The organism is Streptomyces sp. NPDC059917 (genome assembly GCF_042730635.1).
GTDB lineage: Bacteria > Actinomycetota > Actinomycetes > Streptomycetales > Streptomycetaceae > Streptomyces.
In genome coordinates, this window is sequence record NZ_JBHWLC010000011.1 from 1 (window position 1) to 54,775 (window position 54,775).

49 protein-coding genes are annotated in these 54,775 nt (G+C 71.5%); 21 read left to right on the top strand and 28 right to left on the bottom strand.

Annotation, left to right across the window (positions count from 1 at the left end; all coding sequences use genetic code 11):
• Positions 1-142: 142 nt before the first annotated feature.
• A complete protein-coding gene (locus ACFWAR_RS09175) occupies positions 143-505 on the bottom strand; it encodes a winged helix-turn-helix transcriptional regulator (RefSeq protein WP_385774711.1) in 363 nt (120 codons plus the stop codon).
• A gap of 94 nt (positions 506-599) precedes the next feature.
• Between ACFWAR_RS09175 and ACFWAR_RS09180 the strand changes: the two genes are divergently transcribed.
• From ACFWAR_RS09180 to ACFWAR_RS09190, 3 genes are all read left to right on the top strand, one after another.
• Positions 600-1,454 (top strand): SDR family oxidoreductase, encoded by an 855-nt coding sequence (locus ACFWAR_RS09180; protein ID WP_385774712.1) that lies wholly within the window; start codon positions 600-602, stop codon positions 1,452-1,454.
• 112 nt (positions 1,455-1,566) lie between these two features.
• Positions 1,567-2,559 (top strand): EamA family transporter RarD, encoded by a 993-nt coding sequence (gene rarD / locus ACFWAR_RS09185; RefSeq protein WP_385774714.1) that lies wholly within the window; start codon positions 1,567-1,569, stop codon positions 2,557-2,559.
• Positions 2,560-2,760: 201 nt separating this feature from the next.
• The gene (locus ACFWAR_RS09190; RefSeq protein ID WP_385774717.1) at positions 2,761-4,077 is read left to right on the top strand and encodes a M28 family metallopeptidase; all 1,317 of its coding nucleotides are present in this window, start codon (positions 2,761-2,763) and stop codon (positions 4,075-4,077) included.
• A gap of 77 nt (positions 4,078-4,154) precedes the next feature.
• On the opposite strand, the gene ACFWAR_RS09195 is transcribed toward ACFWAR_RS09190, so the two are convergent.
• From ACFWAR_RS09195 to ACFWAR_RS09210, 4 genes are all read right to left on the bottom strand, one after another.
• Positions 4,155-4,571 carry a hypothetical protein gene (locus ACFWAR_RS09195; protein WP_385774719.1) on the bottom strand — a complete coding sequence of 139 codons (417 nt, stop codon included), beginning with the start codon at positions 4,569-4,571 and terminating at the stop codon, positions 4,155-4,157.
• A complete protein-coding gene (locus ACFWAR_RS09200; protein ID WP_239516343.1) occupies positions 4,568-4,771 on the bottom strand; it encodes a ribbon-helix-helix domain-containing protein in 204 nt (67 codons plus the stop codon). Before ACFWAR_RS09200 ends, ACFWAR_RS09195 begins: the two co-directional genes overlap by 4 nt.
• Positions 4,772-4,890: 119 nt before the next feature.
• Positions 4,891-6,099, bottom strand: a complete 1,209-nt coding sequence (locus ACFWAR_RS09205) for an outer membrane lipoprotein carrier protein LolA (protein WP_385774721.1) — start codon at positions 6,097-6,099, stop codon at positions 4,891-4,893.
• Between the two features lie 239 nt (positions 6,100-6,338).
• Positions 6,339-7,349 (bottom strand): polyprenyl synthetase family protein, encoded by a 1,011-nt coding sequence (locus ACFWAR_RS09210; protein ID WP_385774723.1) that lies wholly within the window; start codon positions 7,347-7,349, stop codon positions 6,339-6,341.
• Between the two features lie 190 nt (positions 7,350-7,539).
• Here ACFWAR_RS09210 and ACFWAR_RS09215 point away from each other — a divergent pair, with 190 nt between their 5' ends.
• Both ACFWAR_RS09215 and ACFWAR_RS09220 read left to right on the top strand, forming a co-directional pair.
• Positions 7,540-9,060 (top strand): peptide MFS transporter, encoded by a 1,521-nt coding sequence (locus ACFWAR_RS09215; RefSeq protein WP_385774725.1) that lies wholly within the window; start codon positions 7,540-7,542, stop codon positions 9,058-9,060.
• A gap of 46 nt (positions 9,061-9,106) precedes the next feature.
• On the top strand, positions 9,107-11,113 hold the full coding sequence (locus ACFWAR_RS09220; protein ID WP_385774727.1) for a CocE/NonD family hydrolase: 2,007 nt from the start codon (positions 9,107-9,109) through the stop codon (positions 11,111-11,113).
• Positions 11,114-11,363: 250 nt separating this feature from the next.
• Here the strand turns inward: ACFWAR_RS09220 and ACFWAR_RS09225 are convergent, their stop codons facing one another.
• A complete protein-coding gene (locus ACFWAR_RS09225; protein WP_385774729.1) occupies positions 11,364-12,182 on the bottom strand; it encodes a Cof-type HAD-IIB family hydrolase in 819 nt (272 codons plus the stop codon).
• 140 nt (positions 12,183-12,322) lie between these two features.
• Here ACFWAR_RS09225 and fahA point away from each other — a divergent pair, with 140 nt between their 5' ends.
• From fahA to ACFWAR_RS09270, 9 genes are all read left to right on the top strand, one after another.
• Positions 12,323-13,585 (top strand): fumarylacetoacetase, encoded by a 1,263-nt coding sequence (gene fahA, locus ACFWAR_RS09230; RefSeq protein ID WP_385774731.1) that lies wholly within the window; start codon positions 12,323-12,325, stop codon positions 13,583-13,585.
• Between the two features lie 151 nt (positions 13,586-13,736).
• Complete coding sequence (locus tag ACFWAR_RS09235; protein ID WP_385774733.1) at positions 13,737-14,507, top strand: GntR family transcriptional regulator; 771 nt, start codon at positions 13,737-13,739, stop codon at positions 14,505-14,507.
• 45 nt (positions 14,508-14,552) lie between these two features.
• The gene (locus ACFWAR_RS09240; RefSeq protein WP_385774735.1) at positions 14,553-14,780 is read left to right on the top strand and encodes a ferredoxin family protein; all 228 of its coding nucleotides are present in this window, start codon (positions 14,553-14,555) and stop codon (positions 14,778-14,780) included.
• A gap of 38 nt (positions 14,781-14,818) precedes the next feature.
• On the top strand, positions 14,819-16,180 hold the full coding sequence (locus ACFWAR_RS09245) for an ABC transporter substrate-binding protein (protein WP_385774737.1): 1,362 nt from the start codon (positions 14,819-14,821) through the stop codon (positions 16,178-16,180).
• Complete coding sequence (locus ACFWAR_RS09250) at positions 16,177-17,025, top strand: ABC transporter permease (protein ID WP_385774739.1); 849 nt, start codon at positions 16,177-16,179, stop codon at positions 17,023-17,025. Before ACFWAR_RS09245 ends, ACFWAR_RS09250 begins: the two co-directional genes overlap by 4 nt.
• A complete protein-coding gene (locus tag ACFWAR_RS09255; RefSeq protein ID WP_385774741.1) occupies positions 17,022-17,855 on the top strand; it encodes an ABC transporter ATP-binding protein in 834 nt (277 codons plus the stop codon). The genes ACFWAR_RS09250 and ACFWAR_RS09255 overlap by 4 nt, the downstream gene beginning before the upstream one ends.
• A gap of 27 nt (positions 17,856-17,882) precedes the next feature.
• A complete protein-coding gene (locus ACFWAR_RS09260) occupies positions 17,883-20,624 on the top strand; it encodes a fumarate reductase/succinate dehydrogenase flavoprotein subunit (protein ID WP_385774743.1) in 2,742 nt (913 codons plus the stop codon).
• Positions 20,625-20,706: 82 nt separating this feature from the next.
• Complete coding sequence (locus tag ACFWAR_RS09265; protein ID WP_385774745.1) at positions 20,707-21,306, top strand: hypothetical protein; 600 nt, start codon at positions 20,707-20,709, stop codon at positions 21,304-21,306.
• Between the two features lie 70 nt (positions 21,307-21,376).
• Positions 21,377-21,997, top strand: coding sequence for a Uma2 family endonuclease (locus tag ACFWAR_RS09270; protein ID WP_385774747.1), 621 nt, complete (start codon positions 21,377-21,379; stop codon positions 21,995-21,997).
• Positions 21,998-22,068: 71 nt separating this feature from the next.
• Here ACFWAR_RS09270 and nuoN read toward each other — a convergent pair whose 3' ends face one another.
• Genes nuoN through ACFWAR_RS09340 form a run of 14 tightly spaced genes read right to left on the bottom strand, consistent with a single transcriptional unit; the run spans position 22,069 to position 37,901 of the window.
• Positions 22,069-23,715: an NADH-quinone oxidoreductase subunit NuoN gene (gene nuoN, locus ACFWAR_RS09275; protein WP_385774749.1), complete on the bottom strand. Its 1,647-nt coding sequence runs from the start codon at positions 23,713-23,715 to the stop codon at positions 22,069-22,071.
• Positions 23,712-25,298: an NADH-quinone oxidoreductase subunit M gene (locus ACFWAR_RS09280; RefSeq protein WP_385774751.1), complete on the bottom strand. Its 1,587-nt coding sequence runs from the start codon at positions 25,296-25,298 to the stop codon at positions 23,712-23,714. The genes nuoN and ACFWAR_RS09280 overlap by 4 nt, the downstream gene beginning before the upstream one ends.
• A gap of 1 nt (position 25,299) precedes the next feature.
• Positions 25,300-27,195: an NADH-quinone oxidoreductase subunit L gene (nuoL, locus tag ACFWAR_RS09285; protein ID WP_385774753.1), complete on the bottom strand. Its 1,896-nt coding sequence runs from the start codon at positions 27,193-27,195 to the stop codon at positions 25,300-25,302.
• Between the two features lie 12 nt (positions 27,196-27,207).
• Positions 27,208-27,507, bottom strand: a complete 300-nt coding sequence (gene nuoK / locus ACFWAR_RS09290) for an NADH-quinone oxidoreductase subunit NuoK (RefSeq protein WP_007265827.1) — start codon at positions 27,505-27,507, stop codon at positions 27,208-27,210.
• Positions 27,504-28,313: an NADH-quinone oxidoreductase subunit J gene (locus tag ACFWAR_RS09295; protein ID WP_385774756.1), complete on the bottom strand. Its 810-nt coding sequence runs from the start codon at positions 28,311-28,313 to the stop codon at positions 27,504-27,506. The genes nuoK and ACFWAR_RS09295 overlap by 4 nt, the downstream gene beginning before the upstream one ends.
• Positions 28,310-28,909 carry an NADH-quinone oxidoreductase subunit NuoI gene (gene nuoI, locus ACFWAR_RS09300; RefSeq protein ID WP_385774758.1) on the bottom strand — a complete coding sequence of 200 codons (600 nt, stop codon included), beginning with the start codon at positions 28,907-28,909 and terminating at the stop codon, positions 28,310-28,312. The genes ACFWAR_RS09295 and nuoI overlap by 4 nt, the downstream gene beginning before the upstream one ends.
• Positions 28,902-30,266, bottom strand: coding sequence for an NADH-quinone oxidoreductase subunit NuoH (gene nuoH / locus ACFWAR_RS09305; protein WP_385774760.1), 1,365 nt, complete (start codon positions 30,264-30,266; stop codon positions 28,902-28,904). The genes nuoI and nuoH overlap by 8 nt, the downstream gene beginning before the upstream one ends.
• Entirely contained in the window at positions 30,263-32,773 is a 2,511-nt protein-coding gene (locus ACFWAR_RS09310) for an NADH-quinone oxidoreductase subunit G (protein ID WP_385774762.1), read from the bottom strand. Before ACFWAR_RS09310 ends, nuoH begins: the two co-directional genes overlap by 4 nt.
• Positions 32,770-34,119, bottom strand: a complete 1,350-nt coding sequence (gene nuoF / locus ACFWAR_RS09315; RefSeq protein WP_354382690.1) for an NADH-quinone oxidoreductase subunit NuoF — start codon at positions 34,117-34,119, stop codon at positions 32,770-32,772. The genes ACFWAR_RS09310 and nuoF overlap by 4 nt, the downstream gene beginning before the upstream one ends.
• On the bottom strand, positions 34,119-34,841 hold the full coding sequence (nuoE, locus tag ACFWAR_RS09320; RefSeq protein WP_385774764.1) for an NADH-quinone oxidoreductase subunit NuoE: 723 nt from the start codon (positions 34,839-34,841) through the stop codon (positions 34,119-34,121). Before nuoE ends, nuoF begins: the two co-directional genes overlap by 1 nt.
• A 50-nt stretch (positions 34,842-34,891) precedes the next feature.
• Positions 34,892-36,226 carry an NADH-quinone oxidoreductase subunit D gene (locus ACFWAR_RS09325; protein WP_385774766.1) on the bottom strand — a complete coding sequence of 445 codons (1,335 nt, stop codon included), beginning with the start codon at positions 36,224-36,226 and terminating at the stop codon, positions 34,892-34,894.
• Positions 36,226-36,975: an NADH-quinone oxidoreductase subunit C gene (locus ACFWAR_RS09330; protein ID WP_385774768.1), complete on the bottom strand. Its 750-nt coding sequence runs from the start codon at positions 36,973-36,975 to the stop codon at positions 36,226-36,228. Before ACFWAR_RS09330 ends, ACFWAR_RS09325 begins: the two co-directional genes overlap by 1 nt.
• Positions 36,972-37,526, bottom strand: a complete 555-nt coding sequence (locus ACFWAR_RS09335) for an NADH-quinone oxidoreductase subunit B family protein (protein ID WP_330331952.1) — start codon at positions 37,524-37,526, stop codon at positions 36,972-36,974. The genes ACFWAR_RS09330 and ACFWAR_RS09335 overlap by 4 nt, the downstream gene beginning before the upstream one ends.
• 15 nt (positions 37,527-37,541) lie before the next feature.
• Entirely contained in the window at positions 37,542-37,901 is a 360-nt protein-coding gene (locus tag ACFWAR_RS09340) for an NADH-quinone oxidoreductase subunit A (protein WP_283452259.1), read from the bottom strand.
• A 736-nt stretch (positions 37,902-38,637) separates the two neighbouring features.
• Between ACFWAR_RS09340 and ACFWAR_RS09345 the strand changes: the two genes are divergently transcribed.
• The 3 genes from ACFWAR_RS09345 to ACFWAR_RS09355 all read left to right on the top strand — a co-directional run bounded on the left by ACFWAR_RS09345 (position 38,638) and on the right by ACFWAR_RS09355 (position 40,659).
• Positions 38,638-39,498 carry a C40 family peptidase gene (locus ACFWAR_RS09345; RefSeq protein ID WP_385774771.1) on the top strand — a complete coding sequence of 287 codons (861 nt, stop codon included), beginning with the start codon at positions 38,638-38,640 and terminating at the stop codon, positions 39,496-39,498.
• Positions 39,499-39,819: 321 nt separating this feature from the next.
• A complete protein-coding gene (locus tag ACFWAR_RS09350; RefSeq protein WP_385774773.1) occupies positions 39,820-40,182 on the top strand; it encodes a hypothetical protein in 363 nt (120 codons plus the stop codon).
• Positions 40,183-40,194: 12 nt separating this feature from the next.
• A complete protein-coding gene (locus ACFWAR_RS09355) occupies positions 40,195-40,659 on the top strand; it encodes a hypothetical protein (RefSeq protein WP_385774775.1) in 465 nt (154 codons plus the stop codon).
• 48 nt (positions 40,660-40,707) lie between these two features.
• Here the strand turns inward: ACFWAR_RS09355 and ACFWAR_RS09360 are convergent, their stop codons facing one another.
• The gene (locus tag ACFWAR_RS09360; RefSeq protein WP_385774778.1) at positions 40,708-41,991 is read right to left on the bottom strand and encodes a geranylgeranyl reductase family protein; all 1,284 of its coding nucleotides are present in this window, start codon (positions 41,989-41,991) and stop codon (positions 40,708-40,710) included.
• Between the two features lie 98 nt (positions 41,992-42,089).
• Here ACFWAR_RS09360 and ACFWAR_RS09365 point away from each other — a divergent pair, with 98 nt between their 5' ends.
• Positions 42,090-42,617 (top strand): GNAT family N-acetyltransferase, encoded by a 528-nt coding sequence (locus ACFWAR_RS09365; RefSeq protein WP_385774780.1) that lies wholly within the window; start codon positions 42,090-42,092, stop codon positions 42,615-42,617.
• Between the two features lie 187 nt (positions 42,618-42,804).
• Here ACFWAR_RS09365 and ACFWAR_RS09370 read toward each other — a convergent pair whose 3' ends face one another.
• From ACFWAR_RS09370 to ACFWAR_RS09390, 5 genes are all read right to left on the bottom strand, one after another.
• Positions 42,805-43,716: a glutaminase gene (locus tag ACFWAR_RS09370; protein ID WP_385774782.1), complete on the bottom strand. Its 912-nt coding sequence runs from the start codon at positions 43,714-43,716 to the stop codon at positions 42,805-42,807.
• 10 nt (positions 43,717-43,726) lie between these two features.
• Positions 43,727-44,419: a demethylmenaquinone methyltransferase gene (locus ACFWAR_RS09375; protein WP_385774784.1), complete on the bottom strand. Its 693-nt coding sequence runs from the start codon at positions 44,417-44,419 to the stop codon at positions 43,727-43,729.
• A gap of 150 nt (positions 44,420-44,569) precedes the next feature.
• On the bottom strand, positions 44,570-45,223 hold the full coding sequence (locus tag ACFWAR_RS09380) for a hypothetical protein (protein ID WP_385774786.1): 654 nt from the start codon (positions 45,221-45,223) through the stop codon (positions 44,570-44,572).
• Positions 45,224-45,236: 13 nt separating this feature from the next.
• A complete protein-coding gene (gene mqnC / locus ACFWAR_RS09385) occupies positions 45,237-46,436 on the bottom strand; it encodes a cyclic dehypoxanthinyl futalosine synthase (protein WP_385774788.1) in 1,200 nt (399 codons plus the stop codon).
• 110 nt (positions 46,437-46,546) lie between these two features.
• Complete coding sequence (locus ACFWAR_RS09390) at positions 46,547-48,322, bottom strand: serine/threonine-protein kinase (protein WP_385774790.1); 1,776 nt, start codon at positions 48,320-48,322, stop codon at positions 46,547-46,549.
• A 100-nt stretch (positions 48,323-48,422) separates the two neighbouring features.
• Between ACFWAR_RS09390 and ACFWAR_RS09395 the strand changes: the two genes are divergently transcribed.
• Complete coding sequence (locus ACFWAR_RS09395) at positions 48,423-49,478, top strand: alpha/beta hydrolase (protein ID WP_385774792.1); 1,056 nt, start codon at positions 48,423-48,425, stop codon at positions 49,476-49,478.
• 22 nt (positions 49,479-49,500) lie between these two features.
• Here ACFWAR_RS09395 and ACFWAR_RS09400 read toward each other — a convergent pair whose 3' ends face one another.
• Positions 49,501-50,349 (bottom strand): menaquinone biosynthetic enzyme MqnA/MqnD family protein, encoded by an 849-nt coding sequence (locus ACFWAR_RS09400; protein WP_385774794.1) that lies wholly within the window; start codon positions 50,347-50,349, stop codon positions 49,501-49,503.
• Positions 50,350-50,586: 237 nt separating this feature from the next.
• Between ACFWAR_RS09400 and ACFWAR_RS09405 the strand changes: the two genes are divergently transcribed.
• Positions 50,587-50,790: a cold-shock protein gene (locus tag ACFWAR_RS09405; RefSeq protein ID WP_112451444.1), complete on the top strand. Its 204-nt coding sequence runs from the start codon at positions 50,587-50,589 to the stop codon at positions 50,788-50,790.
• Between the two features lie 187 nt (positions 50,791-50,977).
• Here the strand turns inward: ACFWAR_RS09405 and ACFWAR_RS09410 are convergent, their stop codons facing one another.
• Positions 50,978-52,612: a lytic murein transglycosylase gene (locus ACFWAR_RS09410; RefSeq protein ID WP_385774796.1), complete on the bottom strand. Its 1,635-nt coding sequence runs from the start codon at positions 52,610-52,612 to the stop codon at positions 50,978-50,980.
• 328 nt (positions 52,613-52,940) lie between these two features.
• On the opposite strand from ACFWAR_RS09410, the gene ACFWAR_RS09415 reads away from it, so the two are divergent.
• On the top strand, positions 52,941-53,759 hold the full coding sequence (locus tag ACFWAR_RS09415) for a thioredoxin domain-containing protein (RefSeq protein ID WP_385774798.1): 819 nt from the start codon (positions 52,941-52,943) through the stop codon (positions 53,757-53,759).
• Positions 53,760-54,775 lie beyond the last annotated feature (1,016 nt).

The following is a 54,775-nucleotide window of genomic DNA, read 5'->3' on the forward strand; positions in this document are numbered from 1 at the left end:
CCCAGATGGCCGACCAACTCGACACCGCCATCGAACAACACGGCAAGGGCGACCTCACCACCCTCCTCACCGGCAACGACAACTGGACCGTCGTCGGCTGAGCCCGACGCCACGGCCCCGCGCACGGGGGCCCGGATCCCGACTACGGGGTCCGGGCCCCGTCGTACGCCACCCGGGCCGCCTGGACCTCGTCCGTACGGCGTTCCGCCCAGCGGGCCAGCGACCACACCTGCTCGGCGGCCTCGCGCCCCAGCGGGGTGAGCGAGTAGTCGACCCGCGGCGGGATCACCGGCTGCGCGACCCGCAGCACGAAGCCGTCCCGCTCCAGCGTCTGGAGGGTCTGGGCCAGCATCTTCTCGCTGACCCCGCCCACCTCGCGGCGCAGTTCGCTGAAGCGGAACGACCGTTCCACGAGCGCGGCCAGCACCAGGACGCCCCAGCGGCTGGTGACGTGCTCCAGGACGCCCCGGGAGGGGCACATCGGGGCCTTCACACTTACTTCCATACCAGTACCTTACTTCAAAGTAGGTACTTACAAATAGTTAGCGCGCTCCGTAGGGTGGTGTCATCAGCCGCAGGAACCCCCGAAGGAGCACCCCATGAGCATCGTCGTCACCGGAGCCACCGGAGCCCTCGGCCGCCTGGTCCTGGAGGACCTGCTGGCCACCGTCCCCGCCTCGGAGATCGCCGCCGTCGTCCGCGACGAGGCGAAGGCCGCCGACCTCGCCGCGCGCGGCGTCGAGATCCGCGTCGCGGACTACAGCGACCCCGCGAGCCTGGAGGGCGCCTTCCGCGCCGGGGACCGGGTCCTGATGATCTCCGGCAGCGAGGTCGGCCACCGGGTCCCGCAGCACACCGCCGTCATCGGGGCCGCGAAGGCCGCCGGGGTGGCCCAGCTCGCCTACACCGGGATCCTCGGCGGCCCCGAGGCCGACTTCGACCTCGCCGCCGAGCACCGCGTCACCGAGCAGCTCATCCTCGACTCCGGGCTGCCGCACACCTTCCTGCGCAACGGCTGGTACCACGAGAACTACACCGCCCAGCTGGGCAACGTCCTGGAGCACGGCGCGGTCGTGGGCAGCGCCGGAGAGGGCCGGATCGCCTCCGCGGCCCGCGCCGACTACGCCGCCGCCGCGGCGGCCGTGGTGACCGGCGAGGGCCACCTGAACAAGGTCTACGAGCTCAGCGGCGACACCTCCTGGAGCCTGGCGGAGTACGCCGCCGAGGTGGCGGCGCAGTCCGGCCGCGAGATCGCCTACGCGGCCGTCCCGGCGGACGCGCACCTCGAGGTGCTCACCGGCGCCGGAGTCCCCGCGGGCTTCGCGGCGATCCTCGTCGACGTGGACGCGGCCATCTCGCGCGGCCGGCTCGCGGGCACCAGCGGGGACCTGGCCAAGCTGATCGGCCGCCCGACCACCCCGATCGCCGCCGCGATCGCGGCCGCCCTGGCCTGAGCCGCGGTGGAGCCGATCCGGATGTCATGACCGTCACCTGCCAACGGGCATGACATCCAGCTCCGGCGGCGCTACCTTCGTGAGGTTGGCGCGAAGTGACCCTGGAGGGCCCGTGAGCACACAGAACGAGCAGCGCACGGGTCTGCTCTACGGATTCGGCGCCTACGGCCTGTGGGGGCTGGTCCCCCTCTTCTGGCCCCTGCTCAAGCCCGCCGAGGCGATCGAGATCCTCGCCCACCGCATGGTGTGGTCCCTGGTCGCCGTCGGTCTCGCGCTGCTCGTCATGCGCCGCTGGGGATGGATACGGGCCCTGGCCGGCCAGCCGCGCAAGCTCGGGCTGACCGCGCTCGCGGCCACCGTGATCTCGGTCAACTGGGGCCTGTACATCTGGTCCGTGAACCACGGCCGGGTCGTCGAGGCCAGCCTCGGCTACTTCATCAACCCGCTGGTCACCATCGGCATCGGCGTCCTCGTCCTGGGCGAGCGGCTGCGCCGCACGCAGTGGGCGGCGGTCGCCGTCGGCTTCGCCGCCGTCGTGGTGCTGGCGATCGGCTACGGGCGGCCGCCCTGGATCTCGCTGGTGCTCGCCTGCTCCTTCGCGACCTACGGCCTGCTCAAGAAGAAGATCAACCTGAACGGGCTGGATTCGCTGGCCGCCGAGACCGCGCTGCTCTTCCCGCCGGCCCTCGGCTACCTGCTGTGGCTGACGGTCCAGGGACACTCCACCTTCACCACCGGGGGCGTCGGGCACGCCGCCCTGCTGGCATCGACCGGCCTGGTCACCGCGATCCCGCTGGTCTTCTTCGGCGCCGCGGCCATCCGGGTCCCGCTGTCCACCCTCGGCCTGCTCCAGTACCTGGCCCCGGTCTTCCAGTTCGGCCTCGGCGTCGTCTACTTCCACGAGGCCATGCCGCCCGAGCGCTGGGCCGGTTTCTCCCTCGTCTGGGCCGCGCTCGCGCTGCTCACCTGGGACGCGCTGCGGACCGCCCGGCGCTCCCGCGCGGCCCTCGCGGCGACCGCTTCGGCCACCGCGGCGCCTCCCGCGGAGACCACCGCCGAGACCACCTCGGCGGCCCCCGCGACCCCGGCCCGCGAACCGGCATAGCCGCGCATCATCCACCGCTCGATCCCCGGTACGGAACCTCCGTACCGGGGATCGTCCGTTTTCCGAACCCCACTGACCGGATTATGACCTTGACGGGCAGTCATACTCTCGCTGAACATCAGGCTCGCACTGACGCACTAACGCTCACTTGCTCTATCCCCGCAGTTCCGTCATATCCCCGCGGAATCCCGGAGCCCCCACATGAGCCTGTCCGTCTCCCGGCGCCTGGTCGCCGTCACCGCCCTCGCGGTGGCCGGCCTGTTCGCCTCCACCGCCCCCGCGGCGCTGGCCTCCCCCACCGCGGCCACGGCCGCGCCGACGCCGCCCGACATCCCCATAGCCAACGTCAAGGCGCACCTGACCCAACTCCAGTCGATCGCCACCGCCAACGGCGGCAACCGCGCGCACGGCAAGGCCGGCTACAAGGCCTCGATCGACTACGTGAAGGCCAAGCTGGACGCGGCCGGTTACACCACCACGCTGCAGACCTTCACCTCCAGCGGCGCCACCGGCTACAACCTGATCGCCGACTGGCCGGGCGGCGACCCGAACTCGGTCCTGATGTCCGGCTCGCACCTGGACTCGGTCAGCGCCGGTCCCGGCATCAACGACAACGGCTCCGGTTCGGCCGCCATCCTCGAAACGGCCCTCGCCGTCTCCCGGGCCGGGCTCCAGTCCACCAAGCACCTGCGCTTCGGCTGGTGGGGCGCGGAAGAGCTGGGCATGGTCGGATCGACGTACTACGTCAACAACCTGCCGAGCGCCGAGAAGTCGAAGATCTCCGGCTACCTGAACTTCGACATGATCGGGTCGCCGAACCCGGGCTACTTCGTCTACGACGACGACCCCACGATCGAGCAGACCTTCAAGACGTACTTCGCCGGCGTCGGCATCCCCACCGAGATCGAGACCGAGGGCGACGGCCGCTCCGACCACGCCCCCTTCAAGAACGCGGGCATCCCGGTCGGCGGCCTCTTCAGCGGCGCCGACTACATCAAGACGGCCGCGCAGGCCCAGAAGTGGGGCGGCACCTCCGGCAAGGCCTTCGACGCCTGCTACCACCGGTCGTGCGACACCTCGGCGAACATCAACGACGCGGCGCTGGACAAGAACAGCGACGCGATCGCCTACGCGGTCTGGACCCTGGGCGCCTCCACCCCGGTCCCCCCGGGCCCGTCCTTCGAGAACACGACGGACTACAACATCCCGGACTCCCCGGCCGCCGGGGTCAGTTCGCCGATCACCGTCTCGGGCGTCACGGGCAACGCCCCGGCGACCACGAAGGTGGACGTGAACATCGTCCACACCTACCGCGGTGACCTCCAGATCGACCTGATCGCCCCGGACGGCACGGCGTACCGGCTGAAGAACTCCAGCTCGGACTCGGCCGACAACGTCATCGCCTCCTACACGGTGAACGCGTCGAGCGAGGTCGCCAACGGCATCTGGAAGCTCCAGGTGAAGGACGTGGCCGCGCAGGACACCGGCTACATCAACAGCTGGAAGATCACCTTCTGAACGCCCTGAACCGCACGCGCCGCCGCCGCCCGCCTCCCTCCGGGGACGCGGGCGGCGGTGGTGCCGCGCACCGTGTCCTACGTGCCCTCGGCGCGCACCCGCAGGGCCTCCGGAACCGGCTCCTGTATCTGGGAGCGCAGCTCCTCGGCCACGGCGGCGATGTCGACCCGGCCCAGCTTCGCGGCCTCCACGAGATCACCGAGCGCCTCGGGCGAGGGCAGTTGCTTCGCCCCGGCCACCCGCAGGTACGAGCGGGTGGCCGCGGCCGCGTAGAACTCGTTCATCGGGGATTCCAGCGCCGGGCACACCGCGAGGGTGTGCAGGAACGCGGCGGCCCGCCAGGCCGTGTCGGGGGCGGGCTGCTCGGGGACCAGCACCAGGTCGTTCTGGTGGCGGGCCACCGCGGCGGCCACCCCGGAGGGATCCCACACGGCGGGATCGGACGGGAGGTGGTGGGCCAGAGCGGTCCAGGCCCACTCCATGGTGATCTTCAATGGCCGAACCGCTCCTGGAAGTAGCCCCAGTGGTCGGCGAACTCCTCGATGCCGGAGAGGAAGTTCTTGCGGTCCTCGTCCAACTCGCGTTCGGTGACCTCGGTGATCAGCGCGGTGACCGTCGTCCCCAGCGCCGCCGCGCGCGCCTTGAGGCGCTCGTGGAACTCTTCCTCCAGGCGGATGGTGACGTGTCTCGACATGGCACTCACGGTACAGCGGGCCCGCTGTACCGAGGAGAGTTACGCCGGAAGGGTGGCCCGGGACACAAGTCCTGGGCCACCCTTGTCGTACCTGTGCCCGCGTCCCGCGGGCGTCCGGACTACTTCGCCGCGTTGGCCGCCTGGACCAGGGCGTCCTTGGTGAGCGCACCCACATAGACCTTGCCGTCGTCCGTGATCAGCGCATTGACCACGCGGGTCGAGAAGATCCGGCCGGAGCCGAACTTCCCGCTGACCTTGTCCCCGAGGCTGTCGAGGAGCTGCTTGGCCTCCTTGGGGGCGCCCTTCTCGTTCGCCTTGCCCTCGAAGTCCTTGAGTCCCTTGCCCGTGCCGGAGTCGATCCGGGCGACCGCGCCCCAGCCCTCGCCGAGGACCGTGGTCTCGCCCTTGCCCGCGCCGCCGGTCAGACCGTCCAGGCCGGGGATCGGCAGGGAGTCCATGTGGCGCTGCGCCTTGTCCCCGTGCGGGGCGCCGGAGCCCTCCTGCACCTTGGCGCCCTTGGGCGGGGTGAAGGCGAAGGTGTCGGCGCCGGGCTTGGCGAAGTCGACCTTGCTGAAGCCCGCGTCCACGATCGGCTTGCCGCCCTGGCTGGAGAGCACCTGGACGCGCAGCGGCACGCCGTTCTTGGCGTCCACCGCGATCTGGACGGACCCGATGGTGGAACCGGACGCCTTCGGCTTGAGCACCAGCTGGTAGGCGTCGCGCCCGGCCACCTGGGCCGTGTCGCCGACGCTCACGTCGGTGGTGGGTCCGGCGGCCTTGAGGGCCTCCTCGGCGAGCTGCGCGGGCGAGGTGGCGAGCCGGTCGGCCGTCTTGTGCTCCTTGCCCTTCTGCCCCGCCCCGGCGCCCGCTCCCTTGTCGTGGAAGACCTCGTTGGACTTGCTGTCGTAGCCCCAGACCTCGTCACCGTTGTGGATGAGGCTGTACTCGTCCTTGCCGTCCAGGAAGGTGATCCGCTGGCGGTCCGGGCCGTCGGCCGCGACCTTGAAGGTGTGCGTGCCGGTGGCGAGCTGCGTGAGCTTGTCCTCCGGGTTCGCGGAACCGCCGGAGAGGCCACCGCCGCCGAGCAGGCCGGTCGCCAGCTTCGGCAGCCCGAGGTCGGTGCTGATCTTCGCGGTGCCGGACAGCTGCTGGGTGTCCGATGCCGCGATCTTCTCGATGAGCTGCTGTGCCGTCACCTTCGGAAGGTCCGGTCCGCTCGCGTTGGCGAAGGCCGGAACGAGTCCGATGGTCGCCGCGGCCACTCCCACGACCACGACCGGTACCGCGTACCGCGAGGCCTTGCGAGAGGTCTTAACGTTCGCTGCCATGTCTCTGCCCTACCTCTGTGTGTAGGCGGCGACCTACCCATCCCGACATCTCAACGTCCACCCCGCGCCGCCACTCTCACCCGATCTGGTGGGGATGTGTGTCTCTATCTGACCAAACGGAGGCCCTCCGGGGCATCACTCCTCGGAGCCAACTCCGTGTACGCCCGTGGGATGACATGACGAAGGCCCCCCGTCCCCATCCCGTAGGGGGTCGGAGGGCCTCGCCTCTGCCGAAGGACCTATCCGGCCCGGTGCACCACCGCGTCGCACAGCTCTTCCAGGGCGGACTTCGCGAAGCACTCGGGCAGCGGGGCCAGCGTGGCCCGCGCGTCCTCGGCGTAGCGGATGGTGTCGCGCCGCGCCTGCTCCAGCGCCGGGTGCACCCGCAGCCGGGACAGCACCTCGGCGTGCCGGGCGTCGTCCGTCAGGTCGCCGTCCAGGAGGCGCACGAGCTCCAGGTCCTCCGCCCGCCCGTCCCGGTCGGCCATCTCCCGCAGCCGCAGCACCGGCAGGGTCGGGATGCCCTCGCGCAGGTCCGTGCCCGGCGTCTTGCCGGACTCGTGCGAGTCGGAGGCGATGTCGAGGACGTCGTCGGCGAGCTGGAAGGCGGTGCCGAGGCGCTCGCCGTACTGCGTGAGGATGTCGACGACCGACTCGTCGGCGCCGGACATCAGCGCACCGAAGCGACCCGAGACGGCGATCAGCGAGCCGGTCTTGCCCGCGATGACGTCGAGGTAGTGGGCGACGGGGTCGCGGCCGTCGCGCGGACCGGCCGTCTCCAGGATCTGACCCGTCACCAGCCGCTCGAAGGCCTCGGCCTGGATCCGCACGGCCTCGGGGCCGAGGTCCGCCAGGATGTGCGAGGCGCGGGCGAACAGGAAGTCACCCGTCAGGACCGCCACGGAGTTGCCCCAGCGCGTGTTCGCGCTGTCCACGCCGCGCCGGACGTCCGCCTCGTCCATGACGTCGTCGTGGTAGAGCGTCGCGAGGTGCGTCAGCTCCACGACCACCGCGGACGGCACGATGCCGGGCGCGTAGGGGTCGCCGAAGCGGGACGCGAGCATCACCAGCAGCGGCCGGAACCGCTTGCCACCGGCTTTCACCAGATGCTGTGCGGCCTCGGTGATGAAGGGGACTTCGCTCTTGGTGGCCTCCAGCAGACCCGCCTCGACTGCGGCCAGTCCGGCCTGGACATCGCTCTCAAGAGCCTGGTCCCGCACGCTCAGTCCGAACGGCCCGACGACGGTCACGAGGGGTACTCCTGTCTGCTGACGATCACGGTGACGATCACCTGGATTGTCGATGTGTCGCTGCCATCACTCAAGCCAGCGTATCCGGTCTGTTTTCGATCACCGAGAGCGCCCGCCCGGTCGTGACCAGCGCACTGCCCGAACCACACCGGTATGTTCTTAAGGAGCCAATACGACCGGAGAATGCGTTTTGTCCAGAACTGCGCCCGATATCGACGAACCGGCGGACCCGGAGGCCGACCAGCCGCCGCCCGGCGACGACCACGCCTTCCTCGGCCACCCCAGGGGCTTGGCGACGCTCTCCGGACTGGAGGTCTGGGAGCGCTTCTCGTTCCTGGGCATGCAGGCCATCCTGGTTCTCTACTTCGCGGACACCGTAGTCAACGGCGGCCTCGGAATGAATCCGGGAACCGCCGCGTCCGTGTCGGCCGCCTACGGAACCATGGTCTACCTGGTTTCCGTGGCCGGCGGCTGGCTCGCCGACCGGATCCTCGGCTCCTACCGCTCCGTCCTGTGGGGCGGCGTCCTGATCGCCTGCGGCCACTACGCGATGGCCGTGCCGACCGCCGCCATGACCTGGGTCGGCCTCGGCCTGATCAGCGCCGGCACCGGCCTGCTCAAGCCCAATGTGGCCAGCATGGTCGGCAAGCTCTACCGCACCGACGACCAGCGCCGCGACGCCGGATTCGCCCTGTACTACATGGGCATCAACATCGGCGCCTTCGCCGGTCCGCTCATCACCGGCTGGCTCGGCGAGCACCAGGGCTGGCACTGGGGCTTCTCCGCCGCCGCGATCGGCATGACGGCCGGCCTCGTCCAGTACGTCCTGGGACGCCGCCATCTGGCCGGACGAAAGCACTCCGCCGAGTACCCCCTAGCCCCAGCGGCGATGCGCCGCGCGGTGTGGGGCATCGCGGGCGGCCTGCTGGGCGCGGCCGTCCTCGCCACCCTGCTGGCCTCGCTCGGCTGGCTCACCATGGGCCGGTTCGTCGACCTGCTCACCCTGATCTCGGTGATCGCCCCGGTCGTCTACTTCGCCGTCATGTTCCGCAGCCCCCGGGTGAGCGCCGAGGAACGCGGCCGGCTGCGCCCGTACGTGGTGCTCTTCCTGGCCTCCGTCGCCTTCAACTTCATCCTGTTCCAGGCCTACTCGACGATGATGCTGCTGGCCTCGACGAACGCCCGGACCTCCGTCCTCGGCTTCCACTTCCCGGCCAGCTGGTACGCCTCCGCGCTCGGCGCCTTCGAGGTGGCGCTGGCCCCGGTCGTCGCGGCCGTCTGGGTCCGGATGGGCCGCCGCCAGCCGCACGCCTCGAACAAGATCGCCCTCGGCGTGATCCTGGGCGGCCTGTCCTTCCTGCTGATGGCCCTCCCCACCTCCGGGCACGGGGGCGACGACGCCTTCAAGATGGCCGCCTGGTGGATCGTCGGCTCCTACCTGCTGCTCGGCCTCGGCGACGTCCTGCTGGAGACCTCGGGCATGTCGGCCACCACCAAACTCGCCCCGAAGGCCTACGCCAGCCAGACCATGGCCCTGTGGTTCCTCTCGCTGGCCCTCGCCAACGGCATCCAGGCCCAGGTGGTCAAGCTCTACGGCAAGGTCTCCATCCCCGCGTACTTCGGCGTCAACGGCGCGATCGCGGTGGCCGCGGGCCTGGCCGTGATCGCCCTCGCGCCCTGGCTCAAGCGCACGATGCACCCCGTGCACTGACCGCCTGTCCACACGTTCCCAGTACTGCGAGGGGCTGAGGCCGCGCATGAACATCCGTACCGACTTCCCGTACGGGACCACCCACGAGGATGTCCGGATTCCGCTCCCCGACAGAGTGACGCTGTACGCCCGCATCTGGCGGCCCGTGACGGACGAACCCGTTCCGGCGCTGCTGGAGTACCTCCCGTACCGGCTCAGCGACTGGACCGCGCCCCGTGACCAGCAGCGCCACCCCTGGTACGCCGGGCACGGCTACGCCTCGGTGCGGGTCGACGTGCGCGGCCACGGCAACAGCGGGGGCCACCCCGGCGACGAGTACGACGCGCGGGAACTGGCCGACGGGGTCGCCGTCGTGGAGTGGCTGGCCGCGCAGCCCTGGTGCACCGGCGCGGTCGGCATGTTCGGCATCTCCTGGGGCGGCTTCAACTCCCTCCAGATCGCCGCCCTGGCGCCCGAGCCGCTCAAGGCGGTCGTCACCGTCTGCTCCACCGACGACCGCTACGACAACGACGTGCACTACATGGGCGGCTCGGTCCTCGCCGTCGACATGCACGCCTGGGCCGCCACCATGCTCGCCTTCGCCGCCCGCCCGCCGGACCCGCTCCACGCGGGCGACGGCTGGAAGGAGCAGTGGCTGGACCGGCTGGAGGCGGTCGAGCCGCTCGTCCACACCTGGCTCGCGCACCAGACCCGCGACGCGTACTGGAAGCACGGCAGCGTCTGCGAGGACTACTCCGCCATCGGCGCGGCCGTCCTGGCCGTCGGCGGCTGGCACGACCCCTACCGGGACACCGTCCTGCGGCTGGTCGAACACCTGCCGCCCGACCGGGTGCGCGGCCTGATCGGCCCCTGGTCGCACCAGTACCCCGACCGCGGCCTGCCGCCCGGACCCGCGATCGGCTTCCTCCAGGAGACCCTGCGCTGGTGGGACCACTGGCTCAAGGGCGTGGACAACGGGGTCATGGACGAGCCGCTGCTGCGCTCCTGGATCAGCGAGTCGCACCCCCCGGCGACCGTCTACGAGCGGATGGAGGGCCGCTGGGTCGGCGACCCGGCCTGGCCCTCGCCGGCGGTCGCGCCGCACACCTACGCGCTCCAGGGCGACCCGGTCCTCGTCGTGTCCCCGCAGCACACCGGCCTGGACGCGGGCCGCTTCTTCCCCTTCGGCAACGACGGCGACCTGCCGCCGGACCAGCGCGAGGAGGACGCCAAGTCGGCCTGCTTCGAGTTCCCGGTGGGCGCCGGCGGGCGGCTGGAGGTGCTGGGCCGGCCCCGGGTCACCCTGCGGCTGCGGATGGACGTGCCGTACGGGCAGGTCGTCGCCCGGGTCTGCGACGTGGCGCCCGACGGGTCCTCGACGCTGGTCACCCGGGGCGCGCTGAACCTGTCCGCGCGGCGGGGGCGGGACAAGGCGGTGCCGTGGCCGGTGGGCGCGTACGAGGACGTCACCTTCGAGCTGAACGGCATCGGGCACGCCTTTCCGCCCGGGCACCGGATCCGGCTCGCGGTGTCCTCCGCGTACTGGCCGTGGATCTGGCCGCGGGCCGGGTCCGAGGCGGGCTGGACGCTGGAGCCGGCGGGGAGCGCGCTGACCCTGCCGGTGCGGGACCCGGCCGCGGGGGCGGGCCCGGAGGTCGTCTTCGAGCCGCCGGAGCAGGCGGAGGGCCTCGGGGTGGTCTACCCCGGGACCCTGGACGAGCCGCGGCCGGAGCGGCTGGTCGTGCGGGACGTGGCGCGCGGGCTCTGGCGGCTGGAGGTGGACCCGCGGTACGGCGGGACGCGGGTGTACCCGGACGGGCTGGAGTTCAGCGAGGACGCGCGCGAGGTGTACGAGATCGAGGACGGCGACCCCCTGTCGGCCCGGACCGTCTCGCACTGGCGGATCCGGCTGCACCGGCCGGAGCGGGGGTGGGACGCGAGGGTGGAGACCCGGTCGGAGATCTCGTGCGACGAGGGCGGCTTCGTGACGTCGAACGAGGTCGTGTGCCGTGAGGGTGACGAGGTCCTCTTCCACCGCACCTGGGAGCGCCGCCTCCCCCGCGCGGCGGGCTAGCCGAACCTCTGGGGGGGGGCCGCAGCTCCGGCCTCCGGCGGGCCCTCAATCGCCGGGCGGGCTGGATTTTCGGCCAGCAGCGCCCGGCTCGGCCGACCCGGCCCAATCCAGCCCCGCCGGGCAACTCCAGCCCCGCCGGCGATTGAGGCGCCCCCGGAGGGCAAGCCGCCGCGCGGCTGGAGTCGCCTCCGGCGGGCCCTCAAACGCCGGGCAGGCTGGATCTTCGGCCAGCAGCGCCCGACCCGGCCGGTCAGGCGTAGAGGCGTTCCAGGACCACCGCGATGCCGTCCGCCTCGTTCGACAGGGTCACCTCGTCCGCCACCGCGACCAGCTCGCGGTGCGCGTTGGCCATGGCCACCCCGTGCGCGGCCCAGGCGAACATGGGGATGTCGTTCGGCATGTCGCCGAAGGCGATCGTCGAGGAGGCGTCCAGGCCCAGGACGGCCGCCGCCCGCCCCAGCCCGCTGGCCTTGTCGATGCCCGGCGGCTGGATCTCCACCGTGTGTTCCCCGGCCATCGTGACGTTGACGAGGTCACCGACCACGCCCCGCGCGATCCGGGTCAGCTCGTCGTCGTCCAGCTCGGGGTGCTGGAGCAGCACCTTGTTGATCGGGGCCGACCACAGGTCCGCCCGGCGCGGCACACGGACGGTCGGCAGGTGCGGGTGCCACATCCGGTAGCCCGGCCCCATCAGCATCTCCGCGTCCAGCCCCTCCCGGTTGACGGCCGCGAACACCTCGCCGACCTCCGCCTCGATCTTGCCGAGGGCGACCTCCGCCAGATCCCGGTCCAGGGCGACGGAGTGCAGCATCCGGCCCTGCGCCGCGTCGTACAACTGCGCGCCCTGCCCGCACACCGCGAGCCCCGTGTAGCCGAGGTCGTCCAGGACGTGCCGGACCTGTGGGACGGGGCGCCCGGTGACGATGATGTGCCGGGCGCCTGCTGCGCGCGCCGTCGCGAGCGCCGCGTACGAACGGGCGGAAACTGTGTCACCTGCGCGCAGCAGCGTCCCGTCCAGGTCAGTGGCGATCAGGGCGTACGGGAGGGCGCGAAGGGGGGCGGAAGTCACGGGTTCAAGGATACGGACCTCGTTGGACAAGTCCTACAAATAGCGCCCGAATCCGGCCTCCCGCAGGCCCCACCAGGCACGTAACGTGTCAACAAAACCCGGGACACCCCCGGGCCGCCCGGAAAGCGAGGCAGTATCCCATGCCCCTGCAGAGCCCCCTCGACGTACCCGAGGGCGACCCGTTCGGGCCGCACAACCTCCCGTACGGCGTGTTCTCGACCGCCGAGGAGACGGGCGGGGCCACGGAGCCCCGGCGGCGCATCGGCGTGCGGATCGGCGGGTACGTGCTGGACGCCGGAGCCGTCGCCCTCGCGCTCGGGTCCCCGTACGCCGGGCTGCTCGGCCAGCCCTCCCTCAACCCGCTGCTGGCGGCCGGCCGCACCGCCTGGCACGACGTGCGCCGCGCGCTGACCGCGTGGGTCACCGACCCGGGCCACCGGCCCGCCGTCGAGCCCCACCTGGTGCCGCTCGAAGCCGTCACCCTGCACCTGCCGTACGAGGTCGCGGACTACGTCGACTTCTACGCGAGCGAGCACCACGCCACCAACGTCGGGCAGATCTTCCGCCCGGACGGTGACGCGCTCACCCCCAACTGGAAGCACCTGCCCATCGGTTACCACGGCCGCGCGGGCACCCTGGTCGTCTCCGGCACGGACGTCGTGCGGCCCTCGGGCCAGCGCAAGGCACCGGCGGACCCGGCGCCCGTCTTCGGCCCGAGCATCAAGCTCGACATCGAGGCGGAGGTCGGCTTCGTCGTCGGCACCCCCTCCGAGCTGGGCACGGCCGTGCCGCTCGGCGACTTCCGCGAGCACGTCTTCGGCCTCTTCCTGCTGAACGACTGGTCGGCGCGCGACATCCAGGCCTGGGAGTACGTGCCGCTCGGCCCCTTCCTCGGGAAGTCCTTCGCGACCTCCGTCTCCGCCTGGGTCACCCCGCTGGAGGCCCTGGACGCGGCCCGCGTGGCGCCCCCGGCCCGCGACTTCCCGCTGCTGCCCTACCTCGACGACTCCGACGCGGGCGCCGACGAGCAGGGCGGCTTCGACCTGCACATCACCGTCTCGATCAACGGCCACGAGGTCGCGCACCCGCCGTTCTCCTCGATGTACTGGACCGCGGCGCAGCAGCTCGCCCACATGACCGTCAACGGCGCCTCCCTGCGCACCGGCGACGTCTACGGCTCCGGCACGGTCAGCGGCCCCGAGACCGGCCAGCGCGGCTCGCTCCTGGAGCTGACCTGGAACGGCCGCGACGCCCTGGAACTCCCCGACGGCAAGCGGACCTTCCTGGAGGACGGCGACACCGTCACCCTGACCGCCTGGGCCCCGGGCCCCGACGGCACCAAGGTCGGCCTCGGCGAGGTCACCGGCACGATCGCGGCCGCCCGCATCGCGGACGCCCGCTAGTCCACACCTCGGGACGCACGTCCACGGCGGGGTGGCGGATCTTTCCGCCACCCCGCCGTCGTCCCAGGTCAGCGCGGTGCTCCGGGCGGCGCCCGGTGGCGCAACACTGCGGCAACACCACCGCCCGGGGCCCCTCGGTATGTTCCGTCGCATGCCAGCCGAACGCCTCCGTGAGCACACCGTCCCGGTCGCCGCAGCGCGCCGCCGACGGCTGCGCGCGGACCGCGCCCGGCAACTCGCCGACCTCTTGCGCCACCAGGTCCTCGCGGGCCACTACCCCGGCGGGGTCCTCCCGCTGGAGGACGCCCTCGCCCTCGACTACCGCGCCAGCCGCAACACCGTCCGCCAGGCCCTCGACCTGCTGCGCGGCGAGCGGTTGGTGGCCCGCCAGCCCGGCGTGGGGACCGTGGTCGTCTGCGAGAAGTACCCGCACGGCCTCGACCGCCTCCAGGGCCTCGCCGAAACCCTGCACGAGCACGGCACGGTCAGCAACGAGGTCCGCACGATGGGACCCGTACCGGCCCCGGCACCCGTCGCCGAGCGCCTCGGCGTGCCCGAACACGACGACGTGCTCTACATCGAGCGGCTGCGCCGTCTCAACGGCCTGCCGCTCTCCCTCGACCTCACCTACGTCCCGATGGACATCGGCGCCGGGCTCCTGGACTGCGACCTGGAGCACACCGACGTCTTCCGGCTCCTGGAATCCCTGACCGGCGGCCCGCTGGGGCACGCCGAGATCACCCTGGAGGCCGTCAGCGCCGACGCGCACTCCGCGGCCGTGCTGCAAGCGCCGCGCGGCGCCGCCGTCCTGATGCTGGAGCGGCTCACCCACCTCGCCGACGGACGCCCCGTCGACCTGGAGTTCATCCGCTTCCGCGGCGACCGGATCACCATGAGCGGCCTGCTGCGCCGCGACCGCTGAACCCCGCGCCACCTCCCCGCCTCCCCCCTTTCCCTGGAGACAGCCATGCCCCTGGCCCCCCAGCGCGGCGACGTGCCCGTGACCATCGACGCATCCCTGTGCATCGCCGGCTGCACCCTCTGCGTCGACATGTGTCCGCTCGACTCCCTCGCCATCCACCAGGACAGCGGCACGGCCTACATGCACGTCGACGAGTGCTGGTACTGCGGCCCCTGCGCCGCCCGCTGTCCCACCGGCGCGGTCACCGTCAACATGCCCTACCTGCTCCGGTGAAAGGCCCCCTCCCCATGCGGATCCACCCGCGGACCCCGATGCGTACGAGAGCCCTCGCGCCCCTGCTCCTGCTGCTGCCCCTGGCCACCGCCTGCGGCGGCCAGGAAACCGGGGCGGCCGGGGCCAGGACCGTGACCGTGACCGTCGGCTACCAGTCCAAGACCATCAACACCGTCACCGCCGGCACCCTGCTGCGCTCCCTCGGCTACTTCGAACAGGAGCTGGCCGCCCGCGGCGAGCGGGACGGGGTGACCTACAAGGTCGACTGGCAGGACTACGCGACCGGCGCGCCCATCACCGCCCAGATGACCGCCGGGAAGATCGACATCGGTTCGATGGGCGACTTCCCGCTGCTCATCAACGCGGCCCGCGGCAAGGAACTGAAGCAGCCCACCCACCTGGTGTCGGTGACCGGCTACAACCTGCGCGGCGGCCTCAACACCGTGGTCACCGCGCCCGGTTCGAAGCTGGAGTCGCTGGCCGACCTGCGCGGCAAGAAGGTGTCGACGAGCGTCGGTTCGGCCGCCGACGGCACCCTCGTACGGGCCCTGCAGCGCGCCGGGATCGACCCCGACAAGGGCATCCAGAAGCTCAACCAGCAGCCCAGCGTGGGCGCGTCCGCGCTCCAGGCGGGCAGCGTCGACGCGCTGTCGCAGTTCGTCGCCTGGCCGGGCCAGCTCGCCTTCGAGGGCCGCGCCAAGGCCCTGTACGACGGGGCCGAGCTGAACCTGCCGACCTTCCACGGCGTCACGGTCCGCGAGAAGTTCGCCCGCGAACGGGCGGGCGTCCTCGACGACTTCCTGCGCGCCCAGCAGAAGGCGACCGCCTACCTGCGCGACCGGCCGGTGGCCGCCGCCGAGTCGGTGGCCAAGGAGACCGGACTGCCCGCGGAGGTCGTGTACCTCTACAACGGCGAGGGCGGCATCGCGACCTTCGACCCCGAGCTGCGGCCCGAGCTGATCGCCGCGCTCAAGCAGGACGTGCCGGTCCTGACGGCGGCCAAGCTGGTCGGCGCGGTCGACGTGGACGCCTTCGTGGACCCGGAGCCGCTGCGGCGGATCGCCGCGGCCGGCGGCCCGGCCCACCCGACGGCGGCCGCCGCCGCCCGGCCCGCGCTGTGGCTCAAGGGGGCGCCCCGGACCACCGCCTACGACTCCCCGCGCGAACTGCTCAAGGCGGTGCGCGCGGCGGGCGGTTCGGTCCGCGCCGCCTACGTCCCCGACGCGGTGACCGGCACCCCCTGGTTCGCCGACAAGGCCGTGTGGGTGGCCGAGGGCGCCGAGCTGCGCGCCTTCGTCACCCCGGCGGGCGCCGCGGCGTACGTCGCCGCGCACTTTGGCGGCGGGGCGCGCACGGTGACGTACGAGGAGGCCCTCGGCCTCGCCGGGGCCCCTTCGTGAGCGGGGCGGGCCGCAGGCTGCTGCGGCTGGCCTCGCTCGGGGCGGCGCTGCTGGCCTGGCAGCTGCTCACCTCGCTGGACGTGAACCTCTGGCTGCGCTTCGAGCAGTTCCCGACGGTCGGCGAGGTCGCCGCGAAGTTCGCCGAGCGGGCCGCGACGGGCCCCTACTGGCAGGACCTCGCCGACAGCCTGCGCCGGATCGTGACGGGCTTCGCGCTCGCCGCGGTGCTGGGGGTGGCGGTGGGCACGGCGACCGCCCGCTCCAAGGTGGCCGCCGACCTGCTGGGACCGGTGCTGGAGGTGCTGCGGCCGATCCCCGCGATCGCGCTGGTCCCGGTGGCCATCCTGCTCTTCCCCTCGAACGAGCAGGGGATCGTCTTCATCACCTGCGCGGCCGCCTTCTTCCCCGCCCTGGTCTCCACCCGGCACGCGGTGCGGGCGCTCAGCCCGGTGTGGGAGGAGGCCGTGCTGACCCTGGGCGGCGGCCGGGCCCGGGTGCTGTTCTCCGTGGTCCTGCCGGGCGCGCTGCCCGGGATCTTCGGCGGGCTGTCGGTCGGCATCGGGGTGTCCTGGATCTGCGTGATCTCCGCCGAGATGATCTCCGGCGAGTACGGGGTCGGCTACCGCACCTGGCAGGACTACACGGTGGTCGACTACCCCGGCGTCTTCGTCGGCATGGCCACGATCGGCGCCCTCGGCTGGCTGACCTCGACCGCCGTCGAACGCGTGGGACGCCGGCTGACCGGCTGGCTCCCGGAGCGCGCGCCCGAACCCGCCCGCGTCCCCCGCACGCGGACGGAGCGCACGCCCAAGGACCGGACGCCGAAAGAGGTGACGCCCGCATGAGCACAGGCAACACGGCCACGGCGGCCACGACGGCGGCCACGGCCGCGCCCCTCGCCGCGGCCCCCGGCGCACGCCCCGCGGGCGCCCGCTTCGCCCTGCGCGGCGTACGCCTGGGGCGGGACCGCGGCGCCGTCCTCGACGGGGTGGAACTGGACGTCGAGGCGGGCGAGGTGCTCGCCGTCGTCGGCCCCTCCGGCTGCGGGAAGTCCACCCTGCTGCGGACCCTCGCCGGCCTGCTGCCGCCGCTCGCGGGCAGCGTGGAACAGGACGGCCGGCCCGTGCTGCGCCCGGACGCGGACCGGGCCCTGGTCTTCCAGGACGACGCGCTGCTGCCCTGGCGGACGGTCCGGGCGAACGTCGAACTCCCGCTCGCGATCCGCCGGGTGCCCCGGGCCGAGCGGCGCGCCACGGCCGCCCGTTGGCTGGCCCGCGTGGGGCTGGCCGAGCACGCCGGCAAGCTCCCCCACCAGCTCTCCGGCGGCCAGCGCCAACGCGTCCAGCTGGCCCGGGCGCTGGCGGGCGGGCCGCGCGCCGTCCTGATGGACGAACCCTTCGGCGCGCTCGACGCCCGGACCCGCGCCGAGATGCAGGACCTGCTGGTCGAGGTGCTCGCCGGGAGCGGCGCGAGCGTCGTCTTCGTCACCCACGACGTCGACGAGGCCCTCTTCCTCGGCGACCGGATCGCGCTGCTCGCCGCCGGGCGCGTGGTCGACGTACCGCGGCCGCGCGAGCGGTCGGCGGCCGGCCACGCCCCGCACGAGGCCCTGCGCGAGGAGGTCCTGCGCTCCCTGCGCGAGGACCCGGCGGGCGCCGACGACAACGCCCGATGAACTGAACCGAACGGAAAGGCAGCACCCGTGGACATCCCCGCGATCGGCACGGCCGAGGAGATCTCCTGCGACGTCCTCGTCATCGGCGGCGGCACCGCCGGGACGATGGCGGCGCTGACGGCCGCCGAGCGGGGTGCCCGCGTGCTCCTGCTCGAAAAGGCGCACGTACGGCACTCCGGCGCCCTCGCCATGGGCATGGACGGCGTCAACAACGCGGTCGTGCCCGGCCGGGCCGAACCCGACGACTACGTCGCCGAGATCACCCGCGCCAACGACGGGATCGTCGACCAGTCCACGGTGCGCCAGACCGCGACGCGCGGCTTCGAGATGGTGCGGCGCCTGGAGCGCTACGGGGTGAAGTTCGAGAAGGACGAGCACGGCGAGTACGCGGTGCGCCAGGTGCACCGCTCCGGCTCCTACGTGCTGCCCATGCCCGAGGGCAAGGACGTCAAGAAGGTCCTCTACCGGCAGCTGCGGCGGCGCGAGATGCGCGAGCTGATCCGGATCGAGAACCGGGTCATGCCGGTGCGCGTGCTCACCTCGCCCGAGGACGGCCGGGCGATCGGGGCGGCCGGCTTCCACACCCGCACGGGCGCCTTCGTGACCGTGCGCGCCGGTGCGGTGATCCTGGCGACCGGCCCGTGCGGGCGCCTCGGACTGCCCGCCTCCGGCTACCTCTACGGCACGTACGAGAACCCGACCAACGCGGGCGACGGCTACGCCATGGCCTACCACGCGGGCGCCGCGCTGACCGGGATCGAGTGCTTCCAGATCAATCCGCTGATCAAGGACTACAACGGTCCCGCGTGCGCGTACGTCGCCAACCCCTTCGGCGGCTACCAGGTCAACCGGCACGGCGAGCGGTTCGTCGACTCCGACTACTGGTCGGGCCGGATGATGGCCGAGTTCGCCGCCGAGCTGGCCTCCGACCGGGGGCCGGTGTACCTCAAGCTCAGCCACCTCCCCGAGGAGTCCATCGACTCCCTCGAATCGATCCTGCACACCACCGAACGCCCCACGCGCGGCACCTTCCACGCGAACCGCGGGCACGACTACCGCACCCACGACATCGAGATGCACATCTCGGAGATCGGCCTGTGCGGCGGCCACTCGGCCTCGGGCGTACGGGTCGACGCGCACGCGCGCACCACGGTGGACCGGCTGTACGCGGCCGGGGACCTGGCCTCGGTACCGCACAACTACATGATCGGCGCCTTCGTCTTCGGCGACCTGGCGGGCGCGGACGCCGCCCGGTACACGGCGTACGAGGGCCCCCTCCCGGCGGACCAGGTGGCCGCCGCGCACGAGCTGGTCTACCGGCCGCTGCGGAACCCGGACGGGCCGCCGCAGCCGCAGGTCGAGTACAAGCTGCGGCGGTTCGTGAACGACTACGTCGCCCCGCCGAAGACCGGTGCGAAGCTCTCCCTCGCGGTGGCGGCCTTCGAGCGGATGTCCGGGGAGATCGCGGAGATGGGCGCGCTCACCGCGCACGAGCTGATGCGGTGCGCGGAGGTGTCGTTCATCCGGGACTGCGCGGAGATGGCCGCCCGCTCGTCGCTGGCCCGTACCGAGTCCCGGTGGGGGCTCTACCACGAGCGGCTCGACCATCCGGAGCGGGACGACGAGGACTGGCTGTACCACCTGGACCTGCGCAAGTCCCCCGGCGGGGCGATGGAGTTCACGGCGCGTCCGGTGGAGCCGTACGTGGTCGCGGTGCCCGAGTTCACCCCGGTGGGCGGGGCCTCCCGGTTCCTGGGCGAGGTGCACCCGCTGGACGTGGCGACGGCGGGGGCGCGGTCCGCCGCGCCCGCGCCGACGCAGGCGCGGGCGGAGCGGACCGGGCCCGGCGGGGCGGCGCCCGAAGCGGCCCCCACCGGCTCGCCCCGGATCCTCGAACTGCTCGCGCTGGCCGAGGAGGCGCCCGGGCTAGCGGCGCTGCGGCCCTACCTGACCGACCCGGACCCGGCGGTGCGCGCGGCCGCCGTGGCCGCGCTCGGCGAGAGCGTCCCGGAGGGGGCCGGGCCCGCGCTCACCGAGCGGCTCGCCGACCCCGCCCCCGCGGTACGGGCGGCGGCCGCCGGATCGCTGCGGGAGCTGCTGGAGGTGCTCCCGGCGGAGCCCGCGCTGGGGGCCGGTCTGCGGGCGGCCCTCGCCGTCACGGACCCGGAGGCCGCCGACCCGGTGGTCCGCTCGGCCGCGCTGGAGGTGCTGCGGGCGCTGCGGCTGGGGGACGCGCGGCTGTACGCCGCCCACCTCGGCGACCCGGAGGCGGACGTCCGCATCCACGCGGTGCGGGCCCTGGTGTCGGTGGACGCGGTGGCCGCGCTCGAACGGGCCGCGGGGGACGGGGCGCGGGAGGTCCGGGTGGCGGTGGCCAAGGGGCTGGCCGCGGTGCGCGACCCGCGCCCGGAGCCGCTGGACCCGCTGCTCGGCGACCCGGATCCGCTGGTGCGGGGCGCGGCGCTGGGGGCGCTGGCCACCACCGGGTGCCCGGGCCCGTACGCCGACCGAGCGGTGGCCGCGCTGACCGGGGACCCGGCGTGGCAGGTCCGGGCCGGGGCGGCGGCCGCCCTGTCGGCCGCGGGGGCCGGGGCGGCGGTGGCGCACCTCGCCGGGGCACTGGCCGATGCGAACGCCGACGTCCGCAAGGCGGCCGTGCTGGCGCTGCTGGTCCACCGGGCCGAGCCGGCCGCCCGCGCGGCGCTCGCCACGGCCACCGCCGACCCGGACGCGGACGTGCGCGCCTACGCCGCCCGGGCGGCCGCCTGACCCCCCTTCGGGCGCGCACCGCGTGCGCCCCGCAACGCTCCCGGACAGGGTGGAGGCACGTCCCCCACCTCCAGGAGTGCCGATGTCCGTACGTCCCCTGAAGGCCGTTCTGACCTGCGCGGCCGCCGCGTCCATAGCCCTGGCCGCCGTCCCCGCGGCCCAGGCGGTGGACGGTCCGGCGCCCGACCCCCGCAACGTGCAGGCGATGCGCGACATGGCCACGGCGATGGCGGTCACCGCCAAGTACGTGGACGAGCGGGAGGCGATCAAGGACGGGTACGTCCCGCACGGCATGGAGTGCATGACCAACCCGTTCGGGGTGGGCGCCATGGGCTACCACTACGTCAAGGAGGCCAACTGGGGTTCGACGGACCCGAGCAGGCCGGCCGCGCTCCTCTACAGCAGCACGAAGGACTCCCACGGCCGCCGCACGCTGGAGACCGTGGAGTGGATGTCCGCCGACCGGGACCAGGACATGAAGACCACCGACGACCGGCCGAGCATGTTCGGGCTGCCCTTCGACGGCCCCATGCCGGGCCACTGGGCGGGCATGCCCAAGCACTACGACCTCCACCTGTGGGCCTACAAGGAGAACCCGGCCGGCCGCTTCCACAACTGGAACCCGGCCCTGACCTGCCCGAAGACCTCCCAGCCCGCCGATCCGGCCCACGCTCACCCGTAAGAGCGGTGCTTCCCGGTTTCCCGGCGATACGCTGGTCGGACTCGCGAGACTCTGCCCCATGGGAGCACTGATGAGCGTCGAATCCGCAGCGCCACAGCCTGAACCGGAGCCGGGGCCGCGGTGGCCGATCCCACCGGCAGGCGGCTGGACCGCGGACGACCTGGACAGGCTTCCGAATCTGCCTCCGCACACGGAGCTGATCGACGGGAGCCTGGTTTTCGTGAGTCCGCAGAGCGTCTTCCACGAGCGGGCCATCGACCTGTGCAAGTGGCAACTGCAGTCGGTGGCCCCCGAAGAATTCGAGGTCTTCCGCGAATTCACCATCGACATCGACAAACGAAATCGGCCCGAGCCTGACGTCGTCGTCGTGCGCGGGGACGTTGTCGATGCTCTGGAACAGACTCGGTTCCCTGCCGAGGCCGTGGTGCTCGCCATCGAGGTTGTCTCCCCCGATTCCATCGGCCGGGACCGCGAGACCAAGCCGATCAAGTATGCCCGGGCCGGCATCCCGCACCACTGGCGCGTCGAGAACAAGGACGGCCGGGCCGTGGTCTACGTCTACGAACTCGATCCCACCACCAAGAAGTACGTCGCCACCGGCATCTTCCACGACCGCCTGAAGGTCTCCGTCCCCTTCCCCATCGACCTCGACCTCGACGCGATCACGCCGAAGCAGCGCCGCCCCGAGTAGTCCCGCACCAGGTACGCGCCAGGGCCCGGCCCTCGTAAGAGGAGCCGGGCCCTGGCGCGTACGGGGAACGGTCAGCGGACGAACGTGCTCGCGTGGCCGGCCAGTTCGAGGAAGTACTGGGGTGCCACGCCCAGGACCACCGTCACGGCGACGCCCACCGCGATCGTGGTCATCGTGAACAGCGAGGGGACGGCGACGGTCGGGCCGTCGGCCTTCGGCTCGCTGAAGAACATCAGCACGATGACGCGGACGTAGAAGAACGCCGCGATCGCCGAGGAGATCACACCGACCACGACCAGCGCGCCCGCGCCGCCCTCCGCCGCCGCCTTGAAGACCGCGAACTTACCGGCGAAGCCGGAGGTCAGCGGGATGCCGGCGAAGGCGAGCAGGAAGACCGCGAAGACGGCCGCCGTCAGCGGGGAACGCCGTCCGAGACCGGCCCACTTGGACAGGTGCGTGGCCTCGCCGCCCGCGTCGCGCACCAGCGTGACCACGGCGAAGGCGCCGATCGTCACGAAGGAGTACGCCGCCAGGTAGAAGAGGACGGAGGAGACGCCCTCCTTCGACGTGGCGATCACACCGGCCAGGATGAAGCCCGCGTGCGCGATCGAGGAGTAGGCCAGCAGCCGCTTCACGTCGGTCTGGGTGATCGCGATGACCGCGCCCGCCAGCATCGTGACGATCGCGACGCCCCACATCACCGGGCGCCAGTCCCAGCGCAGGCCCGGCAGGACCACGTACAGCAGCCGCAGCAGCGCGCCGAAGGCCGCGACCTTCGTCGCCGCCGCCATGAAGCCGGTGACCGGGGTCGGGGCGCCCTGGTAGACGTCCGGGGTCCACATGTGGAAGGGGACGGCGCCGACCTTGAAGAGCAGGCCCATCAGGATCAGCGCGCCGCCGATCAGCAGCAGCGCGTCGTTGCCCATGGTCCCCGCGAGGGCCGGGTCGATCTTCTGGACGGTGCCGTCCACCACGTCGGCGATGACGGAGTACGAGACGGAGCCCGCGTAGCCGTACAGGAGCGCGATGCCGAAGAGGAGGAAGGCGGAGGAGAAGGCGCCCAGCAGGAAGTACTTGACCGCGGCCTCCTGCGACATCAGCCGCTGGCGGCGGGCGAGGGCGCAGAGCAGGTAGAGCGGGAGGGAGAAGACCTCCAGCGCCACGAAGAGGGTCAGCAGGTCGTCGGCGGCCGGGAAGATCAGCATCCCGGAGACCGCGAACAGCATCAGCGGGAAGACCTCGGTGGTGGCGAAACCGGCCTTGACCGCGGCCCGTTCGCTGTCGCTGCCCGGGACCGACGCCGCCTGCGCGGCGAAGGAGTCCACCCGGTTGCCGTGCACCTCCGGGTCCAGGCGCCGCTCGGCGAAGGTGAAGACGGCGACGACGGAGGCCAGCAGGATGGTGCCCTGCAGGAACAGCGCCGGTCCGTCCACCGCGATGGCGCCCATCGCGGCGACGTGCGCCTTGGTGGTGCCGTAGCCACCGGCGGCGAGGCCGACCACCGCCGCGAAGGCCGAGGCCAGTGCGGCGGCGGTGACGAACACCTGGACGGCGTACCGGGCCCGGCGCGGTACGAACGCCTCGACGAGGACGCCGATCAGCGCGGCGCCCAGCACGATCAGCGTGGGCGAGAGCTGGGCGTACTCGATGTGCGGGGCCGGGATCTTGTCGATCGGATCGGCGGCCAGGGCCCACAGGCCCACGGCGGTCGTGCTCACTTGGCGGCCTCCACGCTCTGTACCGGCACGCTGGGCTTGGGGTCCTGCTGCTTCACGTCGGACATGGTGTGCTTCACCGCCGGGTTGACGATCTCGGTCAGCGGCTTCGGGTAGACGCCGAACCCGATCAGCAGGGCGATCAGCGGGGCGACCACCAGCACCTCCCGCAGGCGCAGGTCCGGCATGGCGCGGACCTCCTCCTTGAGCGGGCCGGTCATGGTGCGCTGGTAGAGGACCAGCGTGTAGAGCGCGGCCAGCACGATGCCGAAGGTGGCGATGATGCCGACGGCCGGGTAGCGGGCGAAGGTGCCCACCAGGACCAGGAACTCGCTGACGAAGGGCGCGAGGCCCGGCAGCGAGAGGGTGGCCAGGCCGCCGATCAGGAAGGTCCCGGCGAGCACCGGGGCCACCTTCTGCACGCCGCCGTAGTCGGCGATGAGCCGGGAGCCGCGGCGCGAGATCAGGAAGCCGGCCACCAGCATCAGCGCCGCCGTCGACAGGCCGTGGTTGACCATGTAGAGGGTGGCGCCGGACTGGCCCTGGGAGGTCATCGCGAAGATGCCCAGGATGATGAAGCCGAAGTGCGAGATCGAGGCGTAGGCGACCAGCCGCTTGATGTCCCGCTGGCCGACCGCGAGCAGCGCGCCGTAGACGATGCTGATCAGGGCCAGGACCAGGACGACCGGGGTGGCCCACTTGCTGGCCTCGGGGAAGAGGCCGAGGCAGAAGCGGAGCATCGCGAAGGTGCCGACCTTGTCGACCACCGCGGTGATCAGGACGGCCACCGGGGCGGTGGCCTCGCCCATCGCGTTGGGCAGCCAGGTGTGCAGCGGCCACAGCGGGGCCTTCACCGCGAAGGCGAAGAAGAAGCCGAGGAACAGCAGGCGTTCGGTGCCCTGGGACATGTCCAGGGTGCCGGCGGCCCGGGCCGCGATGATCTCCTGGAGGGAGAAGTTCCCCGCGACCACGTACAGCCCGACGACCGCGGCCAGCATGATCAGGCCGCCGGCCAGGTTGTAGAGGAGGAACTTGACCGCCGCGTACGAGCGCTGCGCGGCCGCGTTCTCGTCGGACCCGGAGTGCGCCCGGTCCCCGAAGCCGCCGATGAGGAAGTACATCGGGATGAGCATGGCTTCGAAGAAGATGTAGAAGACGAAGACGTCGGTGGCCGCGAAGGAGATGATCACCATCGCCTCGACCAGCAGGATCAGGGCGAAGAAGCCCTGGGTCGGCCGCCAGCGCGAGGAGTGCGTCTCCAGGGGGTCGGCGTCGTGCCAGCCCGCCGCGATGACGAAGGGGATCAGCAGCGCGGTGAGCGCGATCAGCGCCACCCCGATGCCGTCCACGCCCACCTCGTAGCGGACCCCGAAGTCCTTGATCCAGGAGTGGGATTCGGTGAGCTGGAAGCGGTCGCCGCCCGGATCGAAGCGGACCGCGACGAGGGCGGCCAGCGCCAGCGTCGCGAGCGAGACGAGCAGCGCGAGCCACTTGGCGGCGGTCCGGCGCGCGGCCGGTACGGCCGCCGTCAGGATCGCGCCGACCGCGGGCAGCGCCGCCGTCACCGTCAGAAGCGGGAAACTCATCTCACACCGCCCTCATCAGCAGGGTCGCGGCGATCAGGATCGCCGTGCCCCCGAACATCGAGACCGCGTAGCTGCGGGCGTAGCCGTTCTGGAGCTTGCGCAGCCGGCCCGACAGCCCGCCGACCGCGGCGGCACTGCCGTTGACCACGCCGTCGACCAGGCTGTGGTCGACGTAGACGAGCGAGCGGGTCAGGTGCTCGCCGCCGCGCACCAGCACGACGTGGTTGAAGTCGTCCTGGAACAGGTCGCGCCGGGCCGCCCGGGTCAGCAGCGAGCCGCGCGGGGCGACCACCGGGACGGGCCTCCGGCCGTACATCGCCCAGGCCACGCCGACACCGAGGACCAGCACCACCATGGTGGACAGGGTCACCGTCAGGGCACTGACCGGCGGGTTGCCGTGCTCGTGCCCGGTGACCGGCTCCAGCCACTTGAGGAAGCGGTCGCCGATCCCGAAGACGCCGCCCGCGAAGACGGAGCCGAAGGCCAGCACGATCATCGGGATCGTCATGGACTTCGGGGACTCGTGCGGGTGCGGCGCGTGGCCGTCCGCGTCGGGCTGCCAGCGCTTCTCGCCGAAGAAGGTCAGCAGCATCACGCGCGTCATGTAGAACGCGGTGATCGCGGCGCCCAACAGGGCGACGCCGCCGAGGATCCAGCCCTCGGTGCCGCCCTTCGCGAAGGCCGCCTCGATGATCTTGTCCTTGGAGAAGAAGCCCGACAGGCCCGGGAAGCCGATGATGGCGAGGTAGCCGAGACCGAAGGTGACGAAGGTGACCGGCATGTAGGTGCGCAGGGCGCCGTACTTGCGCATGTCGACCTCGTCGTTCATCCCGTGCATCACGGAACCGGCGCCGAGGAAGAGGCCCGCCTTGAAGAAGCCGTGCGTCACCAGGTGCATGATCGCGAAGACGTAGCCGATGGGGCCGAGGCCCGCGGCCAGGATCATGTAGCCGATCTGCGACATCGTCGAACCGGCGAGGGCCTTCTTGATGTCGTCCTTCGCGCAACCGACGATCGCACCGAACAGGAGCGTCACCGCGCCGACCACGACGACCGCGGTCTGCGCGTCCGGCGCCCCGTTGAAGATGGCGCCCGAGCGGACGATCAGGTAGACGCCGGCGGTCACCATCGTCGCCGCGTGGATCAGGGCCGAGACCGGGGTCGGGCCCTCCATCGCGTCGCCGAGCCAGGACTGGAGCGGCACCTGGGCCGACTTGCCGCAGGCGGCGAGCAGCAGCATCAGGCCGATGGCCGTCAGCTTGCCCTCGGACGTGGCGTCCGCCGCGCCCAGGACCGGGCCGAAGGCGAAGGTCCCGAAGGTGGTGAACATCAGCATGATGGCGATCGACAGGCCCATGTCGCCGACCCGGTTGACCAGGAAGGCCTTCTTGGCGGCGGTCGCCGCGCTGGGCTTGTGTTGCCAGAAGCCGATGAGCAGGTACGACGCCAGACCGACGCCCTCCCACCCGACGTACAGCAGCAGGTAGTTGTCGGCGATGACCAGGATCAGCATCGCTGCGAGGAAGAGGTTGAGGTAGCCGAAGAAGCGGCGGCGGCGCTCGTCGTGCTCCATGTACCCGATCGAGTACACGTGGATGAGCGTGCCGACGCCGGTGATCAGCAGGACGAAGGTCATCGACAACTGGTCGAGCTGGAAGCCGAGGTCGGCCCGGAAGCCCTCCACCGGGATCCAGCTGAAGAGCCGCTGGTGCATCGCCCGGTCGTCGGCGGCGCGGCCGAGCATGTCGGTGAAGAGCGCCACGCCGATCCCGAAGGAGACGGCGGCGAGCAGGGTGCCGAGCAGGTGCCCGGCCTTGTCGAGCCGGCGGCCGCCGCAGAGCAGCACCGCCGCTCCGAGCAGGGGCGCCGCCACGAGCAGCGCGATCATGTTCTCCACGGTGAGCGCCCCTTACAGCTTCATCAGGCTGGCGTCGTCGACCGAGGCCGAGTGGCGGGTACGGAACAGCGACACGATGATCGCCAGGCCGACCACGACCTCCGCGGCGGCGACCACCATCGTGAAGAAGGCGATGATCTGACCGTCCAGGTTGCCGTGCATCCGGGAGAAGGTGACGAAGGCCAGGTTGCAGGCGTTGAGCATCAGCTCCACGCACATGAACAGGACGATCGCGTTCTTGCGGATGAGCACGCCCGCCGCGCCGATGGTGAACAACAGGGCGGCGAGATAGAGGTAGTTGACGGGATTCACTTCGATGCCTCCTCACGGCCGAGCCGCTCGGACGAGGCCTGCTCCAGCGCCTTCAGGTCCTCCAGCGCCTTGCCGGACACGTCCCGGATCTGGCCCCGGGAGCGCAGGGTCTGGTTCACGGTCAGCTCGGACGGGGTGCCGTCCGGCAGCAGACCGGCGACGTCCACCGCGTTGTGCCGGGCGTACACGCCGGGGGCGGGCAGCGGCGGGAGCTGGACGCCCTCGCGCACGCGCCGCTCGGCCAGCTCGCGCTGGGTCGCGGCCCGCTCGGTGCGCTCGCGGTGGGTGAGCACCATCGCGCCGACGGCCGCCGTGATGAGCAGCGCGCCGGTGATCTCGAAGGCGAACACGTACTTGGTGAAGATCAGCGTGGCCAGGCCCTCGACGTGGCCCGCCGAGTTGACCTTCCCCAGCCCGTTGAAGTGGGTCAGGGAGGCGTTGCGGATCCCGGCGATCAGCAGGATGCCGAAGCCGAGCCCGCACAGCAGCGCCAGCCAGCGCTGGCCCTTGAGGGTCTCCTTGAGCGAGTCAGCGGCGGTGACGCCGACGAGCATGACCACGAAGAGGAAGAGCATCATGATCGCGCCGGTGTAGACGATGACCTGGACGACGCCCAGGAAGTACGCCCCGTTGGCGAGGTAGAAGACCGCCAGGATGATCATCGTCCCGGCCAGGCACAGCGCACTGTGGACGGCCTTCTTCATCAGGATCGTGCACAGCGCGCCGATCACGGCGACCGTGCCCAGGACCCAGAACTGCACGGCCTCACCCGTGGAGGTCAGCGAGGCGGCGGCCACGGCGTTCACGCGCCCACCTCCTCGGCCTCGGCGGCGCCCTCGCCCTTGGAGACGGCGACCTGGCGGACCGTGCCCGGAGCCGCCTCCGTCACCAACCCGCGGTAGTAGTCCTGGTCGTCCGTGCCCGGGAAGATCGAGTGCGGAGCCTCGACCATGCCCTCCGTGAGCCCGGCGAGGAGCTGCTCCTTGGTGTAGATGAGCGCCTCACGGCTGGAGTCGGCCAGCTCGAACTCGTTCGTCATGGTCAGCGCCCGGGTCGGGCACGCCTCGACGCACAGCCCGCACAGGATGCAGCGGGCGTAGTTGATCTGGTAGACGCGGCCGTAGCGCTCGCCCGGGGAGTAGCGCTCCTCCTCGGTGTTGTCCGCGCCCTCCACGTAGATCGCGTCGGCGGGACAGGCCCAGGCGCACAGCTCGCACCCGATGCACTTCTCCAGACCGTCCGGGTGCCGGTTGAGCTGGTGCCGTCCGTGGAAGCGCGGGGCCGTGGTCTTCTGCTGCTCCGGGTACTGCTCGGTCAGCCGCTTCTTGAACATGGCCTTGAAGGTCACGCCGAAGCCGGCGACCGGGTTCTGCCACTTCTCGTTCTCGTCGGTGTCAGACATCCTCAGCACCCTCCTCTCGGTCACTGTCGTTGTTCGGCCCGCCGCTGACGATCAGCTCCCGCTCGGTGCGGGGACGCCTGCGCGGTACGGGTGCCAGGAGCTGGCCGGGCTTCGGCGGGACCGGGAAACCGCCCGCCAACGGATCGAAGGGCTCCGCGTCGCGCAGTTCGGCCGCCGCGGCCGCCTTCCCCTTGCGGTCGCGGAAGACGTCGGCGACCAGGGACAGCAGCAGCACCGCCACCACGCCCCCGCCCACGTACAGCACGATTTCCGAGAAGTCGTACCGCTCGTTGCGCAGCGCCCGCACGGTCGCCACCAGCATCAGCCAGACGACCGAGACCGGGATGAGGACCTTCCAACCGAGCTTCATCAGCTGGTCGTAGCGCACGCGGGGCAGCGTGCCGCGCAGCCAGATGAAGAAGAAGAGCAACAGCTGGACCTTGAGGACGAACCAGAGCATCGGCCACCAGCCGTGGTTCGCGCCCTCCCAGTACGTCGAGATCGGCGCCGGGGCCCGCCAGCCGCCCAGGAACAGGGTGGTCGCGACCGAGGAGACGGTGACCATGTTGACGTACTCGGCCAGCATGAAGAGCGCGAACTTGATCGAGGAGTACTCGGTGTTGAAGCCGCCGACCAGGTCGCCCTCGGACTCCGGCATGTCGAAGGGGGCGCGGTTGGTCTCGCCCACCATCGTGACGACGTAGATGATGAAGGACACCGGCAGCAGCACGATGAACCAGCGGTCGCCCTGCGCCTCCACGATCTTCGAGGTCGACATCGACCCGGAGTAGAGGAAGACCGAGGCGAAGGCCGCGCCCATCGCGATCTCGTAGGAGATCATCTGCGCGCAGGAGCGCAGGCCGCCGAGCAGCGGGTACGTCGAGCCCGACGACCAGCCCGCGAGCACGATGCCGTAGATCCCGACCGAGGCCACCGCGAGCACGTACAGCATCGCGATCGGCAGGTCGGTGAGCTGCATCGTGGTGCGCTGGCCGAAGATCGAGACCTGGTTGTCGGAGGGCCCGAAGGGGATCACCGCGATGGCCATGAAGGCCGGCACCGCCGCGATGATCGGGGCCAGGATGTACACCACCTTGTCGGCCCGCTTGACGACGATGTCTTCCTTGAGCATCAGCTTGACGCCGTCGGCCAGCGACTGGAGGAAGCCCCAGGGGCCGTGCCGGTTGGGGCCGATGCGCAGCTGCATCCAGGCGACGACCTTGCGCTCCCACACGATGGAGAAGAGCACGGTCACCATCAGGAAGGCGAAGCAGAACACCGCCTTGATCAGGACCAGCCACCAGACGTCCTTGCCGAACAGCGACAGGTCCTCGGCAGCGATTTGTACGCCGTTCACGCGTCCACCTCCGAAGTGGCGTCGCCGGTCTCGGCCCGCCGGGTCGCGGGGCCGATGCGGACCAGGGCGCCCGGGCGGGCACCGGTGTCCGCGAGGACGCCGCGGCCGGTGGAGTTCAGCGGGAGCCACACCACCCGGTCGGGCATCTCGGTGATCCGCAGCGGCAGTTCCACCGAACCGGACGGCCCGGTGACGGCGAGGACGTCACCGCTCTTGACCCCGGTCTCGGCGGCGGTGGCCGCCGACAGCCGGGCACTGGCCTCGTGCCGGGTCCCGGCCAGGGCCTCGTCGCCCTGCTGGAGCAGACCCTGGTCCAGCAGCAGCCGGTGGCCCGCCAGGACCGCCTCGCCCGCGCCCGGCCGGGGCAGCGGCGCGGTGTCCACGCCCTGCGCGCCCGCGCGGGCACCGGCCCACGGCCCGAGCCGGTCCAGCTCCCGGCGCACGGCGTGTACGTCGGCCAGCGCGATCGGCCGGTCGGCGGCGTCGGCCAGCATGTGCAGCACGCGGGCGTCGGCCGGGGCCAGCCGGCGGGTCATCTGGTCGGGCTTCAAGGCGGCCTCGAAGGGACGCACCCGCCCCTCCCAGTTGATGAAGGCACCGGCCTTCTCCGCGACGGCCGCCACCGGCAGGACCACGTCCGCGAGATCGGTGACCTCGCTCGGCCGCAGCTCCAGGCAGACCACGAAGGCCTCCCCCAGCGCTTCGCGCGCCCGGACCGGATCCGGCAGGTCGGCGACCTCGACGCCGCCGACGAGCAGCGCGCCCAGTTCACCGCCCGCCGCGGCCTCCACGATCTGGCCGGTGTCGCGGCCGTAGCGGTGCGGGAGTTCGTCCAGCCCCCAGGCCGCGGCGACCTCCTCGCGGGCCCGCGGGTCGGTGGCCGGCCGGGCCCCCGGCAGCAGGGACGCCAGCGCCCCCGCCTCGATCGCGGCCCGCTCACCGGCCCGGCGCGGGATCCACACCAGGGTGGCGCCGGTCGCGGTGGCCGCCCGTACGGCCGCGGTCAGCGCGCCCGGAACGGACGCGAGCCGCTCGCCGACGACGATGACCGCGCCCGGCAGCCGCAGCGCCTCGGCGGCCGCGTGGCCGCCGTCCTCCAGACCGGTGCCGGAGGCGAGGGCGTCGAGCCACTCGGGCTCGGTGCCGGGAGCTGCGGCCAGCAGGGTGCCGCCCGCCTTCTGCAGACCGCGGGTGGCGAAGGGCGCGAGGCCGAAGGTGCGCTGCTTGCGCGCCAGGTGGGCCTTGCGCAGCCGCAGGAAGACGCCGGGGGCCTCCTCCTCGGCCTCGATGCCGACGAGCAGCACGGCGGGCGCCGCTTCCAGCGAGGTATAGGTGACGCCGTCGCCGTCGAGGTCCTTGCCGCGACCGGCGACCGAGGAGGCCAGGAAGTCGGCCTCCTCCGCGCTGTGCACCCGGGCCCGGAAGTCGATGTCGTTGGTGTCGAGCACCACCCGCGCGAACTTGGCGTAGGCGTAGGCGTCCTCGACGGTCAGCCGACCGCCGGTGAGCACCCCCGCCCGGCCGCGCGCCGCGGACAGCCCGGCGGCCGCGGCCGCCAGCGCCTCGGGCCAGCTCGCCGGGGCGAGGACCCCGTCGCTGCCGCGCACCAGCGGAGTGGTCAGCCGGTCGGGGCGCTGCGCGTAGCGGAAGCCGAAGCGGCCCTTGTCGCAGACCCATTCCTCGTTGACCTCGGGGTCCTCGGCCGCCAGGCGGCGCAGCACCTTGCCGCGGCGGTGGTCGGTGCGCGTCGCGCAACCGCCCGCGCAGTGCTCGCACACGCTCGGGGAGGAGACCAGGTCGAAGGGGCGCGAGCGGAAGCGGTAGGCGGCCGAGGTGAGCGCGCCGACCGGGCAGATCTGGATGGTGTTGCCGGAGAAGTACGACTCGAAGGGGTCGTCCTCGCCGGTGCCGACCTGCTGGAGCGCGCCGCGCTCCAACAGCTCGATCATCGGGTCCCCGGCGATCTGGTTGGAGAAGCGGGTGCAGCGCGCGCACAGCACGCAGCGCTCGCGGTCCAGCAGCACCTGGGTGGAGATCGGGACCGGCTTCTCGTAGGTGCGCTTGTGGCCCTCGAAGCGGGACTCGGAGTTGCCGTGCGACATCGCCTGGTTCTGCAGCGGGCACTCGCCGCCCTTGTCGCATACCGGGCAGTCCAGCGGGTGGTTGATGAGCAGCAGCTCCATCACCCCGCGCTGGGCCTTGTCCGCGACCGGCGAGGTCTGCTGCGTCTTGACGACCATGCCGTCGGTGCAGGTGATGGTGCAGGAGGCCATCGGCTTGCGCTGGCCCTCCACCTCGACGATGCACTGGCGGCAGGCACCGGCCGGGGCGAGCAGCGGGTGGTCGCAGAACCGGGGGATCTCGACGCCGATCTGCTCGGCGGCACGGATGACCAGGGTCCCCTTGGGCACCGACAGTTCGACGCCGTCGATGGTGAGGGAGACCAGGTCCTGCGGCGGCACCACGGCCTCGCCGCCACCGGCGGGAGCATTACTGGTGACGGTCACGCGTTCACCTCCGTGTCAGCCCAGAGGGTCGACTTCTTGGGGTCGAAGGGGCAGCCCTTGCCCGTGATGTGCTGCTCGTACTCCGCGCGGAAGTACTTCAGCGAGGAGAAGATGGGGCTGGCCGCGCCGTCGCCGAGCGCGCAGAACGACTTGCCGTTGATGTTGTCGGCGATGTCGTTCAGCTTGTCGAGGTCGGACATGACGCCCTTGCCCGCCTCGATGTCGCGGAGCAACTGGACGAGCCAGTACGTGCCCTCGCGGCACGGCGTGCACTTGCCGCAGGACTCGTGCGCGTAGAACTCCGTCCAGCGGGTGACCGCCCGGACCACGCAGGTCGTCTCGTCGAAGCACTGCAGGGCCTTGGTGCCCAGCATGGAACCGGCCGCGCCGACGCCCTCGTAGTCCAGGGGCACGTCCAGGTGCTCCTCGGTGAACATCGGGGTGGAGGAGCCGCCGGGGGTCCAGAACTTCAACCGGTGCCCGGGGCGGATGCCGCCGCTCATGTCGAGGAGCTGGCGCAGGGTGATGCCGAGGGGGGCCTCGTACTGGCCGGGTCCCACGACGTGCCCGCTCAGCGAGTACAGCGTGAAGCCGGGGGACTTCTCGGTCCCCATCGACTTGAACCAGTCCTTGCCCCGGTTCAGGATCGCGGGAACGGACGCGATGGACTCGACGTTGTTCACCACGGTGGGGCACGCGTAGAGCCCCTCGACCGCGGGGAAGGGGGGACGCAGCCTGGGCTGGCCACGCCTGCCTTCGAGCGAGTCGAGGAGCGCGGTCTCCTCACCACAGATGTACGCGCCCGCGCCCGCGTGGACCGTCAGCTCCAGGTCCAGGCCGCTGCCGAGGACGTCCTTGCCGAGGTAGCCCGCCGCGTACGCCTCCCGCACGGCCTCGTGCAGGCGGCGCAGTACGGGGACGGTCTCGCCGCGCAGGTAGATGAAGGCGTGCTGCGAGCGGATCGCGTAACAGGCGATCACGATGCCCTCGATGAGGGAGTGCGGATTGGCGAAGAGCAGCGGGATGTCCTTGCAGGTCCCCGGCTCCGACTCGTCCGCGTTCACGACCAGGTAGTGCGGCTTGCCGTCGCCCTGCGGGATGAACTGCCACTTCATCCCGGTCGGGAAGCCGGCGCCGCCGCGGCCGCGCAGCCCCGAGTCCTTCACGTAGGCGATCAGGTCGTCCGGGGTCATCGCGAGCGCCTTGCGCAGGCCCTCGTACCCGTCGTGGCGCCGGTAGGTCTCCAGCGTCCACGAGTTCGGCTCGTCCCAGAAGGCGGAGAGCACGGGCGCCAGCAGCTTCTCGGGGCTGGTGCCGTTCTCGTTCAGTTCGGTGGTCACCGTCATCACTCCCCCTCCTCGGCGCTCGCCTCGGCGCGCGGGCCGACGACCTTGCCGCTCTGGTGCGGGACCTCGCCGCGCGCGATCCGCAGGCCGATCAGCGAGGCGGGACCCGCGCCGCCGCTCGCCTCGACGGCGCCGGGGCGCTCGTCCGGGAAGCCGGCCAGGATGCGGGCCGTCTCCTTGTACGTGCACAGCGGCGCGCCCCGGGTCGGCTGCACCGGGCGGCCCGCGAGCAGGTCGTCGACCAGGGCCTTCGCGGACTCGGGGGTCTGGTTGTCGAAGAACTCCCAGTTGACCATCACCACGGGGGCGAAGTCGCAGGCCGCGTTGCACTCGATGTGCTCCAGCGTCACCTTGCCGTCGCCGGTGGTCTCGTTGTTGCCGACGCCCAGGTGCTGCTTCAGCTCGTCGAAGATGGCGTCGCCGCCCATGACCGCGCACAGGGTGTTCGTACAGACGCCCACCTGGTAGTCGCCCGAGGGCTTGCGCCGGTACATCGTGTAGAAGGTGGCGACGGCGGTGACCTCGGCGGTGGTCAGGCCCAGCATCTCGGCGCAGAAGCGGATCGCGGTGCGCGAGACGTACCCCTCCTCCGACTGCGTGAGGTGCAGCAGCGGCAGCAGCGCGGAGCGGCTGTCGGGGTAGCGGGCGATGACCTCCTGCGCGTCCGCCGCGAGCCGGGCGTGCACCTCGGCCGGGTAGTCGGGGGCGGGCAGCTGGGGCATCCCCAGTGAGAGGGGGGACTGGGGGGTGTCCCCTCCAGAAAGCGCGGTGGTCATCGGTCGACGCCTCCCATCACGGGGTCGATGGAGGCGACGGCCACGATGACGTCGGCGACCTGGCCGCCCTCGCACATCGCCGCCATGGCCTGCAGGTTGGTGAAGGACGGGTCGCGGAAGTGGACCCGGTAGGGGCGGGTGCCGCCGTCGGAGACGAGGTGGACGCCCAGTTCGCCCTTGGGGGACTCGACGGCCGCGTACGCCTGGCCGGCCGGTACCCGGAAGCCCTCGGTCACCAGCTTGAAGTGGTGGATGAGGGCCTCCATCGAGGTGCCCATGATGTTCTTGATGTGGTCGAGCGAGTTGCCGAGGCCGTCCGGTCCCATCGCCAGCTGCGCGGGCCAGGCGATCTTCTTGTCGGCGACCATGACCGGTCCGGGCTCCAGCCGGTCCAGGCACTGCTCGACGATCCGCAGCGACTGCCGCATCTCCTCGAGGCGGATCAGGAACCGGCCGTAGGAGTCGCAGGACTCGGTGGTCGGAACGTCGAACTCGTACTCCTCGTACCCGCAGTACGGGTCCGTCTTGCGCAGGTCGTGCGGCAGACCCGCCGAGCGCAGGACGGGGCCGGTGGCGCCGAGCGCCATGCAGCCGGTGAGGTCGAGGTAGCCGACGTCCTGCATGCGGGCCTTGAAGATGGGGTTGCCGGTGGCGAGCTTGTCGTACTCCGGCAGGTTCTTCTTCATGGTCTTCACGAAGTCGCGCAGCTGGTCCATCGCGCCCGGGGGCAGGTCCTGGGCGAGGCCGCCGGGGCGGATGAACGCGTGGTTCATGCGCAGACCGGTGATCAGCTCGAAGATGTCGAGGATCAGCTCGCGGTCCCGGAAGCCGTAGATCATGATCGTGGTCGCGCCCAGCTCCATGCCGCCGGTGGCGATGCACACCAGGTGCGAGGAGAGCCGGTTCAGCTCCATCAGCAGGACGCGGATGGCGGTGGCGCGGTCGGGCACCTGGTCCGTGATGCCGAGGAGCTTCTCGACGCCCAGGCAGTACGCCGTCTCGTTGAAGAACGGCGTCAGGTAGTCCATCCGCGTCACGAAGGTGGTGCCCTGCGTCCAGTTGCGGAACTCGAGGTTCTTCTCGATCCCGGTGTGCAGGTAGCCGATTCCGCAGCGGGCCTCGGTGACCGTCTCGCCGTCGATCTCCAGGATCAGCCGCAGCACGCCGTGCGTGGACGGGTGCTGGGGACCCATGTTGACGATGATCCGCTCGTCGTCGGCGCGGGCGGCCGACTGCACGACCTCGTCCCAGTCGCCGCCGGTGACGGTGTAGACGGTGCCCTCGGTGGTCTCGCGGGAGGAGGCGTGGGACGTCTCGGGTGAAGTGGACATCAGCTGTACGACCTCCGCTGGTCGGGAGCCGGGATCTGGGCGCCCTTGTACTCGACGGCGATGCCGCCGAGCGGGTAGTCCTTGCGCTGCGGGAAGCCCTGCCAGTCGTCCGGCATCATGATCCGGGTGAGGGCCGGGTGCCCGTCGAAGACCAGGCCGAAGAAGTCGTACGTCTCGCGCTCGTGCCAGTCGTTGGTCGGATAGACCGACACCAGCGACGGCAGGTGCGGATCGCGGTCCGGGACCGACACCTCCAGCCGCAGCACCCGACCGTGGGTGAGCGAGCGCAGGTGGTAGACGGCGTGCAGCTCGCGGCCCTTGTCGTCCGGGAAGTGGACGCCGGAGACCCCGGTGCACAGCTCGAAGCGCAGGGCCGGGTCGTCGCGCAGGGTGGAGGCCACCGTCAGGAGGTGCTCGCGCGCGATGTGGAAGGTGAGTTCGCCGCGGTCCACGACCGTCTTCTCGATGGCGTTCTCCGGCACCAGGTCCTGCTCCTCCAGGGCGCCTTCGAGCTCGTCCGCGACCTCGTCGAAGTACGAGCCGTACGGTCGGCTGCTGGCGCCCGGGAAGGCCACGGTGCGCACGAGGCCGCCGTAGCCGCTGGTGTCGGCGCCCTTCGTGGCCCCGAACATGCCCTTGCGGACGCCGATGACCTCGCCCGCGGCGCCGCCGCGGGGCGCGGGAACGTTCCCGTTCCCCTCCGGCCCTTCGTGCGCGCGGCCATTGGTCGCGTCGTTCGTCGCGCTCACCGGAGCAGACCCTTCATCTCAATGGTGGGGAGCGCCTTGAGGGCCGCCTCCTCCGCCTCGCGGGCCGCCTCCTGCTGGTTCACACCGAGCTTGGAACCCTGGATCTTCTGGTGGAGCTTGAGGATCGCGTCCATCAGCATCTCGGGGCGGGGCGGGCAACCGGGCAGATAGATGTCCACGGGGACGATGTGGTCGACGCCCTGGACAATTGCATAGTTATTGAACATTCCACCCGATGATGCGCAAACCCCCATGGAGATGACCCATTTGGGAGAAGGCATCTGGTCGTACACCTGCCGCAGTACGGGCGCCATCTTCTGGCTCACCCGGCCGGCCACGATCATCAGGTCGGCCTGGCGCGGCGAGCCACGGAAGACCTCCATGCCGAAGCGGGCCAGGTCGTACCGGCCCGCTCCGGTGGTCATCATCTCGATGGCGCAACAGGCGAGGCCGAACGTGGCCGGGAAGACGGATGACTTGCGCACCCAGCCCGCGGCCTGTTCGACGGTGGTCAGCAGGAAGCCGCTCGGCAGCTTCTCTTCCAGTCCCATGGAGAATTCAGCCCCTCAGTCCCATTCCAGGCCGCCCCGCCGCCATACGTACGCGTAGGCGACGAAGACGGTGAGCACGAAGAGCAGCATCTCGACGAGCCCGAAGATCCCCAGGGAGTCGAAGGTGACGGCCCAGGGGTAGAGGAAGACAACCTCGATGTCGAAGACGATGAAGAGCATCGCCGTCAGGTAGTACTTGATCGGGAAGCGACCACCGCCGGCCGGAACCGGGGTCGGTTCGATCCCGCATTCATAGGCGTCAAGCTTTGCCCGGTTGTACCGTTTTGGGCCGATCAGCGTGGCCATGACCACGGAGAAGATCGCAAACCCTGCGCCGAGGGCGCCGAGCACGAGGATGGGCGCGTACGCATTCACGCTCCTCGCTCCTTCCAGTCGTCCTTGACCGTTGGACCGCTGCACCGGCGCGCTGTGCCGCCTCGCGAAGATCACGTACTCAATCGAACGCTCGCATGTGAGGCAGTTCACAAGCCGGACTGGTGCGCATCTTATGCCCGGCGGTCTGTGATCTGCGACACGGGTAACAACAACGAGTTTGTGATCTCCACCACCTGACGAACGATCATGAAGTCCGATGAGTGGTGATCTTCGTACGCGAAGCATCCACATGATCACCAAAGGTGACATCCGGGCTCGTCATCGCAGGTGGAAGGGGTGTCGCCCTATCAAATGCTGCGCACTGCATGCAAATTGGCGGCGCGTCGGCGCGGGTGATAAAGGGAAGCCGTGTAGCCCGCCCGGGGGACCCCCCGAGGACGCGGGTGGACGCGTGCTTTCGTTCACGAACTTCACGGACGCATCACAGGCGGGTCACAACGCCCACATCGCCTGACGGTTCTGTGACCTGCGCCACACTGGAATTCCCCCGACGGAAAGGGGGCTTGGCCATCTGGTCGAGTGGATGGTAGCCACCTGGCCAATTCGGACTTTTTACAGAAACCCCATGATCACAGGCTTGCGGCCGCATGTCCGGTTCGCCCGTTACGGCGTCAATAAGGCCCGCGACGCGCCCGGTTAAACCTCATCTGAAGCAACTGTGGCGCAGACCACGTTTCTTGAAGCGACCCACAACCCCCTGATACCGGTTGTCCCTATGTCCCACACCGCTCACATACCCAGCCACCGGAAGCCGCGCCGCAGCGCCTCGAAGCTCGCGGTCCGCGCCGGAGTTGCCGGTGGCGTTCTCAGCACGCTGGCGATGGCCGGCACGGCGAGCGCGTCCCCCGCCGCCGAACCCGCCACCGAGACCACCCTCGAGATGCCGGTCCTCAACATGGACCTCGGCTCCCAGGTGTCCTCCGCCGTCATCAAGGCCGCGGACAACACCCGGGCGCAGGCCCTCGTGGGCGAGCTGAACGCCCAGGAGGAGACCGCCCGTACGGGCGCCGCCGCCGAGGCCAAGCTCGCCAAGGCCGACGCCCAGGCCAAGGCCGACGCGGAGAAGAAGGCCGCCGACGAGGCCAACCGCCAGGCCGACGCCGACCGCGCCAACCGCGGCGAAGGCCGCACGCAGCTCGCGAGCGCCAAGGGCTCCACCGGCGGCTCGTCCACCGGCTCCTCGGCGTCCGACGACGACTCCGGCGTCCGCGCCCCGGCCACCGGCTCCGCCGCGGCCATCATCAACTTCGCCCGCAACCAGGTCGGCAAGGCGTACGTCCTGGGCGGCACCGGTCCGTCCTCGTTCGACTGCTCCGGTCTCGTGCAGGCCGCGTTCCGCCAGGCGAACATCTCCCTGCCGCGCATGTCGCAGGACCAGTCCTCCGAGGGCACGTCCGTCTCGCTGAGCAACCTCCAGCCGGGCGACGTCCTGTACTGGGGCAGCCGCGGCAGCGCCTACCACGTCGCCATCTACTCCGGCGGCGGCAAGTTCATCGGCGCGCAGAACTCCAACACCGGCATCGTCGAGCGCTCGCTGAGCTACGACCCGCCGACGGGCGCCGTCCGCATCCTCTGATCCCACCCGGATCGAGGCCGGAAGCAGGACCGCCGCAGGCCGGTACTCCCCCGCTCGGGGGGCGAGTACCGGCCCTCGCGCACCCTCCTGCCACCGCGCCGCCGCGCACGAGGACCGCCGAGGGCCCCTGTGCGCGACCACCGCGCCTCCGGGGGACTTCCCACCCCGCGCACGCGCCCTGACGGCCCCACAGGCCCCAGGGCCGCTTCCGCGACCCCGCGTACGGGAGCCGGACACCGGCCCGCGCGGCGAACCACCCCGGAACGGGCGGCTCCGATGCACGCCCCCGAGCCCTACCATCGTGGGCAGGAGGTGGCCGGATTGAGCACGCACCACGACGCGCACCACAGCGAGCACGACGGACAGCACGGGCGGCGCGGACAGTACGACCGCGCGTCCGCCCCCGACGCGACGGCGCTCGCGGCCGCCGCCGGCCTCGGCCTCCTCGCCCTCGGCGGCTGGCTGCTGACCACCACCCGCCCCTGGACCCGCCCCGACGGCCCCGCCGTCCTGGCCCTGTACTGGGGTTCCTCACTGGCCGTCCTGCTGTGCGGGCTGTTGCTGATCCGCCGCGGCGTCCACGCCGTGCACGGATCCGACGCCGCGTCGCTGGACGACGTGACCACCGGGAACGGCGCCATCGCGTCCTTCCCGCAGCTCGCCCCGCCGGACCCTCCGGCGTAACCGAGGAGTTCAGTGAACCGTCGCGCGACCTCCGTCTTACTCGGCGCCGTCATCGCCGCCGCGGGCCTCACCGCCTGCGGGAGCGCTCAGGACGGCACGCTGCCCCCGGCCAGGACGGGGCCCGCCGCGGCGCCCGTGGTCACGCCCTCGCCCCCGCCGGAACCGGACAAGAACGGCAAGTCGGCCGACCCCAGGGCGAAGACGCCCCCGCCGCTGCCGGACGCGGAGACCCAGGCGAAGTACCTCGCGGCCCTGACGGCCATCGACGCGGACATCGTCCACAACAAGCCCGACAAGGCCGTCGAACACGGCCGCAGCCTGTGCCAGACGATCGCGCGCTCCCCCGGGGACCGCAAGCGCCAGAACGACATCGCGGCCGTGCGCTTCACCTCCCCCGCCCACCCGGACGGCTTCGGCCCCACCAAGGCGTCCCGCATCCGCGACACGGTCCACACCCACCTCTGCCCGACGTACTGAACCGCCCCGCGCCCGCCGCATCGCCGCGGCGGGCGGAGGCGCATCCGGTCAGGCCTTCGGGGCCACCTTGCTCAGGCCGTTGATGATGCGGTCCATCGCGTCGCCGCCCTGGGGGTCGGTCAGGTTCGCCAGCATCTTGAGGGTGAAGCGCATCAGCACCGGGTGGGTGAGGCCGCGCTGGGCGGCGATCTTCATCACCTTCGGGTTGCCGATCAGCTTCACGAAGGCGCGGCCCAGCGTGTAGTAGCCGCCGTAGGTCTCCTTGAGGACCTTCGGGTAGCTGTGCAGCGCCAGTTCGCGCTGGGCCGGAGTGGCGCGGGCGTGGGCCTGGACGATGACCTCGGCCGCGATCTGGCCCGACTCCATCGCGTAGGCGATGCCCTCGCCGTTGAACGGATTGACCAGCCCGCCCGCGTCGCCCACCAGCAGCAGGCCCTTGGTGTAGTGCGGCTGCCGGTTGAAGGCCATGGGCAGGGCCGCGCCGCGGATCGGCTGCGTCATGTTCTCCGGGGTGTAGCCCCAGTCGGCGGGCATCGACGCGCACCACGCCTTGAGGACCTCGCGCCAGTCCAGCTCCTTGAAGGCGGAGGAGGAGTTGAGGATGCCGAGGCCGACGTTGGACGTGCCGTCGCCCATGCCGAAGATCCAGCCGTAGCCGGGGAGGAGGCGGTCCTGCGCGCCGCGCCGGTCCCACAGCTCCAGCCACGACTCCAGGTAGTCGTCGTCGTGGCGCGGCGAGGTGAAGTACGTGCGGACGGCGACGCCCATCGGGCGGTCCTCGCGCCGGTGCAGGCCCATCGCCAGGGACAGACGGGAGGAATTGCCGTCGGCCGCGACCACCAGCGGGGCGCGGAAGGTGACGGATTTCTTCTCCTCCCCGAGCTTCGCGTGCACGCCCGTGATGTGCCCCGTACGGGCGTCGCGGATCGGCTCGCCGACGTTGCAGCGCTCGTACAGCCGGGCGCCGGCCTTCTGGGCCTGCCGGGCGAGGGTCTCGTCGAAGTCGTCGCGCTTGCGCACGAGTCCGTAGTCCGGGAAGGAGGCCAGCTCGGGCCAGTCCAGCTGGAGCCGCTGCCCGCCGCCGATGATCCGCAGGCCCTTGTTGCGCAGCCAGCCGGCCTCTTCGGAGACGTCGATGCCCATGGCGACGAGCTGCTTGGTCGCGCGCGGGGTCAGGCCGTCGCCGCACACCTTCTCGCGCGGGAACGCCGTCTTCTCCAGGAGCAGGACGTCGAGTCCGGCCTTGGCGAGGTAGTAGGCGGTGGTGGAGCCGGCGGGCCCGGCCCCGACGACGATCACATCCGCGGAGTGTTCGGAGAGGGGCTCGGTCACTGCGGGATCTCCCGAAGGCTCGATAAGGGGTGCCGAACGGCACGAGACATGTGCAGTCTAAGCAGCGAGAGAGATCACGATCCGAAGGGCTGCCCACGATGACCGTCTCGCCGACCCGGCCACTGCCCGATGTACAGCTGCGCGTGCCCACCGATGAGGACGCGCACGCCTGGCACCGGGTGTTCGGCCATCCCGACGTCATGGAGTTCCTGGGCGGTCCCGCCGAGCTCTCCGTGTACGAGGAGTTCACCGCCCGCCAGCGGATGCACGACGCACGGCACGGCTTCTGTCTGTGGACCCTCGTGGACCCGGACGGCGCCGTCATGGGCTTCACCGGCGCCCAGCCGTGGCCCAAGCCGTGGGGGCCGCCCCTGGGGGAGATCGAGATCGGCTGGCGGCTCGGCCGCGACTTCTGGGGCAAGGGGTACGCCTACGCCGCCGCGCTCGCCACCGTCGAACGGGTCCGCGCCGCGGGCGTCCCGCACGTCATGGCGATGATCGACTCCCGCAACACCCGGTCGATCGCGGTCGCGGAACGGATCGGGATGGACCTGGCCGAGGAGTTCACCTCTCCGAGTGGCAACCCGGGCCGCAAGTACACCCTCGACTTCCGCGGGACGGCCTAGGGGGTGTCTGACGGATGTCCGTGGCGTCGCGGCGCCCGGCACGCACTCTCGCCGCACCGACCGAAAACCTGAGTACGTCCAGTACACGGGCTTCCGGTCGGCACGCCGAGAGCACGCACCGGACACCGCTCCTTCCCCACGGACATCCGTCAGACACCCCCTAGGGCGCGATCTCGAAGGTCCCGCCTCAGAAGACCGAGAGGCCGGTCAGCGTCGTGAACCGGTCCAGGGCCGCCACACCCGCCACCGAGTTGCCCTGGGCGTCCAGCCCGGGGCTCCACACGGCGAGCGTGCACAGGCCCGGGACGACCGCGACGATGCCGCCGCCGACCCCGCTCTTGCCGGGCAGGCCGACGCGGTAGGCGAACTCGCCCGCCGCGTCGTACGTTCCGCACGTCAGCATCACCGCGTTGACCTGCTTGGCCTCGCTGCGGGTCAACAGCCGCGAGCCGTCGGCGCGCAGCCCGTGCCGGGCCAGGAAGCGGGCGGCGAGCGCCAGGTCGGCACAGGTCAGCTCGATCGAGCACTGCCAGAAGTAGTGGTCGAGGAGGGCCTGGACCGGATTGTCGAGGTTCCCGTACGAGGCCATGAAGTGGGCCAGCGCCGCGTTGCGGTCGCCGTTCTCCTGCTCCGAGGCGGCCACCTCCGCGTCGAAGGCGACGTCCGGGTTGCCGCTCTCCTCCTGGAGGAACTTCAGGAGTTCGCTGCTCGCGTCACCCGTGAGGGTCTGGAGCCGGTCGGTGACGACGAGGGCGCCCGCGTTGATGAACGGATTGCGCGGAATGCCGTTCTCGTACTCCAGCTGCACCAGCGAGTTGAAGGGATTGCCGGAGGGCTCGCGCCCGACCCGCTCCCAGAGGCTGTCGCCGCCCTCCGCGAGGGCGAGGGCGAGGGCGAACACCTTGGTGATGGACTGCGCGGAGAACGGCGTGCGCCAGTCGCCGACCCCGTGGACCTTCCCGTCGAGGTCGGCGATCGCCATGCCGAACTGCCGCGGCTCCACGGACGCCAGCGCCGGTATGTACTCGGCGGGCGTCCCGCTGCCGACGAGCGGGGCGATGTCCGCCTCGATCCGCTCCAGCAGCTCCTGGTAGTCCACGGCCCGTTCCCTACGCCTTGGTGCCGCGGTGCAGCGCCACGATGCCGCCGCTGAGGTTGCGCCAGGCGACCTTGCCCCAGCCGGCCTTCTGCAGCAGCTGGGCGAGGGCGCTCTGGTCCGGCCACTCGCGGATGGACTCGGCGAGGTAGACGTACGCGTCCGGGTTGGAGGACACCGCGCGGGCCACCGGCGGCAGGGCGCGCATCAGGTACTCGGTGTAGACGGTCCGGAAGGGGGCCCAGGTCGGCTGCGAGAACTCGCAGATGACGACCTGTCCGCCGGGCTTGGTGACCCGGTACATCTCGCGCAGCGCGCTCTCGGTGTCCTGCACGTTGCGCAGCCCGAAGGAGATCGTCACGCTGTCGAAGACGTCGTCCTTGAACGGCAGCTTCGTCGCGTCGCCCGCCGTCAGCGGCAGCCACGGGTTGCGCTTCTTGCCCTCGCGGAGCATGCCGAGGGAGAAGTCGCAGGGGACGACGTACGCACCGGTCGCGGCGAAGGGCAGCGAGGAGGTCGCGGTGCCGGCGGCCAGGTCGAGCACCTTCTGGGCGGGACGCGCGTCGACCGCCCTGGCGACCTCCTTGCGCCACAGCCGGGCCTGCCCGAGGGAGAGGACGTCGTTCGTGAGGTCGTAGTTGGCCGCCACTCCGTCGAACATGGAGGCGACTTCGTGCGGCTGCTTGTCCAGGGATGCGCGGGTCACTGGTTGGCCTCGCAGAGCTCGGGTGCGGCGTCGCCGCGCGGGGCGCGGGCGGCGGGCACGACGCGGTGGGGGTGCCCCCTCATTCTCGCAGGCCCGCCCCGCCCCGCAGCGCCGGGCCCGCACCCGTCCGGGGGGCGGGAGGGCGCCGGGTCAGCGGCGGCGGTGCAGGAGGCGGCCGCCGATGACCGTGGCCACGCAGGTGGTGGCGCCGCGCGCCAGCAGGGCGTCCAGGTCGGCCGTGTCGAAGGCGGCGAAGCGGGCCGGGCCGCCGCGCTCCAGCGACCCGTGGAACGCAGCGGCGGCCGTCTCCCGCCCCGCGAAGGGATCCAGCGAAGGGACCGGCGGGTCGGTGGCCGCCGCGGGCGCGGGCAGCAGCGCCAGCCCCGAGCGGGTGACCGCCGTGCGGACGGCCGGCACGCGCAGCCGGCCGCTGACCGCGACCACCCCGCGCGACAGCAGCTTCTGGGTGGCCCGCCGGGCGCTGTTGCCCCAGCGGGCCTCGGTCAGCTCCAGGGCGTCCAGGGCCCCGGCCCCGCTGATCGGGTCCGCGCCCAGCTCGGCGATCTCGTACGGATCGTCCGGGTAGTACGTCCGCTCCAGCAGCACGTCCGCCCCGCGCACGGCCAGCCCCGGGGTCAGCACCCCGGGCCAGCGCCGCGTGCGGGCGTGCGGGTTCGCCTCGGCGAGGGCCTCGTACGCGCCCACGGCGGCGATCCGGTCGCCCTCGACCAGGACCGCCCCGCCCGCCAGCGGAGCCGCTCCCGGTCCGGTGACGAGCAGGTCGGCGGTGTGCAGGGTCAGCATGGGTTCGCCGGGCTCAGTTCGCCTGGATCAGCTTCAGCTCGGGGTGCGCCGTGCCGCCCTCGATGGCCGTCGAGGAGATGTGCGAGACCACGCGGTCGTCGACCGGGTCGTTCGCCGGGTCGTCGTGGACCAGCAGGTGCTCGTACGTCGTCGCGCGCTGCGCCGGGGTCCGGCCCGCCTTGCGGATCAGGTCGATGATCTCCTGGCGGTTCGAGCGGTGCTTGGCACCGGCCGAGGAGACGACGTTCTCCTCCAGCATGATCGAACCGAGGTCGTCGGCGCCGTAGTGCAGCGCCAGCTGGCCCGCCTCCTTGCCGACCGTCAGCCAGGAGCCCTGGATGTGCGCGATGTTGTCGAGGTACAGGCGCGCGATCGCGATCATGCGCAGGTACTCGAACACCGTGGCCTGCGTCCGGCCCTTGAGGTGGTTGTTCTCGGGCTGGTAGGTGTACGGGATGAAGGCGCGGAAGCCGCCGGTGCGGTCCTGCGTGTCCCGGATCATCGCGATGTGCTCGATGCGCTCGGCGTTGGTCTCGCCGGTGCCCATCAGCATCGTGGAGGTGGATTCCGCGCCCAGCCCGTGGGCGATCTCCATGATCTCCAGCCAGCGTTCGCCGGACTCCTTGAGCGGGGCGATCGCCTTGCGCGGCCGCGCCGGGAGGAGTTCGGCGCCCGCGCCCGCGAAGGAGTCGAGGCCGGCGGCGTGGATGCGCTTGATGGCCTCCTCCGCCGAGACGCCCGAGATGCGGGCCATGTGCTCGACCTCGGACGCGCCGAGGGAGTGGATGACCAGCTGCGGGTACGCCTTCTTGATCGCGGCGAAGTGGTGCTCGTAGTACTCGACGCCGTAGTCAGGGTGGTGGCCGCCCTGGAACATGATCTGCGTGCCGCCCAGCTCGACGGTCTCCGCGCAGCGGCGCAGGATGTCGTCGAGGTCCCGGGACCAGCCCTTCTTGGTGTCCTTCGGGGCCGCGTAGAAGGCGCAGAACTTGCACGCCGTGACGCACACGTTGGTGTAGTTGATGTTGCGCTCGATGATGTACGTCGCGATGTGCTCGGTACCCGCGTAGCGGCGGCGGCGCACCGCGTCGGCCGCCTGGCCGAGCGCGTGCAGCGGCGCGTCGCGGTAGAGGTCGAGGGCCTCCTGCTGGGTGATCCGGCCCCCTGCGGCGGCACGGTCGAGGACAGACTGGAGAGCGGCCTGGTCGGTCACCGGTGCGTCACCTTTCGGCGGTGTGTCAAGGGTTGTCCGGACCGATCCAGCCTACGCCAGCGCCGCGGTGCGGTTGCGGGGGGCCGCCGCGAAGAGCCGCCGCACGCCTCCTAGCCCTTCGTCAGGTCGCCCTCCGGGTTTCCGGCGGCCCGGTCGCCCGAGCGGTAGTGCAGGGTGCCGCCCTCGTTGAGGGTGAAGCGCTCGTCGGCGGAGCCGGGGGCGCAGACGCCCGGGTGCGGGTTGGGGCCGCCCGCGGTGTCCAGGACCAGGGCCCGGTCGGTGGCGACGGACAGCTTCCAGTCGCCGCTGCAGTCGTACGTCGTGCCCAGGATGTCCACGACGGAGTGGTCCCGGGCGACCACCGCCCCCTTCTTGCCCTGCCGGATGGTGATCTCGAACTGGGTGGGAAGACCGAGGTTCGTGGTGATCGACCCCTTCCAGGTGCCGACGAACTCCCCCGGTACGTCGTCCCGCGTGCTCCGCGTCGGCGGCGCGGACGGTCCGCCGGTGGCGCCGGAGCCGGACGCGGAGGGGAGCGGCGAGGCCGACGGCGCCCCGGAGGGCGAGCGGCCGCCGCCCGGGGTCGAGGCCGGCGGGTTCGGTCGGCCCGCCGCCGATTCGTGCGCGCCGCCGCTCCCGGGCAGCAGGCCCAGCCCGTACAGCCCGCCGCCCAGGCCCAGCGCCAGCACCGCGCTCACCGCCAGCACCAGCGTGCAGCTCATCCGGCGCCCGGCCGCCGTGAAGCGGAGCCCGCGCCGGTCCCCGTCCCCGCCGTCCCGGGCGGTGGCCGCGCTCCCGGCCGCGCCCCCGGTGCCCGTCGCGGTCGGCGGTCCCGGGGGGACCGTGGGCACGGCCGGGCCGTACGGGCCCGCCGGAGCGGCCGCGGCCCGCTCGGCCTCGTACGAGGAGTCCGCCGGCCCGAAGCCGCCCAGCGCGTCCGAGCTGTAGGGCGACGCCCCGAACGGCACCGGCCCCGAGGCGTAGGGCCCCGGGTCCGCGTCCGCGTCCAGGTCGAGCAACCGCGCCGCGGCCCGGCTCACGTCCTCCACCAGCGGCCCCGGCAGCCAGCCGGGCGCGCCCAGCGCCCCGCCCAGCGCCACCGCGATCGCCTCCGGAGCGGGCCGCTCCCCCGGCGCCTTGGCCAGGCAGGCACCGATCAGGTCGCGCAGCTCCCCGGCCGGGATCCCGTCGAGGTCGGGGTCCTCGTGGACCACCTTGTAGAGGAGGGTGGCGGCGTTGTCCCCGCTGAAGGGGGGCAGGCGGGTCGCGGCGAAGGCCAGGACCGCGCCGAGCGAGAAGACGTCGCTGGCCCCGGTGACCCCCTTGCCGAGGATCTGCTCGGGCGCCATGTAGCCGGGCGAACCGACCGACACCCCGGTGGAGGTCAGCGAGGCCGTGCCGTCGGTGGCCCGGGCGATCCCGAAGTCGATCAGCCGCGGCCCGTCCAGGGTCAGCATCACGTTGGAGGGCTTCACGTCGCGGTGTACGAGGCCCAGCGCGTGCACCGCCACCAGGGCGCGGGCCAGCCCCCCGCCCACCGCGCGGACCGAGTGCTCCGGCAACGGCCCGTGCGCGGCGAGCGCCCGGTCCAGGGAGGGCCCGGCGACGTACGCGGTGGCCACCCACGGGACGGCGGCCTCCGGATCGGCGTCCAGCACCTGCGCGGTCCACTCGCCGCCCACCCGGCGCGCGGCCGCGACCTCGCGCCGGAAGCGGGCCCGGAACTCGTCGTCCGAGGCGAAGTGCGGGTGCACGATCTTGACCGCGACCGTCCGGCCACCGGCGCTGCGCCCCAGGTAGACCCGGCCCATGCCGCCCGCGCCGAGCCGGCCCAGCAGCCGGTACGACCCGATCGTGCGCGGTTCGCCGGCTTCGAGCGGCTGCATCGCGTCCCCCCGTCCTCTGCTCCCCGTGCATGGCTGACGGCTCAGCACACTAGGCCCTGTCGGCCCACGGAGGCGCCGAATCCGTGGCACGGTGATCGGCATGAGACCGCGCACGACCACGGCGGAACCGGCGGTCAGGGCATCCGCCCTGCTCACCGCCTGCCTCACCGCCTGCCTCGCCCTCACCCTCGGGGGCTGCTCCGGCCAGGGCGGCCGGGTCCGCTTCGATGCCCCGAGCTCGGCGCCGACGAGCGCCCCCACCAGCAGCGTCACCCCGCACCCGGTGGCCGAGGCGGAGCGGCTGACCCAGCTGCCGACCGGCCCGGAGGCGGAGTTCCACGAGGAGAGCAGCCTCGCCGACGGGACGACGATCGGCGTGACCACCCTGGAGGGTCAGAAATCGGGCTTCACGGGGAAAGTCTGGGTGTGGGCCCCGAAGCAGTACTTCGAATCCCAGTACGCGCACAGCGGCTTCCCGGTGCTGATCGCCCTGCCCGGGGGTCGGGGATTCCCGAAGAACTACTGGATGGCCGCCGGCCTCCGGCTGGAGAGCAGCATCGCCGCCTGGTCGAAGGACGGCCGGAGCCTGCCCTTCATCGTGGTGATGCCGGTACTCAATCCAGACAAATCACACTTCTATGACGGCAGTGACATCCCCGGGCAGCCGAAGATGGGCACCTGGCTCACGGAGGACGTGCCGGACCTGGTCCGCGCGAACTTCCGCACCTTCCGCTCCCGGGACGGCTGGGCCTTCATGGGCTCCTCCTCCGGCGGCTTCGCCGCGCTGAAGGCCGTTCTCCAGAAGCCGGAGCAATTCAAGGCGGTGATCGCCTCGGGCCCGGACACCGTGCCCGACTCCCCCTTGTGGAAGGGATACGAGGAGGAGCGGCAGGCGAACAATCCCGAACGCCTCGCCGCGGAACTCGCGACGAAGGAAGGCCCCGATGTCTATCTCGCCTTCCAGGTCGGCAGCAAGGAAAGCGGAAAGCCGAACGTGGAGAAATTCATCAGGAATTACGGAAAGGGTCCCGTAAAGACCCATTTGCAGGTCATCGCCGGTGGCGAGCACAACGCGAAGACCTACATCCGGGGCATGGGCGAGGGCACCATGAAGTGGATCAGCGCCCACCTCCAGGCGCCGGTCCCCACGGGCTGAGGCGGAGCCGGGGCCCGGCCCGCTAGGGGGCCAGCAGCTCCACCACCACGTCCTCGGCGAAGCCGGTGTCCGCGGCGGTCCGGCGGGCGAACTCGCGCACGCCCGCCAGCTGCTCCGCGCCGAAGCGGAAGTCGAGCGTGGTGAAGTACCGCTCCAGCAGCTCCGCGTCGAAGGCCTCCCAGCGGGCCGCCTGCTCGGCCACCTTCGTGACCTCCTCCAGGGACAGGTCCCGGGAGGAGAGGAAGGCCTCGTGGACCTCCTTCACCATGGCCGGCTCGCGCTCCAGGTAGTCCTTGCGGGCGGCCCAGACGGCGAAGACGAACGGCAGCCCCGTCCACTCCTTCCACATGAGCCCCAGGTCATGCACGGTGAGGCCGAGCCGGGGCGCGTCGTGCAGGGAGGCCCGCAGGGCCGCGTCCCCGATCAGTACGGCCGCGTCGGCCTCCTGCATCATCAGCCCCAGGTCGGGCGGGCAGGTGTAGTAGTCGGGCCGCACGCCGTACTGCTCGGCGAGCAGCAGCTGGGCCAGTCGTACGGACGTGCGCGAGGTGGACCCGAGCGCGACCCGGGCCCCGTCGAGCTGCTCCAGCGGCACCTGCGAGACGATCACGCAGGACATCACGGGGCCGTCGCAGCCGACCGCGAGGTCGGGGAAGGCGACGAGCTGGTCGGCGTTGCGGAGGAACTCCACGAGGGTGATCGGAGCGATGTCGAGCTCGCCCCGGACCAGCCGCTCGCTCAGCTTCTCCGGGGTGTCCTTGGTCAGCTCCAGGTCGAGCAGGGTTCCCGTTCTCGCCAGGCCCCAGTACAGCGGGAGGCAGTTCAGGAACTGGATGTGGCCGACCCTGGGCCGGCTGCGATAGACGTCCACATCGCGAGACTAGCCCCCGTCCTCCCGTCAGCCTTCGGACGGGCCTCAAACGTCCGGGTGACGTGATCTTTCCCTCTGGTCGACCCCGCAGTCTGCGTGCTAGGCTCGACGCAAGTTGCAGTTTGGTTTCCCTTGCAGTACGAGGCCTGCGGAGCATGTGACCCGCAGGCTTTTGTAGTTTTCAGACTTCTTAGCAGGTTCTGGAGCAGGGCGACCCTTTGGCCCATAGGAGGGCTCATGGCTACCGGAACCGTGAAGTGGTTCAACGCTGAAAAGGGCTTCGGCTTCATCGCCCAGGACGGCGGCGGCCCGGATGTCTTCGTCCACTACTCCGCGATCAACGCGGCTGGTTTCCGCTCCCTTGAGGAGAACCAGCTCGTGAACTTCGACGTCACGCAGGGTCCGAAGGGCCCGCAGGCGGAGAACGTCACCCCGGCCTAGTCGCCTGGGCCAGCCCGATCGCGGGTTGGAGATGCAGTACCCAAGGAGCCCTGGCTCCTCCGCGCGAGCGGAGGGGGCGGGGCTCCTGCCTTTTACCCCGGGACGTCACCGGGGGCGGACGCACGCGAGGGGGGCGGGACCCGACGGGTCCCGCCCCCCTCGCACCGCGTCCGCTACTTCTGTCCGGTTACGTCGCCGGGGTGGCCGGGGCCGCGGTGACGATCAGGTCCAGGACCCGCTCGACGCCGTTCGCCGTGACCAGGCGCAGGTGGTACGTGCCCGGCGCGACCGGAGCCGCGGCCGCGCCCGGGACCGAGGCGGTGAACAGGTCCGGCACGGTGACCAGGCCGTCGGCCCCGGTCGGCGCCAGCGTCACCGTGTGCAGCTCCGCGCCGTCCGCTCCCTTGAAGAACGGGGTGCGCGCGGCCGGGTCCACCGGGACCCACTTGCCCTTCTCGTCCTTCTCGACCAGCGCGGCCGTGACCGTGGTCCCGGCGACCGGGGCGCCCTCGGCCGTGGCCTTCAACTCGATGCGGACGAAGCTGGAGCCCTGGACCGCCGTGAGCGGCTTGGTGTCCGTAGGGGTCAGCGCGTCCACGACGGGGGCGGGCTTGGGCTTGGGGGTGACCGTCCCGGTGAACTTCACCGTGAAGGGCTGACTGCCCGCGGCGCTGCCCTTGCCCTGATTGTCGAGGGTGGCGCGCAGGGTGAAGGCGCCCTGCTTCTCGCCCGCCTTGGCACCCGCCTTGAGGGCGGGGGCGACCGCGATGCCGTCCTTGTCCGTCTTGACCACGGCGGAGGTCTTGCCGTCGGCTTCGAAGACCGTGCCGGAGGTGTCGTCCTCCTCGACCTTGAAGGTGACCGTCTCGCCCGCGGCGGGCTTGCCGTCGCTCAGGACCGCCTTCACCTTGGCGGCGGTACCGAAGACCGAACCCGCCTCGGCGGTGATCTTCGACTCGCCGACCACCGCGAGCTCGCTCACCGTCGCGGGCACCGGCTTCGTCGGCTCGGTGGGCTTCGTCGGCGGGACCGTGGGGGGCACGGTCGGCGGCTTCTGCGGGGTCACCGGGGCCGTCGGGGTCACGGGCGGGCGCGGCGGCGGGGTGGGCAGCGACCCGGGCGGCGGCGTCGGGAAGTTCCCCGGGGGCGGGTTCGGGACGTCGGCGACGCCGGCCTGGTACTGGCGCATCCAGCCGAGCACGGAGTTCACGTACTCGCGGGAGCTGTTGTAGCTCAGGATCGCCTTGTCCAGGTCCCCCGGGTCGGAGAGGTTCCGGTCGCCCGCGCAGAGGTAGAGTCCCGCGCCGAGCGCGGCGTCGTAGATGTTGTTCGGGTCCCGGTTGCCGTCGCCGTTGCCGTCGGCGCCCCAGGTCTGCCAGGTCGAGGGGATGAACTGGAGCGGGCCCACGGCCCGGTCGTACTCGGTGTCCCCGTCCCACGCGCCCTTGTCGGTGTCCTTGATGGTCGCGAAGCCGTTGCCGTCCAGGCGGGGACCGCGGATCGGCTTCTCCGTGGAGCCGTCCGCCTTGAGGCCGTAGCCGGAGGCGTGGACGGACTCGATCCGGCCTATGCCCGCGAGCAGCTGCCAGGGCAGCTTGCAGTTGGGCAGCGCGGCCCCGACGGCTATCTCGGCCCGGCGGTAGGCGTCGAGGGCGGTCGCGGGTATCCCGCTGGCGCCCTCGGGGGCACCGGAACCGGGCTGCGCGGGCGGGTTGGCCACCAGGTCGGGCAGGTCGAGGCGCGCGTTGCCGCGGTCATTGGCCTGCGGGCTGTCCGGTCCCGGCTCGGCCTCGCCCGCGTCGGCCGTCGGCGCGGTGGTCACGACCGCCGCCGTGGTCAGACTGGCGGCCAGTGCGGCAGTGCACAGGACCTTGCGCGACGTGCTGACAAGATGACGGTGAAGAGGCTTCACAGTGCGGCAATCCCCCCGAGGCAGCCGTGGACATGTGAGTGCGCGGCCGGACGACCCATGAATATTCACTGTCTATCAGGTATTTGCGCACGACTCGCCGTCAGGCCACCAACATGTGACAACCATTCGCCTCTTCTTCACCCGCAGACCGTTCGACCCCCGGCCCGGGCCTTAAGGCCCGGGGAGAAAAGTCCCAATGGCCCAGGTATGTGCCAGTTCACCTCCCTAGGCTGTCTCCATGGCCAAGAGCAGCAAGAGGAACCAGCAGAGCCGCGACGCCCGGGAGCGGCTCCGCCTGGAGCGCGAAGCCGCGGCGCGCAAGGCCAAGCTGCGCGGGCGCCTGACGGTCGGCGGCGCGCTGGTCGCCGTACTCGCCATCGCGGTGGGAGTCGGCATCTACGCGTCGAAATCGGACAGTTCCGCCGCCGCCGACTCCGCCGAATCCAAAGGCAAGCCGTTCATCCAGCCCGCCAACACCTCGGGCAAGGACGGCGTCGTCGTCCCGTACGGCAAGGCGGACGCGAAGGACGTCGTCAGCATCTGGCTCGACCCGCGCTGCCCCTTCTGCGCCGGGGTCGAGGTCGGCCTGGGCAAGACCCTCAAGGAACAGGCCGGCGCCGGCACTTACCGCGTCGAGTACCACTTCGCGAGCTTCCTCGACGGCAAGCTGGGCGGGAAGGGCTCCAAGTACGCCCTGAACGCCTTGGGTGCGGCGGTCAACGAGAACCCGGACAAGTTCATGGACTACCTCCAGGTCCTCTACAAGAACCACCCGGAGGACGAGGCCGAGGACACCTTCGGCTCGACCGCCACCCTCTTGAAGCTGGCGGACGAGGTCCCGGGCCTGCGCACCCCGGCCTTCAACAAGGCCGTGAAGGAACTGACCTACATGCCGTGGGTGGACAAGGTCTCGAAGTCCTTCTACGCGAGCGGCAAGAACGGCACCCCGGACGTGGAGATCAACGGCAAGCAGGTCAACGTCCTCTCGGGCAAGGGCATCGACTCGATCACCGGCGACGAGTTCAAGCAACTGGTGACGGAGACCCTGAAGAAGTAGGGGGCTGGGCGGGGGTGAGCGCGGCTTCGCCGCGTTTGGCGGGGGCTTCGCGCATCCGGGGTTGGGGAGGGTCCGGGGGCTGCCCGCCAGTTCAACTGTCTCTCCGGGGTGGGCCGGGCCCTCAAGGGCGCTCCTTCGTCGCGTCGCTACGCGATGGCCTGCGGCCACCCTTGACCGCCCGTCCCACCCCGGAAAGCCAAGAACTGTCGGGAAGCCCCCGAAGGAACGGCAGGGGGGACCGATATCTCCGATCGGGGTTCCGGGCGATGGGGCGGGGGCCCTGGGTGCAGCCTCTACCGCACCCTTCGGGCGACAGACCACAGACACAAGCCACAAGCACGCCCTCAGATCGCTACGCGCTTCTCCGAGAGAGGCGTCTGCGGGCTGTGCGGGGCTGGTGGGCGGTGCGGGAGGGGTGGAAGCTCGGCTCAACCGAGCAGGAGACGGGTCTGGTGACGATGGGGACTCAACACCCCCCAAACCTCCGCAGTTTGCCCCTTTTGTGGTTATTTGGAGTGTGCATTCGAGGGGCGGACGGCCTCAGACCGGCCCCATGCTCGCCCTCACCGAGTTCTCGCCTCTCACCCACCCCAAACAGCCCGCAGACGCTTCTCCCGGAGAAGCGCGTAGCGATCTGAGGGCGTGCTTGTGGCTTGTTCGCCCGGAGGGCGCGGCAAGGGCTGCACCCAGGGCCCCCGCCCCATCGTCCGGAATCCCGTTTAGTGGTCCATGTCCCCCCTGCCCTTCCTTCGGGGGCTTCCCGACAGTTCTTGGCTTTCCGTGACGGGGTGGCCTGTCAAGGGTGGCCGCAGGCCATCGCGTAGCGACGCGACCGCAGGGAGCGCCCTTGACAGGTCGCACCGGCACGGAGAGACAGTGGAACTGGCGGGCAGCCCCCGGACCCTCCCCGACCCCGCCCCCGCGAAGCACCCGCCCAACGCGGCGAAGCCGCGACGCCCCCCCCCCCCCCCCCACACGTCCACAGCACCGACGGCGACATGCCCGGCAGGGGCGTG

Coding starts and splice junctions, on each gene's coding strand:
- ACFWAR_RS09240 (WP_385774735.1), top strand. CDS start 14,553: ATGCCCCTGGCCCCCCAGCGCGGCGACGTGCCCGTGACCATCGACGCA.
- ACFWAR_RS09380 (WP_385774786.1), bottom strand. CDS start 45,223: ATGCTGACCCTGCACACCGCCGACCTGCTCGTCACCGGACCGGGAGCG.
- nuoE (WP_385774764.1), bottom strand. CDS start 34,841: ATGCCCCAGCTGCCCGCCCCCGACTACCCGGCCGAGGTGCACGCCCGG.
- ACFWAR_RS09345 (WP_385774771.1), top strand. CDS start 38,638: ATGTCCCACACCGCTCACATACCCAGCCACCGGAAGCCGCGCCGCAGC.
- ACFWAR_RS09395 (WP_385774792.1), top strand. CDS start 48,423: ATGAGACCGCGCACGACCACGGCGGAACCGGCGGTCAGGGCATCCGCC.
- nuoI (WP_385774758.1), bottom strand. CDS start 28,909: ATGTCTGACACCGACGAGAACGAGAAGTGGCAGAACCCGGTCGCCGGC.
- fahA (WP_385774731.1), top strand. CDS start 12,323: ATGCCCCTGCAGAGCCCCCTCGACGTACCCGAGGGCGACCCGTTCGGG.
- ACFWAR_RS09205 (WP_385774721.1), bottom strand. CDS start 6,099: ATGGCAGCGAACGTTAAGACCTCTCGCAAGGCCTCGCGGTACGCGGTA.
- ACFWAR_RS09265 (WP_385774745.1), top strand. CDS start 20,707: ATGTCCGTACGTCCCCTGAAGGCCGTTCTGACCTGCGCGGCCGCCGCG.
- ACFWAR_RS09235 (WP_385774733.1), top strand. CDS start 13,737: ATGCCAGCCGAACGCCTCCGTGAGCACACCGTCCCGGTCGCCGCAGCG.
- ACFWAR_RS09220 (WP_385774727.1), top strand. CDS start 9,107: ATGAACATCCGTACCGACTTCCCGTACGGGACCACCCACGAGGATGTC.
- ACFWAR_RS09190 (WP_385774717.1), top strand. CDS start 2,761: ATGAGCCTGTCCGTCTCCCGGCGCCTGGTCGCCGTCACCGCCCTCGCG.
- ACFWAR_RS09415 (WP_385774798.1), top strand. CDS start 52,941: ATGGCCAAGAGCAGCAAGAGGAACCAGCAGAGCCGCGACGCCCGGGAG.
- ACFWAR_RS09335 (WP_330331952.1), bottom strand. CDS start 37,526: ATGGGACTGGAAGAGAAGCTGCCGAGCGGCTTCCTGCTGACCACCGTC.
- ACFWAR_RS09390 (WP_385774790.1), bottom strand. CDS start 48,322: ATGCAGCCGCTCGAAGCCGGCGAACCGCGCACGATCGGGTCGTACCGG.
- ACFWAR_RS09180 (WP_385774712.1), top strand. CDS start 600: ATGAGCATCGTCGTCACCGGAGCCACCGGAGCCCTCGGCCGCCTGGTC.
- ACFWAR_RS09405 (WP_112451444.1), top strand. CDS start 50,587: ATGGCTACCGGAACCGTGAAGTGGTTCAACGCTGAAAAGGGCTTCGGC.
- nuoF (WP_354382690.1), bottom strand. CDS start 34,119: ATGACGGTGACCACCGAACTGAACGAGAACGGCACCAGCCCCGAGAAG.
- ACFWAR_RS09245 (WP_385774737.1), top strand. CDS start 14,819: ATGCGTACGAGAGCCCTCGCGCCCCTGCTCCTGCTGCTGCCCCTGGCC.
- ACFWAR_RS09175 (WP_385774711.1), bottom strand. CDS start 505: ATGGAAGTAAGTGTGAAGGCCCCGATGTGCCCCTCCCGGGGCGTCCTG.
- ACFWAR_RS09200 (WP_239516343.1), bottom strand. CDS start 4,771: ATGTCGAGACACGTCACCATCCGCCTGGAGGAAGAGTTCCACGAGCGC.
- ACFWAR_RS09325 (WP_385774766.1), bottom strand. CDS start 36,226: ATGTCCACTTCACCCGAGACGTCCCACGCCTCCTCCCGCGAGACCACC.
- ACFWAR_RS09270 (WP_385774747.1), top strand. CDS start 21,377: ATGAGCGTCGAATCCGCAGCGCCACAGCCTGAACCGGAGCCGGGGCCG.
- ACFWAR_RS09280 (WP_385774751.1), bottom strand. CDS start 25,298: ATGAGTTTCCCGCTTCTGACGGTGACGGCGGCGCTGCCCGCGGTCGGC.
- ACFWAR_RS09255 (WP_385774741.1), top strand. CDS start 17,022: ATGAGCACAGGCAACACGGCCACGGCGGCCACGACGGCGGCCACGGCC.
- ACFWAR_RS09365 (WP_385774780.1), top strand. CDS start 42,090: ATGACCGTCTCGCCGACCCGGCCACTGCCCGATGTACAGCTGCGCGTG.